General features: G+C 40.5%; 50 protein-coding genes (1 of these 50 running past the window's edge). 37 read left to right on the top strand and 13 right to left on the bottom strand.

Annotation, left to right across the window (positions count from 1 at the left end):
- Window positions 1-88 precede the first annotated feature (88 nt).
- The 7 genes from CDG79_RS17060 to CDG79_RS17090 all read left to right on the top strand — a co-directional run bounded on the left by CDG79_RS17060 (window position 89) and on the right by CDG79_RS17090 (window position 6,925).
- Complete coding sequence (locus CDG79_RS17060; RefSeq protein WP_094343181.1) at window positions 89-1,189, top strand: ABC transporter ATP-binding protein; 1,101 nt, start codon at window positions 89-91, stop codon at window positions 1,187-1,189.
- Window positions 1,190-1,464: 275 nt separating this feature from the next.
- Complete coding sequence (locus CDG79_RS17065) at window positions 1,465-1,914, top strand: VOC family protein (RefSeq protein ID WP_094329222.1); 450 nt, start codon at window positions 1,465-1,467, stop codon at window positions 1,912-1,914.
- Between the two features lie 424 nt (window positions 1,915-2,338).
- Complete coding sequence (locus tag CDG79_RS17070; protein ID WP_094343182.1) at window positions 2,339-2,977, top strand: YybH family protein; 639 nt, start codon at window positions 2,339-2,341, stop codon at window positions 2,975-2,977.
- An 8-nt stretch (window positions 2,978-2,985) separates the two neighbouring features.
- Window positions 2,986-4,263, top strand: coding sequence for a glycosyltransferase (locus CDG79_RS17075; RefSeq protein ID WP_094343183.1), 1,278 nt, complete (start codon window positions 2,986-2,988; stop codon window positions 4,261-4,263).
- Window positions 4,264-4,448: 185 nt separating this feature from the next.
- The gene (locus CDG79_RS17080) at window positions 4,449-4,709 is read left to right on the top strand and encodes a hypothetical protein (protein WP_094343184.1); all 261 of its coding nucleotides are present in this window, start codon (window positions 4,449-4,451) and stop codon (window positions 4,707-4,709) included.
- Between the two features lie 9 nt (window positions 4,710-4,718).
- The gene (locus CDG79_RS17085; RefSeq protein WP_094343185.1) at window positions 4,719-5,099 is read left to right on the top strand and encodes a PIN domain-containing protein; all 381 of its coding nucleotides are present in this window, start codon (window positions 4,719-4,721) and stop codon (window positions 5,097-5,099) included.
- 119 nt (window positions 5,100-5,218) lie between these two features.
- Window positions 5,219-6,925, top strand: coding sequence for an N-acyl-D-amino-acid deacylase family protein (locus CDG79_RS17090; protein WP_094343186.1), 1,707 nt, complete (start codon window positions 5,219-5,221; stop codon window positions 6,923-6,925).
- A gap of 43 nt (window positions 6,926-6,968) precedes the next feature.
- On the opposite strand, the gene CDG79_RS17095 is transcribed toward CDG79_RS17090, so the two are convergent.
- Window positions 6,969-7,283, bottom strand: a complete 315-nt coding sequence (locus CDG79_RS17095) for a helix-turn-helix domain-containing protein (protein ID WP_094343187.1) — start codon at window positions 7,281-7,283, stop codon at window positions 6,969-6,971.
- 4 nt (window positions 7,284-7,287) lie between these two features.
- Entirely contained in the window at window positions 7,288-7,629 is a 342-nt protein-coding gene (locus CDG79_RS17100) for a type II toxin-antitoxin system RelE/ParE family toxin (RefSeq protein ID WP_094343188.1), read from the bottom strand.
- Between the two features lie 427 nt (window positions 7,630-8,056).
- Here CDG79_RS17100 and CDG79_RS17105 point away from each other — a divergent pair, with 427 nt between their 5' ends.
- The 3 genes from CDG79_RS17105 (at window position 8,057) to CDG79_RS17115 (ending at window position 10,163) form a co-directional block, all read left to right on the top strand.
- Complete coding sequence (locus CDG79_RS17105) at window positions 8,057-8,788, top strand: HNH endonuclease (protein WP_094343189.1); 732 nt, start codon at window positions 8,057-8,059, stop codon at window positions 8,786-8,788.
- A gap of 165 nt (window positions 8,789-8,953) precedes the next feature.
- A complete protein-coding gene (locus CDG79_RS17110) occupies window positions 8,954-9,331 on the top strand; it encodes a helix-turn-helix domain-containing protein (protein ID WP_094343190.1) in 378 nt (125 codons plus the stop codon).
- A 436-nt stretch (window positions 9,332-9,767) separates the two neighbouring features.
- Entirely contained in the window at window positions 9,768-10,163 is a 396-nt protein-coding gene (locus CDG79_RS17115) for an Mpo1-like protein (RefSeq protein ID WP_094343191.1), read from the top strand.
- On the opposite strand, the gene CDG79_RS17120 is transcribed toward CDG79_RS17115, so the two are convergent.
- The 4 genes from CDG79_RS17120 to pheT form a co-directional block, all read right to left on the bottom strand.
- Window positions 10,155-10,955 (bottom strand): Tab2/Atab2 family RNA-binding protein, encoded by an 801-nt coding sequence (locus tag CDG79_RS17120; protein ID WP_094343192.1) that lies wholly within the window; start codon window positions 10,953-10,955, stop codon window positions 10,155-10,157. The two genes, CDG79_RS17115 and CDG79_RS17120, sit on opposite strands and share 9 nt — an antisense overlap.
- Window positions 10,956-11,188: 233 nt before the next feature.
- Window positions 11,189-11,458, bottom strand: coding sequence for a YciI family protein (locus CDG79_RS17125; RefSeq protein ID WP_094343193.1), 270 nt, complete (start codon window positions 11,456-11,458; stop codon window positions 11,189-11,191).
- A gap of 15 nt (window positions 11,459-11,473) precedes the next feature.
- Complete coding sequence (locus CDG79_RS17130; protein ID WP_094343194.1) at window positions 11,474-11,869, bottom strand: hypothetical protein; 396 nt, start codon at window positions 11,867-11,869, stop codon at window positions 11,474-11,476.
- Between the two features lie 121 nt (window positions 11,870-11,990).
- Window positions 11,991-14,441 carry a phenylalanine--tRNA ligase subunit beta gene (gene pheT / locus CDG79_RS17135; RefSeq protein ID WP_094343195.1) on the bottom strand — a complete coding sequence of 817 codons (2,451 nt, stop codon included), beginning with the start codon at window positions 14,439-14,441 and terminating at the stop codon, window positions 11,991-11,993.
- A 367-nt stretch (window positions 14,442-14,808) separates the two neighbouring features.
- Between pheT and CDG79_RS17140 the strand changes: the two genes are divergently transcribed.
- Window positions 14,809-15,558, top strand: a complete 750-nt coding sequence (locus tag CDG79_RS17140) for a sucrose-phosphate phosphatase (protein ID WP_094343196.1) — start codon at window positions 14,809-14,811, stop codon at window positions 15,556-15,558.
- Window positions 15,559-15,662: 104 nt separating this feature from the next.
- Here CDG79_RS17140 and CDG79_RS17145 read toward each other — a convergent pair whose 3' ends face one another.
- The gene (locus CDG79_RS17145; RefSeq protein WP_094343197.1) at window positions 15,663-19,124 is read right to left on the bottom strand and encodes a phosphorylase family protein; all 3,462 of its coding nucleotides are present in this window, start codon (window positions 19,122-19,124) and stop codon (window positions 15,663-15,665) included.
- 184 nt (window positions 19,125-19,308) lie between these two features.
- On the opposite strand from CDG79_RS17145, the gene CDG79_RS17150 reads away from it, so the two are divergent.
- Window positions 19,309-19,860, top strand: a complete 552-nt coding sequence (locus tag CDG79_RS17150) for a hypothetical protein (protein WP_094343198.1) — start codon at window positions 19,309-19,311, stop codon at window positions 19,858-19,860.
- A gap of 464 nt (window positions 19,861-20,324) precedes the next feature.
- Here CDG79_RS17150 and CDG79_RS17155 read toward each other — a convergent pair whose 3' ends face one another.
- A complete protein-coding gene (locus tag CDG79_RS17155) occupies window positions 20,325-21,731 on the bottom strand; it encodes a response regulator (RefSeq protein WP_094343199.1) in 1,407 nt (468 codons plus the stop codon).
- Between the two features lie 737 nt (window positions 21,732-22,468).
- On the opposite strand from CDG79_RS17155, the gene CDG79_RS17165 reads away from it, so the two are divergent.
- From CDG79_RS17165 to CDG79_RS17275, 24 genes are all read left to right on the top strand, one after another.
- Window positions 22,469-23,143, top strand: a complete 675-nt coding sequence (locus CDG79_RS17165; protein ID WP_094329203.1) for a vWA domain-containing protein — start codon at window positions 22,469-22,471, stop codon at window positions 23,141-23,143.
- 52 nt (window positions 23,144-23,195) lie between these two features.
- Window positions 23,196-23,978 carry a PP2C family serine/threonine-protein phosphatase gene (locus CDG79_RS17170; protein WP_094343201.1) on the top strand — a complete coding sequence of 261 codons (783 nt, stop codon included), beginning with the start codon at window positions 23,196-23,198 and terminating at the stop codon, window positions 23,976-23,978.
- A gap of 56 nt (window positions 23,979-24,034) precedes the next feature.
- The gene (locus tag CDG79_RS17175; protein ID WP_094343202.1) at window positions 24,035-26,203 is read left to right on the top strand and encodes a tetratricopeptide repeat protein; all 2,169 of its coding nucleotides are present in this window, start codon (window positions 24,035-24,037) and stop codon (window positions 26,201-26,203) included.
- Window positions 26,204-26,530: 327 nt separating this feature from the next.
- Window positions 26,531-27,304, top strand: coding sequence for a glucose-1-phosphate cytidylyltransferase (rfbF, locus tag CDG79_RS17180; RefSeq protein WP_094343203.1), 774 nt, complete (start codon window positions 26,531-26,533; stop codon window positions 27,302-27,304).
- A 158-nt stretch (window positions 27,305-27,462) separates the two neighbouring features.
- Complete coding sequence (lhgO, locus tag CDG79_RS17185) at window positions 27,463-28,677, top strand: L-2-hydroxyglutarate oxidase (RefSeq protein ID WP_094343204.1); 1,215 nt, start codon at window positions 27,463-27,465, stop codon at window positions 28,675-28,677.
- 278 nt (window positions 28,678-28,955) lie between these two features.
- The gene (locus tag CDG79_RS17190) at window positions 28,956-29,984 is read left to right on the top strand and encodes an NAD-dependent epimerase/dehydratase family protein (RefSeq protein WP_094343205.1); all 1,029 of its coding nucleotides are present in this window, start codon (window positions 28,956-28,958) and stop codon (window positions 29,982-29,984) included.
- A gap of 110 nt (window positions 29,985-30,094) precedes the next feature.
- Entirely contained in the window at window positions 30,095-31,363 is a 1,269-nt protein-coding gene (locus tag CDG79_RS17195; protein ID WP_094343206.1) for a class I SAM-dependent methyltransferase, read from the top strand.
- Between the two features lie 201 nt (window positions 31,364-31,564).
- Window positions 31,565-32,572: a glycosyltransferase family 2 protein gene (locus tag CDG79_RS17200; protein WP_094343207.1), complete on the top strand. Its 1,008-nt coding sequence runs from the start codon at window positions 31,565-31,567 to the stop codon at window positions 32,570-32,572.
- Window positions 32,573-32,621: 49 nt separating this feature from the next.
- The gene (locus CDG79_RS17205) at window positions 32,622-33,473 is read left to right on the top strand and encodes a phytanoyl-CoA dioxygenase (RefSeq protein WP_094343208.1); all 852 of its coding nucleotides are present in this window, start codon (window positions 32,622-32,624) and stop codon (window positions 33,471-33,473) included.
- A 373-nt stretch (window positions 33,474-33,846) separates the two neighbouring features.
- Window positions 33,847-34,401: a dTDP-4-dehydrorhamnose 3,5-epimerase gene (gene rfbC, locus CDG79_RS17210; protein ID WP_094343209.1), complete on the top strand. Its 555-nt coding sequence runs from the start codon at window positions 33,847-33,849 to the stop codon at window positions 34,399-34,401.
- 179 nt (window positions 34,402-34,580) lie between these two features.
- A complete protein-coding gene (locus CDG79_RS17215) occupies window positions 34,581-35,822 on the top strand; it encodes a glycosyltransferase (protein WP_094343210.1) in 1,242 nt (413 codons plus the stop codon).
- Between the two features lie 109 nt (window positions 35,823-35,931).
- On the top strand, window positions 35,932-37,245 hold the full coding sequence (locus tag CDG79_RS17220; RefSeq protein ID WP_094343211.1) for an NAD(P)H-dependent oxidoreductase: 1,314 nt from the start codon (window positions 35,932-35,934) through the stop codon (window positions 37,243-37,245).
- A gap of 284 nt (window positions 37,246-37,529) precedes the next feature.
- Window positions 37,530-38,630 (top strand): glycosyltransferase, encoded by a 1,101-nt coding sequence (locus CDG79_RS17225; protein ID WP_094343212.1) that lies wholly within the window; start codon window positions 37,530-37,532, stop codon window positions 38,628-38,630.
- Between the two features lie 159 nt (window positions 38,631-38,789).
- Window positions 38,790-41,018, top strand: a complete 2,229-nt coding sequence (locus CDG79_RS17230; protein ID WP_094343213.1) for a GumC family protein — start codon at window positions 38,790-38,792, stop codon at window positions 41,016-41,018.
- A gap of 339 nt (window positions 41,019-41,357) precedes the next feature.
- Window positions 41,358-41,528, top strand: coding sequence for a hypothetical protein (locus tag CDG79_RS42435; RefSeq protein WP_189525026.1), 171 nt, complete (start codon window positions 41,358-41,360; stop codon window positions 41,526-41,528).
- A gap of 131 nt (window positions 41,529-41,659) precedes the next feature.
- The gene (gene hepC, locus CDG79_RS17235) at window positions 41,660-42,379 is read left to right on the top strand and encodes a heterocyst development glycosyltransferase HepC (RefSeq protein ID WP_094343214.1); all 720 of its coding nucleotides are present in this window, start codon (window positions 41,660-41,662) and stop codon (window positions 42,377-42,379) included.
- Between the two features lie 106 nt (window positions 42,380-42,485).
- Window positions 42,486-44,327: a heterocyst formation ABC transporter subunit HepA gene (gene hepA, locus CDG79_RS17240; protein WP_094343215.1), complete on the top strand. Its 1,842-nt coding sequence runs from the start codon at window positions 42,486-42,488 to the stop codon at window positions 44,325-44,327.
- Between the two features lie 104 nt (window positions 44,328-44,431).
- The gene (locus tag CDG79_RS17245) at window positions 44,432-45,271 is read left to right on the top strand and encodes a hypothetical protein (protein ID WP_094343216.1); all 840 of its coding nucleotides are present in this window, start codon (window positions 44,432-44,434) and stop codon (window positions 45,269-45,271) included.
- A gap of 65 nt (window positions 45,272-45,336) precedes the next feature.
- A complete protein-coding gene (locus tag CDG79_RS17250; RefSeq protein WP_189525027.1) occupies window positions 45,337-46,539 on the top strand; it encodes a glycosyltransferase family 4 protein in 1,203 nt (400 codons plus the stop codon).
- Window positions 46,540-46,728: 189 nt separating this feature from the next.
- On the top strand, window positions 46,729-47,721 hold the full coding sequence (locus tag CDG79_RS17255) for a glycosyltransferase family 2 protein (RefSeq protein WP_094343217.1): 993 nt from the start codon (window positions 46,729-46,731) through the stop codon (window positions 47,719-47,721).
- Window positions 47,722-47,988: 267 nt separating this feature from the next.
- Window positions 47,989-49,191, top strand: a complete 1,203-nt coding sequence (locus CDG79_RS17260; RefSeq protein ID WP_094343218.1) for a glycosyltransferase family 4 protein — start codon at window positions 47,989-47,991, stop codon at window positions 49,189-49,191.
- On the top strand, window positions 49,109-50,038 hold the full coding sequence (locus CDG79_RS17265) for a glycosyltransferase family 2 protein (protein ID WP_094343219.1): 930 nt from the start codon (window positions 49,109-49,111) through the stop codon (window positions 50,036-50,038). Before CDG79_RS17260 ends, CDG79_RS17265 begins: the two co-directional genes overlap by 83 nt.
- Window positions 50,039-50,196: 158 nt before the next feature.
- Entirely contained in the window at window positions 50,197-51,627 is a 1,431-nt protein-coding gene (locus CDG79_RS17270; protein ID WP_094343220.1) for a glucose-6-phosphate isomerase, read from the top strand.
- A 57-nt stretch (window positions 51,628-51,684) separates the two neighbouring features.
- Window positions 51,685-52,806: a glycosyltransferase family 4 protein gene (locus CDG79_RS17275; protein ID WP_094343221.1), complete on the top strand. Its 1,122-nt coding sequence runs from the start codon at window positions 51,685-51,687 to the stop codon at window positions 52,804-52,806.
- A gap of 108 nt (window positions 52,807-52,914) precedes the next feature.
- On the opposite strand, the gene CDG79_RS17280 is transcribed toward CDG79_RS17275, so the two are convergent.
- From CDG79_RS17280 to CDG79_RS17300, 5 genes are all read right to left on the bottom strand, one after another.
- Window positions 52,915-53,136: a DUF1902 domain-containing protein gene (locus CDG79_RS17280; protein WP_094343222.1), complete on the bottom strand. Its 222-nt coding sequence runs from the start codon at window positions 53,134-53,136 to the stop codon at window positions 52,915-52,917.
- Window positions 53,137-53,208: 72 nt separating this feature from the next.
- Complete coding sequence (locus tag CDG79_RS17285; RefSeq protein WP_094343223.1) at window positions 53,209-53,481, bottom strand: hypothetical protein; 273 nt, start codon at window positions 53,479-53,481, stop codon at window positions 53,209-53,211.
- 80 nt (window positions 53,482-53,561) lie between these two features.
- Window positions 53,562-54,101 carry a DOMON-like domain-containing protein gene (locus CDG79_RS17290; protein ID WP_094343224.1) on the bottom strand — a complete coding sequence of 180 codons (540 nt, stop codon included), beginning with the start codon at window positions 54,099-54,101 and terminating at the stop codon, window positions 53,562-53,564.
- Entirely contained in the window at window positions 54,098-55,216 is a 1,119-nt protein-coding gene (locus CDG79_RS17295; RefSeq protein ID WP_094343225.1) for a phosphotransferase enzyme family protein, read from the bottom strand. Before CDG79_RS17295 ends, CDG79_RS17290 begins: the two co-directional genes overlap by 4 nt.
- A 261-nt stretch (window positions 55,217-55,477) precedes the next feature.
- Window positions 55,478-56,788 (bottom strand): Tudor-knot domain-containing protein, encoded by a 1,311-nt coding sequence (locus CDG79_RS17300; RefSeq protein WP_094343226.1) that lies wholly within the window; start codon window positions 56,786-56,788, stop codon window positions 55,478-55,480.
- A 285-nt stretch (window positions 56,789-57,073) separates the two neighbouring features.
- Between CDG79_RS17300 and CDG79_RS17305 the strand changes: the two genes are divergently transcribed.
- On the top strand, window positions 57,074-57,671 hold the 5' portion of the coding sequence (locus CDG79_RS17305) for an aldo/keto reductase (RefSeq protein ID WP_094343227.1). Its footprint extends 398 nt past the window's final position; the window shows 598 of its 996 coding nt (coding positions 1-598); the start codon lies at window positions 57,074-57,076; its stop codon lies beyond the right edge, outside the window.

The following is a 57,671-nucleotide window of genomic DNA, read 5'->3' on the forward strand; positions in this document are numbered from 1 at the left end:
GGAGGACAAGGGGACAAGGGGACAAGGGGACAAGGAAGAATAACTAATGACAAATGACAAATGACAAATGACCAATGACAAATGAAAAATGGCTAAACTCGAACTCAAAAACCTGAATAAAACCTATACTTCCAAAGTTGTCCCTGTCAAAGACGTTAGCTTAACAGTAGATAACCATGAGTTTCTGACTCTACTTGGCCCTTCTGGTTGTGGCAAATCCACTGTTCTACGCATGATTGCAGGTCTTGAAGAACCTACTCGCGGTCAGATTACGATCGATGACGTGGATGTTACTTATAAATCAGCAGGCGATCGCAACATCGCAATGGTATTTCAAAGTTATGCACTCTATCCGCACATGACAGTGTACGATAACCTCGCCTCTGGACTCAAGCTGAAAAAAGTACCACCGACAGAAATTAAACAGCGAGTGGCAGAAGTGGCAGAAATTTTAGGATTAGCAGAGTTAATGAACCGCAAGCCTGGTAAAATGTCTGGAGGTCAACGCCAGCGGGTTGCGGTTGGTCGGGCCTTAGTGCGTAATGCTGATGTATATCTGCTAGATGAACCCTTAAGTAACTTGGATGCGCTGTTGCGAGAACGAGTCCGAGCCGACCTCAAGCAAATTTTTGCAGAGCAAAAAGTCCCTGTGGTCTATGTTACCCATGACCAAACAGAAGCGATGACACTTTCCACAAAAGTAGCTTTGCTCAACGATGGCTATGTCCAGCAACTTGACCCGCCCGAAGTTATCTATAACCATCCAGCTAATTTATTTGTGGCTGGATTTGTTGGTAGTCCTCAGATGAATTTGCTGACTTTATCTTGTCACGAACGCTACGCGATACTAGGGAATTTCCAAGTAACTCTGCCAGATATACCAACTGTACCACCCCAGATTGTGCTAGGTATCCGCCCAGAAAACGTTCGCATTGCCCAACCAGGTGATACGCAAACTATTCAAGGGCGAGTGCATCTAGTAGAAAACTTGGGTATGCATTATTTGGTCAGTGTCAAGGTTGAGGGTTCACAAACTGAAGCGATTATAGTACGTGCTTTGTTGCCAACAGACCAAACTTGGAGTACTGAGGATATTACACTGACATTGCCCCCTGAAGATATTCACTGGTTTGATGTTCAATCTGGCCATGCTCTTGTCAGGAGGCAAATGTTAGGTGTGAGGGGCTAGTAACCCTTTTTCAGTACTTTAGGTAATATAGGAATCCGGTTTGATTTATGAAAATATCCGTAGGATGTGTTAGCACGGAGAGTACGGCATCAAACCCTTGATAAGAGTGCGTTACGAACTCCGTTCTAACACACTCTACATACAATACCTAATTTCGTTCAAAAATCAAATAGTAATCCTATAGATAGGGTTATTGATACAGAGTTTTAAGATTGCGATCGATATAGTTAGCTTGAACTACAATACATTTGTACTATTTTGTTGTGGCAACAATTATGACAGTTAAACCTATTCCATTCGGCTATCATACCGTTACACCGTATCTTTTTGTCGAAGGGGCAGCAACCCTAATCGAGTTTCTCAAACAGGGATTTGCAGCCAAGGAAATTCGTCGTACCCTACACCCAGAAGGTAGCATCATGAATGCTGAAGTCAAAATTGGCGACTCAGTAATAATGGTGAGCGAAGCAAGATGTGAATTTAAGCCAACGCCAAGTTCCATTTACCTGTATGTTGAGAATACCGACACAACTTATGACAATGCTCTCAAAGCCGGTGCTACCTCAATGATGGAGCCAAATGATGAATTTTGGGGCGATCGCCATGCGGCTGTGAAAGATCCAAACGGAAATTATTGGTGGATTGCGACTCATCAAGAGGATGTTTCATCCGAAGAGATCGAACAACGAATTAAAGTCTTGTTTGGCAGCAAAGAACAAGTGTAACTCGGCATCCCTTATCAATACTGCTCGGAGTTTTGCATTTTAAACTAGGAATTTGGCTTAGGGAAAAGGTTAAAGGGGAAGGATTAAAGGTTTTATTTGTCTTTCCTTTTCCCCTTAAAGGATGAATGAACAAGTATTTCGCTGTGATTTTAGGTACTCAGCGATCCCCCCTAACCCCCCTTTTTAAGGGGGAAGAATCAAAGTCCCCCTTATTAAGGGGGATTTAGGGGGATCTAGAACGTTTTAATACCTACAATAGGACTTTTCAAACATCCTCTTAACCGAGCAGTATTGCATCTCTTGTAGGTAAGTATGACTTTACCCAAGAAAGTGGGCATTATATCTGACAAAAATAAGTATGGAATATGGGTAGTAAAATTAAAAAAATTATCAGTAAGCATCAATCAATCTACAGGTTTTTTAGATGATGAAACAGAGATGGGCAAGCAGATACAAATGCACTCAGCTACTTTGGAGTGTTTTGTTAGTGTTGGTAATTTGGAATCTACCCCAATCCGCTCTAGCAGATGTCAACCCACAGGAGATAAATGCAATTATTCGCACGCGGGATATAGCCCTGCAAGCCCTAAACACTCGTGATTTTGCCAAAATACAGCCTTACTTGCACCCAAGCTTTACAATCACAACAGTTGATAACCAGATTTTTCACAAAGTCCCTGAGTTTGAAAAGTACTGGAATCAGCAGTTTTCTAGTTCTATTAAAGATATCAAAATGCAACTGAAGGGAGATACGATCAGAACATTTCTCACTCCAGATATAGATGTTGCCTCTGGAGAGGCGATCGCATCCTTTTCTTTCAAAGATGGCAAAACGGCTGATATGGCGTTGCGATGGACAGCCGTGCTGCAAAAACTCCAAGATAAATGGATGATTCAATCGCTGCATTTCTCCTCCAATCTGCTGAATAACCCAGTGTTGAATGCTGCTCAACAATTGGGGCAGATTCTCGCAGTTGCAGCAGGGGTGGGTGGTTTCCTAGTGGGAGCAGTGACGATGCTATTATTACGTCGCAGGAATAAGCCACGAACCGACAGGATATAGCAAATAAAGTGGGAAGAAGCACCTATCAGCCCAGTAAAAATACTATCTTTCATCGCCGGCTCAAAGCAACCCTAGTAGTTTTATTAGTCTGGGGTGGCGTGAGTTTGCTGCACTGGCTACCAGAAACACAATGGTTGATGCTGGGATTAACGGCAATCCTGACTGTGCAAACATTACGGATGCTATTAGCAAAACCAGTGGCGGCGGTGATGGAGAGTGAGATTTATTTACCACCTGTCTCGATTTTAGTTCCGGCTAAAAATGAAAGTTCAGTCTTGGCTAATCTAGTTTACAGCTTATGCCAATTGAATTATCCCAGCGATTCCCTAGATATTTGGGTTGTTGATGATGGTAGTACCGATGAAACCCCACAGGTTTTGAAGGAATTACAAACTCAATTTCCAGCTTTACAAGTTCATCGACGGGAATCAAAAGGTGGTAAATCAGGGGCGTTGAATGCGGTGTTTCCCTTTACCCAAGGGGAGATTATTCTAGTCTGTGATGCGGATGCTCAATTACCTACCAATTTTCTCCAGCAAACAGTACCTTTGTTTCAGAAGCAAGCGATCGGTGCAGTGCAAGTGCGAAAAGCGATTTCTAATGCTAATACCAACTTCTTAACCCGTTGTCAGCAGATGGAAATGAACTGTGATAGTTTTCTGCAAACCCATCGCATTGCTATTGGTGGAATGTCTGAACTGCGGGGTAATGGGATGTTAGTTCGTCGGGAATTGTTAGAAAAGTGTCAAGGTTGGAATGAGAACACTGTCACCGATGATTTGGATCTTTGCTTCAAACTCTATTTAGCAGGTGCGGAAATTGAGTTTATTACAGTTCCATCAATTCAGGAAGAAGGTGTAACTACTTGGGAAAAACTTTGGTATCAACGCTGTCGTTGGGCTGAAGGTGGCTATCAGCGTTATTTGGATTATTTCCCTCAAATTCTTACTTTAGGTTGGGCGAAAGAAATTGATTTACTATTGTTTTTTTTATTGCAATTTCTTCTGCCAATTGGGTTAATTCCCGATTTACTTTGGACAATATTTTATAGCCATTATCCAGTTTTATTTCCACTCCAAACACTACTCAGCGTCATTTTGACAATTGCCTTTATTGCTGGACTTTACCAATTTCAAAATTTACGAGGATGGTCTTTGATTTGGGCGACAATTCAAGGGTCATTATACATGGTGCATTGGATTCCTGTGATGATTGTGACAACTTTAAAGATGTGCGTGCAAAAAGAGCGATCGCACTGGGTGAAAACTGAGCATCGGGGTGGATAAATTATGATTAAAGAATCAGATAATCTTATCAAAAAACAGAGTAAATCTAAAGTTTATTTTCGGGTTCATCAATAAAATCATGAAATGCGCTGAAGTTGCGATCGCTATTTCAAAACAACCCCAGCAAATCCTTTTTCCGCTCAAGCTACAATCAATTTAGAATCACAACTAGACAAAAGAGCGAGATGAGTATTAACCTGAATTTACCATCAGAACTAGAAAACGAACTTCACACCGAAGCTTCTGAACTCAATTTACCCTTATCAGAATATATTTTACGTATTTTATTTACAAGAAAATCTGTAGATAATTTACCCAAAACTGGAGCAGAGCTTGTTACCTACTGGCAAAACGAAGGTGTGATCAATTCACGCCCGGATATCACTGATAGTCAAGCATCTGCTCGTGAGTTACGCCATCAGGCTGAAACACGGGAGCGATCGTAGGTAAATTTAATGTACTTATTGGATACAGACATTCTGATTGATATTCAGCGCGGCCACACTCCTGCAATTGCTTGGTTTGCCAGCCTTCCAGAAGTACCGAGCATTCCTGGCTTTGTTGTTATGGAACTCATCCAAAATGCTCAAAATACTCAACGAGTCCGCAATACTCTCAAGCTCGTTGCTCCCCTACCCGTGATTTGGCCTACTGAAACTAACTGTGGGCTTGCTCTATTAAATTTTACCAGCTATCACTTATCAGATAATTTAGGCTTACTTGATGCTTTGATTGCCGCTTGCGCTGTTGACAGAGGAGCTACGCTATGTACTTTCAACATCAAGCATTACAGGGTTATACCTGACCTTACTACAGCACAACCTTATACGCGCTGAAGTTGGAATTAAAGAATTAGAAGATATGAGGCTAAGATAAACAAACTTTTTATTGATAAAGTGCTAGAGAATTTCAAAGCCATGCCCTAAAACTTGCAAGGAAGCCAAGGGAAAAAATCATGCTAGATTTGCTGATTAAAGACGGGTTAATTTTCGATGGCTTAGGTTCTCCACCTGTTCGCGGAGATATCGGCATTCAAAATGGCCGCATTGTTACCATTGCACCCTCGTTGACTACCCCAGCACGTGAAATGATTGATGCTTCTGGGTTATGGGTGACACCTGGATTTATAGATATTCATACTCATTACGATTTAGAGTTAGAAATTGCACCAGGATTGAGTGAATCAGTGCGTCATGGTGTTACTAGCCTGGTTATTGGTAACTGTAGCTTGTCTGTTGCGATCGCAGAACCCCAAATCTTAGCTGATATTTTTCAGAGGGTAGAGACACTTTCCCATCGATTGATTGCAAAATGGCTAGAAAAGTCGGTTTCCTGGCAAACACCAGCAGAATATTTACAGCATTTGCAACAGTTACCCCTTGGCCCTAATGTTGCCCCAATGTTTGGACACAGTGCCTTACGCGCTCATGTGATGGGATTAGAACGCAGCTTAACTGTTCAGCCGACAAAATTTGAACTAAAACTTATGCAGCGCATAGCCAGAGATGCTTTAGACGCTGGCTTTATTGGTATTTCTATTGATATGTTTCCCTGGCATCGGATGAGTGGAGAATGGCAAGGCTGCACAATTCCGTCTCAACACGCGAAATTTAAAGAATATGCAATGTTAGCAGATTTGTGTAGGCAACGGGATCTAGTTTTTCAAGTCACACCCAACTTACAACGACTTGCTTCCTTTGTAGAGATTCTGCGGATGGGTTCAGGAATTGCACAAAAACCACTGCGACTAACAGTCCTCTCAGCCTTAGATGCCGTACACGATCGCAACCTATGGCGAATATTTTCCCCCCTACTTTTTATTTGGAATCGGCTTCTAAATGGGAATGTCCGCTTTCAAACTCTAACCGAACCCTTCACTATTTACTCTGATGGATCTGTGACTCCCTTATTTGAAGAATTTTCCACAGGCGCACAACTCAATGGCTGTCAGTCACGAGAAGAAAGGCAACAACTATGGGCATCAGAAATATTTCGTCGTCAGTTTCGCCAAGAATGGCTGAGTAAATGGCGTAAATCATTCCATCGTCAGTTAGATTTGATGGAAGTTATTCACTGTCCCGAAGCAAGTTGGCAAGGGTTAAGTTTTGCCGAAATTGCTCGTCAAAACCAACAAGAACCAGTAGATTTATTTATCCACGCATTACAAAAATACGATACAGATTTACGCTGGGTGGCGACAGGAGCGAACGATCGCCTAAAACCCCGTTTAGCGATGATGCAGCATCCTCATATTTTGCCTGGTTTTACCGATGCTGGCGCTCACGTCCGTAACCTGGGCTACTATGATGGAGCTTTGTCTTTGCTCAAACAAGCAGTTGCAACCAAGTTCCTTTCACCTGAAGCTGCGATTTGCCGCGTTACGGGGGAACCGGCTGGTTGGTTCCGTCTTGATACGGGAGTTCTGAAAGTTGGTGCGAAAGCGGATATAGTTTTACTCGATCCCAATGCTTTAAATCAGCCAATTAGCCCACAGGTGCAGATATCAGATCCAGTTTTAGATGGTGAACCTCGGATGGTTAAGCGTGGTTCGGATGAGATTGTGCAAGGGGTTTATATTAATGGGGTTCGGGTTGTTTGTGGGGGTGAGGTGAGCGATCGCTTGGGGCGTGAAAAGTTGGGAACTGTTTTGTTTCCTTGTTGAATTATCTCATGCGGAGGCTTGAGAGCGGAGCATTGAATTGCTTTTACCCCACACCAGCAATCACCTGTCCAATATCTTGAGGGGTTGCACCTGTTGCTAACATTGCCCGAATCAACAATTCAATTGATACTGAAGCATCACCATTTTCAGCTTTAGCAATTCGAGGTTGGCTAGAACTAATCTTAGCAGCGAGTTCACTTTGAGTCATCAGTTTTTGCCGACGCTCTTTCAAGTTTTGGCTGAGAGCTAGCTTAATTTCAACCAAGATAGTTTCTTCGGGTGTTAACTCCAAAAAATCTGAAACTGTGCCAATTCTCCAACCTTTAGATTTCAAACGTTCTCTCTTAGCTTGATCCATCACATTACTCCTGTTGATCGGTATCGTATTTGCTCAGACGCTTTTTGCAAACCTCAATTATCTTCTTGGATGTTGTTCTGATTGTTTTATTAAAGACTTCAACAATCAAGATTGCATCGTCATCAATTCGATAAATGATCCTCCAGTTTTTATCTGCATCTCGAATATGTAATTCATGACAGTGAATTCCTATACTTGGCATAGGGCGTGAATGTGGCAACCCAAGCGATTCACCTTCCTGTAATTGTCTGAGCAGAACACCTGCTTCTATGCGTGCTTCTTGACTGAAAGGTGGGGTTTTAACTTCACCATGTAACCAAACTAAAGGCTTACTTTGATCTCCCATGCTGTATTTATATCATATCTGATATATCGATATAATATACCTATAGGACTCCTATTTTATTTCTGAACAAAATTTAGGTATTGTAGGGTGTGTTAGAACGAAGTTCGTAACGCACCATTATCAAGGATTTAGTGCGTTACGATGTCGCTAACACAATGCCAGTAACGCTACGCACAGTCGCTACCGCTCAAGTCGGGAAACCCGCCCACACGACTGGCTCCCCTACGTATCTTTTCTCCAAATCAAACCGGATTCCTATATGAAAGCAAACTTATATTAATGGGATTCAGGTTGTTTGTGTGGGCAAGATGAGCGATCGCTTGGGGCGTGAAAAGTTGGGAATTGTTTTGTCACCATCTGCTTAAAGGTTGTGGTACAACTACATTAATGTTTTGTTGGTAATATCAATTTAACAATGTAAATTGATATGAGGTGTTACTGCTTGGGCGTTACTGATAAAACAAGAAAAATTTTGTGGGGACGTTCTGGAAATAGGTGTGCAATCTGTAAATGTGAGCTAATTATGGATGCTTCACCAAATGATGATGAATCTATAGTTGGTGATGAATGCCACATTGTTGCAAGAGAAGCAGGTGGCCCACGTGGAGATTTAAGTTTTCCTGTCGATCAACTAGATTCTTTCTCAAATTTGATTCTGCTTTGTAAAATACATCATAAATTGGTTGATGACCAACCAAATGAGTATCCAGTTGATCAATTACAGCGAATCAAAGAGGAACATCTTGGATATGTACGCCGAGGTCTTGAAATTCCAATAGACTGGGCATTATCCGAAATACCTGAAGAACCTCTTGGTGCAGGTGTTGTTGAGAAAAAAATTGGTACACTCTGGTCTAATTATGCAAACTACCCTGTAGCGATTGAAGTGGTTCGCTTTAGAGGTAAGCTAATTGCTGAACTGATAATTTATCAAGATTCCCTCAGCCCACATTTTTATGAACTGTACCAAATTGATCGGGATAAATATGTCATATACTACAACTATATCCATCGCGCAGATTATGGACGTGCGAGATTAATAGGTGCAAATCTTGACATAGATCCAGATCCGCCTTTAACACTGAAAGAAGTACAGATAAAATTTCCAGAACTTGCAACAGAAGCGGGTTTGTCTCGAACTCGATTTCTAGAGCTTTAGTGCGATCGCTTTTCCTGTACGCTACATTAACGAAATAGAACGCACTATTTTTATGAAAGTAATACATGCGACGGGTGGAGCGATCGCTGATTAGGAACGTTAGACTTAATTCGGAATAAAAGTTAGCATCTCTTCAAGTGACTCTATCTAAATAGAGGTTGATGTATGGAATTACGTCCAATTAGAACCCAAGCTGACTATCAGGAAGCTCTTCGAGAAATTGAGTTGCTGTTTGATGCCGTCCCTAATACACCTGAATGCGATCGATTAGATATCCTGAGTACCTTAGTAGAAGCTTATGAAAAGGCACATTTTCCTATTGAAAAACCCGATCCTATCGAAGCAATTCAATACTACATGGATACCCGTGGCTGGTCTCGTCGTGATTTGGAGTCATGTCTTGGCAGTCGAGCTAGGGTATCTGAGATACTATCTCGTAAACGCTCCTTGACCTTGGAGATGATTCGGAAGTTAAATCAAGAGTTAGGTATTCCGGCTGAGATTCTGATCCAGCCTTATGATTCGGTGCAAACCTCTGCTTAATAATGGCCATAAAAAAGCGACGAAATATTAAACAGCGAATAATTCCTCGATTCTTATGAGTGAAAAGCTCCAGACCGAAAAAGACAAGCTACAGGAAGGCACTAGTATAAAAATAAATGAAGAAATAGAAAACGAAAAAGTTCTATGTTCTCATTGTCAGCGCACTGCTACGAATGGTATTAAATGTAAAGGTATTTGTGTGGCTGATAATGACTATTAAGGTATAAATTATATCGCTCTTTGTTATTCTAGACTATGTATAAAGCACTATTTTTATGAAAGCGATGACTAAGGTGGATAAAGTGCGATCGCTGAGTTTCAAACAGGGTATAGCAACGAAATCTGATGCACTACACAACCCGACGATTTTGGCAATGCTATGAACTTCTGAAGAAAATTGGTGATGCAGCGAGGTGAAATTTGGTAAGGTTTTGATATGAATTATAATCCTCAACAAAGTTTGAGAAATCGGATTAATAATCAAATTCTGGATCATCCCTTTACAGACTATTGGGATATTTTTATTCTTAAACATCAGCATCCAATTAATATTACTCTACACATTCTGGGAATATTCTTTTTTTACGGGTTACTATTTTATACTTGGAAATTGCAAAACTTTTGGTTATTCTTGGGCTTACCGTTAACTCAATTGGTGGGATTAACCGGACATTTTTTATTTGAGCGTAGCCATATTGATTTACAAGATGCTGTTTTTTCTTGGCGGGCTTCTTACTGTTTGGGTAAAATGTTAATCAGGATTTTAATGGGCAAATATCGAGACGATATTCGCCAACAGCAAAAGATATTAAATAATTATCTATCAATATGAATCATCTGCCCGTAATAACCAAAAGCCGCTATAAGTCATCCCGGAATCATCTGGTTGTACTAACAAAAAGTGCAATCCTCGACTTTGCTGTTTCCGTTGTTGATATGTTTGGGCTGCTGTTGTAACTTCTGGATCTTCAAAAGTGGCAACAATCCACCTATCTACTAAGCCAGCCTCTAATATTAAGCCATCCGGTGCGCCAGAAATGTAGTTTAACGCCACAGGGCGGGCTTGCTGTAACCACCGTGCTAGGCGCATTGATTGTCGTCCACCATAAATTACCACACCAGGGACGGGCACCGTTGACGCTAAACCCAAATTGATGGGTTTGAGATGTTCTGGGATGTGCAAAATGGGAATGGGGCGATCGCTAAATCTCGTTTCTACATCACTAGCAGCTAGAGTCGCAAAACGCCATTGTTCTCCCCAGAGGTTCTCTGGTAATGGTGCTGGAGGTGGTTTATCCAGCGCTGAGGGATACTGCTTTTCTTGTAACCACTGCTTCAATGCCAAAGTGTGGCGGGTAGGTTCGACATTTATGCTTAAATTGCGTCCAGCCGCCTCAATTAAGCTTAGAGACTGGGGACGAAACACCTGAATCACATCTGGCAATTTTTCACCAGCAGCTAACTCAAGTTGAGCAGCAACCCAATTAGAATTCGCTGCTGACTGGAGACAGGTAGCTTCATACTCAAAGTTGCGAGTTGCGTCACAAATCAACAACTCCCATAAAATTTGTCCCGATGCATCTTGTGAGGGACGACGATAAAAATCAACCTGCCAAATTTTCATAAATGGGGACTGGGGAATGGGGACTGGACAGTGAGGTGGGGAAGCAGGGGAAGCAGGGGGAGAGAAAGAAACAAGTGTATTTAGGACTATTTCGGTAGTAAAAAATACTAAGATTTTCTCTTCACTCCCCCTGCTCTTTTCACGACGATCTCACTTTTTCGCGTTGCTCCCGACTGGGGACTAGGAGCGGGGGAAGAAGAATTAATAATCAATACCCATGCTCAATGCCCAATTTATAAAGCCTGAATCCATTCTTTGACAGAATATTCAGTCCAGATGCCATTTTTCCAGTAGGGATCGTTTTCAATCAACTGGCGCACAGTGGCTTCGTCTTCGGCTTCGTAAATTCCAAAAACTTTTGTAACATCTTTGGTTGGGCCAAGAGTAATTAGCACACCGGATTCTTTCTGTTTTGCTAATCCATCTAAATGAGCTTGACGGTGGGGGGTGCGTTTTTCGAGAACGTCTTCGCAGTAAGTCCCCCAGAGTATGTATTTAGGCATAATTACTTGTTACTCCTACTGGTTAATAAGATATTGCTCTGCTAAAAGCTTGAGTCGATCTCCTTCTAAAATGAGATTGTCAATTGCTTCTTTGATTTCAAAATATGGCTGACGAGAGAATTTTTTTTCTCGTTCAATTGCACGTCGAGTTTCTGCCCTCAACCTTCCAGCCCACTTGTGTTTCCCAAAAATGTCCAAGCCAACTGACACAACACTATCTGTACCAGATTGACTTGCTTCCTGATTAATATTACGTATATTTACATTAACCTCCTTTTTGATCGCTCTGAGTTGATTTTGTAATAGAGAAATTTGTTTAACCTGTAGTTTGACTGATTTAGGATTATCAAGTGTGAGAGACATGTGTGATTGCATCTGCTGAATTTGTTGAGTTATTTCCAGCGTGTTCATAATATGCCCCAATCTAAAATTGAAAATTTTTGGCTAGTCTTTACAGAAGAATTTGAGGCTCTGCCTCAAATAAAGTATTCCCAGGTTGAACCTGGGAACTAGACCAAAAAACTCCTAAATCCTAACTTCTCAGGTTAACGCCGAATTTTTCCACCAAGGCTTCGCGGACTTTATTATGTACTGGTTCGACTTCTGCCTCAGTAAGAGTGCGATCGCTAGCCCGATAAACTAGACGAAATGCTAAACTTCTCTGTCCTTCGGGGACATTTTCGCCGCGATATTCATCAAATAGTTCCACCGATTCGAGCAAATCTTTACTCGCTTTGGTAATTACTTTTTCAATTTCGGAAACTAAGATTTTCACCGGTGCGAAAAAGGCGATGTCGCGATCGCTAGCTGGATAGGTAGAATAAGGCTGAAATGCCGGAACGAGAATTTCATCTTGTCCTACAGATTCTAAAAGCACATCTAGATCCAACTGGAAAACATAAACGGAATCTGGTAAGCCTTTTTCTCGTCGCAGTTGGGGATGGAGTTGTCCAAAAATACCCAGCCTGTTACCCCGAATCCACAGGGAAGCGGTGCGTCCTGGATGTAAGCGATCGTCGCGGCGATCGGGTTGGAATTCTACTTCCAAGGCAAGTTGCCGAAATACACTTTCTAAAATGCCTTTGGCTTCAAACCAGGTGATGGGTTCTTCGCGTCCACTTTTTGACCATTTACCAAGAGTGCGATCGCCTCCTATAATCCCAGCCAGGGCTTCTGTTTCTTGCAAACCGTCTTCTTCTCGCCAGAAAATTTGCCCGATTTCAAAGCCGTTCAGCGCACCATTACCTTGCTCTAAATTGTATTGAAAGGCATCAATTAACCCAGAGATCAAATCGGTTCGCAGCGCTGAATATTCGACAAATAAGGGGTTTGACAGTACTATATTTCTGTCTTCTCCTGGTTTGACTAAAGAATAGTGGATTAATTCTGTCAATCCTTCAGCCCGGAGGAAAGCTCGTAACTTGCGAATCAGTTCTTCATCTAAAGGCAGATAACCAGCTTCGGCTTTTTCTGGTAAAGTATCGCAGAATTTGTTGTAGCCATAGAGACGGGCAATTTCTTCAATTAAATCAATTTCCCGTTCTAAGTCGCGGTAACGATAGGGTGGGACAGAAACTGACCATGTAGGTTGATGGGTGCTATCTTCTCCTGAAGGAGTCAATTGACATCCCAATGCAGTCAAGATGCGCTCAACATCTTGTTCTTGGAGTTCACCTGTGTCCTCTCCTAAATCAATTGGCCCCAATATCTGATTAACTCGGTCTAAACGCAGTGCGATCGAACGACTCCAGGTAGACGGATCGGGGCGGGTGTCGGCAATTTCCTGTTGCACAAGAATTCCACTAGCCAATTCGCTAATTAAAGATAAGGCGCGGCGATTAGCTACTTCCAACTCAGCGCGGTTAACTCCCCGTTCATATCTGCCAGAAGCTTCACTTCTTAACCCAACACTGCGGGAAGAACGGCGAATTGCCACGGAATCAAATAAAGCTGCTTCTAAAACTAAGCTTTGAGTCCCTTCATGGACTTCCGTTTCTTCTCCACCCATAACTCCCGCTAGTGCAACGGGTCTGTCGTTAGCGGTAATTAACAAATTTTGGGTTGATAGGGTGCGAGTTTGTCCATCCAGGGTTTTGAGGAATTCTCCATTATTGGCGAAGCGGACGCCGATGGTTAAATTTTCGTTACTTGCAACTGATTTTAGGCGATCGCAGTCAAAGGCGTGGAGTGGTTGTCCCCATTCCAACAAAACGTAGTTAGTAATGTCCACAACATTACTGATGGGACGTACCCCACCCGCCCGCAAACGCTGTTGCAACCATTCGGGAGATGGAGCAATTTTCACCTGTTCAATTACCGTACCGATGTATGCAGGACAAGCTTGGGTATCAGCAATTTTTAAAGTTAAATTTCCAGGCTTTTTGGCAATAGAGACTTCACCAGGTTCAGGAATACTCAACTTTCCACCAGTTAAAGCTGCTACTTCCCTGGCTACACCTACCATACTCAGAGCATCAGCGCGATTAGCAGTTGCGGTGAGGTCTAAAATCACATCATCTAAACCCAACAACGGACGCACATCACTACCCAATGGTAAATTTTCCTGAGTAAAAATATGAATTCCGTCTACATCGGTGGGCAAACCAAGTTCCTTTAAAGAACAAATCATGCCCTGAGATGGGACACCACGCAATTTTGCAGGTTTAATTTTTAAATCGATATTGGGTAAGTAAGTACCCGTAGTTGCTACCGGCACATAGATATCTGCCTTCACATTGGCAGCGCCACAGACAATATTTAAAGTTTCACCTGCACCGATATCGACTTGGCAAACACTTAATTTATCGGCGTTGGGGTGGGGTTGACGCTCAAGTACTTTCCCTACAACCACGCCATTGGCCCAAGTGCGGCGATCTTCAATATCTTCAACCTCAAACCCCGCCATTGTGAGGGTTTCAGCTAATTCTTCTGGACTAAGTTTTATCTCTACTAGTTCGCGCAGCCAATTTAGAGAAATACGCATGGAGTGTGCTTGTTTTAGGAATCGTCTTTTGTTCTTATTTTAGGGTGCAAGAAGCGCTCGATGGCTACTCGCCCCGCTAGGCGTACCCTTTCACTTGAACAATCCTACTACGTTAGACTGGCAGAACAATATCGCTTTTTTATCTTTGCCATGGTGTCTTGGCTTTTCTAAATATGGGAGATATGTTTGAGAGAGGTTATTTTGCGATATTCTTCTAATAATTGCTCTAAACCATCCAAAGCAATATTAGCAAGGACGGGGCTAAATAATCTTCCCTTGCGGTACTCCTTGCTCCGTAGGGTGAAACATCTCTGCTTCTACGTATCCTGCTTTCAACCACTAGGATTTCTATTAGTAGGTAAATACCATGAGTTCTTTTTTATTTGTGACCGATTTAGACCATACATTAGTAGGTGATTACAAAGCGTTAGAGAAGCTAAATCATGAGTTAGAACAGCATCGAAAAGACTACGGAACAAAAATAGTATACGCAACAGGACGCTCATTAACTTTATATAAAGAGCTAATAGCAGAACAACCTCTTCTTACCCCTGATGCACTGATTACTTCTGTAGGAACTGAAATCTATTTTGACTCTCAAGAATACACTCCTGATTCAGAATGGTCAGAAAAGTTATCAGATGGATGGAATCGGAACTTGATAGTAGAAATTGCCACAGCTTTTCCTGAATTAGTGCCTCAAAAGGAATCAGAACAACGTCCATTTAAAGTCAGCTATCTTATAAGTGAAGAAAACTCTATAAAAGTTCTACCGCAATTAAAGTCTCAGCTAGAAAGCAAGAGTTTGAAATTTAATTTAATTTATAGTGGTGGGAAGGATCTTGACATTTTATCCCTGTATGCAGATAAAGGTTTAGCAGTTAAGTTTTTACAATATAAATGGGAAATTAATTCCGCTACGACAGTTGTATGCGGTGATTCGGGAAACGATATAGCTTTATTTAGTGCTGGAGAAGAACGTGGAATTATTGTCGGTAACGCTCGTCCAGAATTGCTTGAATGGTACAAGGCTAATTCAACAGATTACCGTTATCTTGCGAAATCTTCTTACGCAAATGGTATTTTAGAAGGTTTACGCCACTTTAATTTTATTTGAGTTTTTTGACTAGTACAGCCCGGCGTTGCATAATATAGGATAATTCAATTAAATACAGACATTGTCTAAATATCTCAATACTAAGTGCTGAATAACTATTTATTTTACAGTACATTAGAATCTGCGCCTAAATCTATTAATGAAGACTTTTGAGATTCACTTAAACCCCTAATACCAGCAATCTTCATATCTTGATATAGGTTGCGAAGCTCGATAGTCTGAATATGATTAATTTGATCATAATTTTTTGATATATTCCAAATCTTGATAGTTTGGTCTTGGCTAGAACTTAAAAGATATTTACCATCAAGACTAAAAGTTACAGATTCTACAGTACCTTTATGTCCGTTTACCGAAGAAAGACATCTTGCATTATTTATATTCCACAACTTAATAGTTCTGTCATGTCCAGCACTAGCAACTATATTATTATTTTTAGGATGAAAAGCGACAGATAATATTCCTGCACTATGTCCTTTTAAAGTTTGAATACAAGTACAGTTTTGAGAATTAATATGCCATATTTTTAATGTTTTATCGAAACTTCCACTAACAAGAGTTCTGTTATTTAAGCTAAAACCTATAGTATGTACTTGGTCATCATGAGTTTCATTAAAATTAATAAAACTCTTATTAACAAGATTTTTTAACTTAATAACTTTGTCTCGGCTACTACTAGCAATGTATTGACTATTTGGACTAAAGGCTACTGACAGCACTCGGTCTTTATGGGAAAATTCATCACGTATAATTTTATCTTTCTCTATACTATTTCTGATATAATTCATATCCCATATAATAACTTTTTTATCATTGCCTGTGCTAGCAAGAAGCTCATTATTAGGACTAAAAGCAACACATCTTACACGTTCTTGATGAGATTTTAGAGTCGTTTTATATTCCCAATTCTCACCATTTCGTTCCCACAATAAAATGTTATGGTCTTCACTCCCACTGGCTAAAAAATCATTATTTGGATTAAATGCTACTGACCAAACCCAATCAGTATGCTTAGAAAGTGATTGAATACATTTGTAATTACTAGCTTGCTCCAAAATTCGGATTTTGCTATCTTCACCACAAGAAGCAAAGGTTTTACAATCAAAGCTAGGGGTTATAGACCAAATGCGATTTGCATATCCTTTTATAACGTCTATACATTCTCTTTTTTGAATATCCCAGAATTTAATTGTACGCCCATCTCCTCCACTTATTAGAAGATTACTTCTTTCTGGTTTAGGACAGAATGCTAAACTTCTTATCAAATGTGTGTGAGCGTTTAATAGTGGTTCTAACCATCTTTGCTCTTCTACCGACCATAATCTAATCGTATGTTCACTAGAATGAGTAGCACTTTCATTATCAATGCACCCAATAGCAAGAGTTTTTCCATCATGACTAAAAGCTAATGCACGCACCTGCTTAATTTTTGGATCGCTAATTTCAATTGGCTTGCAATTAATTTCACTAAGGTTTACCCAATTATTAGAGTCAGACCATAGTCGAACTTTTCCATCTTCTCCCCCACTAGCTATCTTCCTACCATCAGGGCTAAATGTGAGACATCGAACTGTACAATTATCTTGTTTTTTTAAATCTTTGGATTCTTTACTATCTATATCCCACAATTTGACAGATCCATTATTACTTCCACTTACAAGTCTTGTATTATTCTTTGTCTTATTAAAAGCTAAACAATGTACATTTTCATGTATTAAAGTTTTTGATGGCTCAGATATCTCAACATTTTGTAAGATAATACCTATATTAGCTACACCAATAGCTAATATATTTCCATCCCAACTAAACGCAACTGATAAAATACGACCGTTATATTTAGAAGGAAAGGGTTTAGAATCGGGATAAAGTGTAATTTCTTGATCATCAGATATGCTATCTACAACCCACAAACTAAGACTACCATCTTCAGTACAACTAGCTAATTTTTGATTATTTGGACTAAAAATTATTGACCATATCTGACTATGACTTGCATTTCTAAGAACACATAATCTTCGATTTTCTGTGTTATGAATTCTAATTGAACCATGAGCATCTCCTGTTGCAAAATAAGTGCCATCTGCACTAAAAGCAATAGAATGAATACAACCTAATGGTTCACAAAACTTAGATTGAGTTAGGTCAGAGTTAATAAAATTTGCTTGTTCTAAAAAAGCATCCTGCAAGTCAGCATGTGCAACAGTAATATTTGATAAATTAAAGTTACTAAAATCTTTTTTCAGATTTAATTGCAGTAATATATTCAAAATATTTCCAGCAGCATAATTCTCCAATAATTCTGTTTGTGAATTTAAATCTACTAAAAAAGAAGATAATTTTTTAGTAATTTCTTCTTCAGTATTTTTAATTAATAATTCTTTTTTAAGAAAGATTAAGATATCATTGATTCGCCTGGTTTTAATTGTAGGTTCTGATTGTGCTGAAAAGAGTAAGTGAGTTTTTAAAAGTCTAAGCTGTTGATTTTGAATTTCTTTACTTACTTCATTTATAAATTTTTTTCTTACATGGGTATACATATCAGATTGTAATATATATTTATCAGCATCTTGGATTAAAAAATTTTCTTTAACCAATTCATCTAAATGAATCTTACAATTATCTTTTAATTTACTCGATTCTTTAGCAAATAATTTCTCTCTAAGATTTTTGAGAGTTAGGAAATCATTATACTCAATTGCAAACAAATATAATAGTTCTTTTTCAGAATCATTTAAATTTTCAAATTTAGATATCAAAGTATTAGTTGTTGCATTTGCATCTTCAGATTCAACCTCTGATATTGTTCCATTTCCATCTTCTAATTGAAAGTTTGCCAAAATCTCGAAAGCAAAAGCAGCGGCATGACGAGAAGCTTTATTGTGGCGATCTATTTCAGTTTCTATAGAATCGTCATTTTTATTCTCAATTAAGTCGGAGATACCTCGAATCACAATCGCTTTAATATTGGGGTGGGCAAAGACGGCACTCAGAAAACCAAACCCTTCCATTTCGACGGCGATCGCATCGTTATAATTCGTCCTCAATAACTGGAAAATATCTGACTGCCTGGAGGCAACCACCTTCTCTCCAGCAGCAATGGGAGCTACAAACACACTAGGCTGCGAAACTGGAGTGTCGGATAGCCGTTGCAACCACTCGCTTTTTCTTGCCTCTGACTTGGCTATCTGCACCAGTGCATCGGTTGACTTTCCCAAGGTTGGTCGGGTGAAGAACTGCTCTCCTACCTTACCTGACTCATAATTATAAACGTCTGTTGCTGCCACCACATCGCCGATTGCAACGTCTTTGATTCCTCCAGCAATCCCCACAAAGAAAATAATATTAGGCTTGAAGTACGAGATTGCCCGTTCTACTGCTAGGGCTGCTCCAATATTGCCAGCCCCCACCTCGGCAATTCCCACTTTCCATTCCTGTCGGTTTCCAATAAAATTTCCTTGTTCATAAACCATTCCCAAGGGACTAGTCTTCTCTTGAATATCTGTTAAATGAGAGTGGAGAGCAAGATACTCAACGGACAAGGCAGTAAGGATAACAGCAATCGGCATAGTTAATTTTAAGGTTTTAACTCAAGGACTACATTATAAAATTTATAGCAGCTAGCCTCTACATTATTCTATATTTTGCTGCTTTATTGAGTCTTGCCCAAGTTTTAGTTAATACTAATAGTAAAAGTATAGTAGTGAGATAGCCAGAATACTGAGGAAAAATGATGCTATTTAGGAAACAGCCATGAGCGATAAAGATCAAATACTTGAAATTTTCTTTAAGGAATACGACAAGTTAAAGTCGGAACAGGCTCAACGAATCGGCTTTCGGGACAACTTGCTTTACGTGACATTAGGCTTGTTCGGAACTGTTATCTCGTTTGCCGTTTCCAATTCGTCGAACTATTATGCTCTGCTGGTGATTCCGTGGGTTTGTCTAATTCTGGGTTGGACTTATGTGGTTAATGACGATAAAATTTCAGCGATTGGCAAGTACATTCGCCTCAAGCTGGTTGATAAAGTTAAGGAACACACGGGCTATACGGATCTGGAAACTCTCTTTGGTTGGGAGATTGCTCATCGTGATGACAAGCATCGAAAACGTCGCAAGATTCAGCAGTTGATTGTAGATGAAATTACTTTTGTATTTTCGGGCGTGATTGCTCTTTCAGCGTTTTGGTTTCTGGTTTCCCAACCTCCCCTAGCGATAACTATTCTGTCTTGGGTGGAACTTCTACTCTTAATTGTGTTGGGAGTCGAAATATTTATTTATGCTGATCTGGCAAAGGGGCGCTAGAATTCCATACTCAGTGTAAGGATTTAGGTTGCAGAAAAAGGAATAAGTGAAAGGATAAGTAATTTCATAACCAACATGTGCATGTAAAGCTAACGCAAATAAGTTGATAACAGAATGCTGCTGAGTTCGACAAGTTTGCATAACACTTAACGGGATTTAAACATTTTTGACGAATAAATAAGCCTCAAACCGTTGCAGGGTAAGGGAAATACACCAAATGCCCCAAAACACCTGAAACCCAAATATATCAACAAACCAAGTAAAACGATGTCAAAACCCATTGGGATATACGTTTGAGGTAATTTTATCGGTGTTTTTTGCCTAAGTCTCATTAATAGTTTTGTAGTATTACTAAATCGCTCAAGCAACCATGAACCACCACTAATTTTTTGTTTAGTAACAGATAATCATAATGACCGTTCTGCCAAATTATTATCAGGTACTCTCTACCTGAATCCTTACATTTAAGTCAAATGCATGAAGACTGTTTTCAGCAATTCGGCGCGTGTAAACGGTTTGGTAAGATATCCAGATGCCCCTACTAGTTTCGCTTTTACTTTGTCTACAATTCCTTTACTCCCAGTGACAAAAATGATCGGAGTCTTTTGAAAAATTAAATTATTTCGTATAATTCGGCACAGCTCATAACCATCGATTCCCAGCATGTTTAAATCCAACAAAATTAAGTCTGGTTTATGTCTTATAATTGACAGAACGGCTTTTACTGGATCGTTAATGGTCACTACAGAAAAATTTTCATTTTCTAAGAAACGGCTAATTTCTTTAAGAATTGTGGGGCTATCATCAACAGAAACAATTTTGTGGACTTTTTGTGCCGTTACAGTAGCAGCCGCTACTCTTAGAGAAGCAGGATTTATGTTATTTGATATTGTTGGTTCCTGAAAGTTTTCTTGGAGAGGAGGAGAAATCTGTGGTAATTGTTGAACAGGAGCTATATTCTCTTCAGAAATATCGGGGTAATAGTTGACGGTGTTACTTAGCTCTTTTGTGGTGTGAACTATTTCTGTAACTAATTTTGAGAAAACCGCAGGCGTAGCCTGTTGTAGACATTGCTCTTCAAATATCTTTGGTAATTTATCAAAAGGTGGATCGGGTTCATGCAAAATAATCGCACCCTTCAGTATGTAAGGGTATAAATTGCGAGCCAGTTGGATTTCATCTTGATTCAAAATTGTCGCCAGATGACACAGGCTGAAACCCTTCATCCAATTAATTAAATCTGACTGAAGTTTTGGTAAGTCTTTTTCCTCAATCTTGCTATTAATTAACAGATATGGACGTTGATATTGAGAAGAAATTTGTGGAATAAAAGCCTGCCAATTTTGTAATCTGACTTGGCAACGGTCTAGAATTTTTTCTACATCTAGCCGACAAATTCTTGGCATTCTATCAATTGGTTCTGTCAATTCATAAGTACCTCCTTTAATCAGTAGAAATGATTCAATCACCTCTTTCACTAATTCTTGAATCAGCACTGCTGCTTGGGTAGAATGTAGATGTTGTTGACTAACAAGCCAAGATATCGCCTGATATTCAGGAGGGTGGCTTCTGGAATTGCTGTCATCTTCGATTAGCTGACTGTGGGAATCTGGTTCAAACATCAGACGGACTTGAACGCGAACCTCGCTAGTAAGCATAGGAACTTGGTGGCTGAGGCGGCGCAAATGGCGTTCTAGTCGATCGAACGGTTCCACTGAATGGGTAGCGTAAGTTATTTTGCCCTGTTCTAAGTAAATCGACCAAGATACTGAGTTACTTAATGCTTGTAAATAAGTACTATCAGAGCAATTAGATAACTGTCTTAACAAACTTAAAGGACGTAATTTGGTGAATGCACCTGAGTTATTCATATTTTTCAAGTTTTTTTGCGGAATCAACAACCGAACATTTGAAGATTGAAAATATCAACTATGAAGTATTTTCTTCTTTGTAATATTTCTAGAATGTGTATATATATTAAAATTTATAAGCTTTGTAACCCATTTGTTACATTTAGCACATTTTACTTAATCTATCTCAAAAAACAAGTAGGTGGGTGGGTATGAATAAAGGTAAACAATTATCATAGCTAGACTATCAGAAGATGTTGGTTAATTTTAGATTTTACTCACTACCGACAATTGTTGGCTAAAGACTTTAATAACGACGTTTATTGATGTCTCTTCATCTTAAGAGGCAAATTTTATTCCAAGTTCCCGCAGTTCCACTGGTATACTTCTAGAGCTAACGATCCTAAATTATGGTTAATAATTTTTCTATAAAGGAACATTTTTCCTACATAAAATCTTTAAAAACTTATCTAGGAAAGTTTACGTATTTATTGTACTGTAGGTTTAATGGATATAAATTTTTGGTAGATACATTACAACAGGTAACGCTGGGTTTTGATAAACTCTTTTTTGCTAAACTAAGCTGTACTCAAGTTCTTCTTAAAATATATAGAGAACTTTATGAAAATAATTTGTTTAATAAAGATTAGAGCATCTACCACTAGATACTATATGTCTGTAGTCGCTGAGTCGACTGGAATTACATAATCTGAGAAAAGGGAAATAAGGCTTTGGACTTTAACATAACACAAAAAGTTATGCACGATACTTTAAGACTTGATGAAGTAGTAGAATTTGCTGAGAACCCAGAACCACGTTGTCCTTGTGTGCTCTTACTAGACACATCTGGCTCGATGCAGGGAGATCCGATTGAGGCTTTAAATCAAGGTTTACTCAGTTTAAAGGATGAATTAGTCAAAAATTCCTTAGCCGCCAGACGAGTGGAAGTGGCAATCGTCACTTTTGATAGTAATGTCAATGTCGTACAAGACTTTGTGACTGCCGATCAATTCAACCCGCCCATTTTGACAGCCCAGGGCTTAACTACAATGGGTGCAGGAATTCATAAAGCTTTGGACATAATTCAAGAGCGAAAATCTCAGTATCGTACCAATGGGATTGCTTACTATCGTCCTTGGGTATTCATGATTACCGATGGAGAACCGCAAGGCGAGTTAGAGAATGTAGTAGAGCAAGCATCCCAGCGTTTACAGGGAGATGAAGCTAATAAGCGCGTAGCATTTTTTACAGTTGGTGTAGAGAATGCGAATATGACGCGTTTAAATCAAATAACTGTGCGTACACCACTGAAACTGAAAGGATTAAACTTTATCGAAATGTTTGTCTGGCTATCAACTAGTATGTCAGCTGTATCTCATTCACAGGTAGACGAACAGGTAGCACTACCGCCCATTGGTTGGGGGACTGTTTAATTAAAAATCGCAGCTTGATGTTGACACAGCTAGCTGTTGGGAAAAAAATCTTATGAAAATATCAAAACAGATTGCTCAATGGCGGATTGTGGCTGCGTCTGTATGTGGTACAAGTCACTTAAAAAACAAGCAGTTATGTCAGGATGCTCATCACTGGCAGATATTGTCAGATAATGTTTTAGTGGCGGCCGCAGCAGATGGCGCGGGTTCTGCTAGCCTTGGGAAAGTGGGAGCGATGATTGCTGTAGAAACAGCAATAGAAAGCATTTCTAGCATTGGAATCACCCGAAAACTTTTGAGTGATGATGCCTTAGTGCGATCGCTCTTAAATGATGCCATACTAGCCGCCAAAAAAGCTGTGGAGGATGAGGCGGCTACTTGTGACAAACAGCCTCAAGATTTAGCAACTACCTTAATTATGATGGTTGCCACCCCAGAAGTTGTAGCTGTAGTGCAAATAGGTGATGGTTTGGCAGTGGCAAAAGATCGCACGGGCAATCTGCTCGCACTGACTATACCTGATAGCGGCGAATACATCAACGAAACCACTTTTTTAACTTCGCCTACAGCCTTACATACGGCGCAGATGAGATTATGGCGCACCGACATAGTTAATGTTGGTATTATTACTGACGGACTACAAATGCTGGCTTTGAATATGGTTGTTGGTGAACCTCACAAACCCTTCTTTTTTCCGCTATTTGAATTTGTCGCCAATACCGAGGATAAGACAGAAGCAAAGGAGCAGTTGGTAAAGTTTTTACGCTCAGACCGAATCACGCAACGCACTGATGATGATTTGACACTCATTATAGCTGCATTCAACGACTCATGAGCAATCAATTTACAGGTTTCACATCTTAAATAACTTCCGTTAGCGGTAATTTCATTATGCAGGTACTACGTTGTTCCCCTAGAAAAGAAATCCTCAGCCTCAATGTCAGTTTGGGGCGTGGCGGTGAAGCTTGTGTTTATGCAGTGCCATCCGATAACCATTTGGTGGCGAAAATCTACCACAAGCCAACGACTGCCCATGCTGATAAATTACAGGCGATGCTTGCCAACCCCCCAGAAAACCCTACGGCTAGTTTGGGGCATATCTCTATCGCTTGGCCAGAGGATGTATTGCGGGCAGCAGATGGCAAAAACAGCATCCTGGGCTTTTTGATGCCACGGATTCAGGGGATGCGTCCAATCATCGACTTTTACAACCCCAGAACCCGTCGCCAACACTGTCCCCTATTCAACTATCAGTACCTGCTCCGCACGGCTCGTAACTTGGCGGCAGCAATTGCAGCTTTGCACGCTAGTGGATATTGTATTGGTGATGTGAACGAGTCAAATATCCTCGTCAGTGATACGGCATTGGTGACTTTGATAGACACAGACTCTTTTCAAGTAACCGACCCCAACAGCAATGTTGTTTATCGCTGCCCTGTTGGGAAACCAGAGTTTACTCCACCAGAACTACAGAATAAAACTTTTGCCCAGCACGATCGCGAAATTTCTCACGATTTATTTGGGTTAGCGGTGCTGGTATTCCAACTCCTCATGGAAGGCACTCACCCATTTTCGGGGATTTTTCAAGGCGCTATTGAGCCACCGCCCTACGAAGCCCGCATTGCATCGGGTCATTTCACTTACAGCCAAAAGCGTTACGTACCCTACCTACCTACCCCCATTGCACCCCCTTGGGAAATTCTTCATCCCAGCTTACAAGAACTATTTGTCCGTTGTTTTGAAGAGGGTCACAACAACCCACAACTCCGCCCCAGTGCCCAGACTTGGCTCTCAGCAATCGCGGAAGCCGAAGATTCTTTAATTACCTGCACTACAAATCCCCAGCATCGCTACAACAACCACATGCGTAGCTGTCCCTGGTGCGAACGGACAGTGCGATTAGGCGGACGCGACCCCTTCCCATCACATCGGGCTATAGAAGCTAGAGAACATCTCCAACCGCGAATCAAAGCGAAAAAGCGCTACACCCAGACACCGCATTTTCCACAGCGCAGTATGTCACCGCACTTAGCTAATTATTGGCAGCCAATAATTACCCCAAGCGGTTCATCTTATAAACGTTCCAAGAGGTCAAAATTATACCCAGTTATTTGTTGCTTGATGGGCTTTGGTTTATTGGGATATGCGGACGTAATGATTAAATTTACTCAGCCGTTAGTTTCCCAAAATGCTTACACCCAACAAACCTTGAAGTCTCGCCAGACAATTAACAAACTCAGCTTCGCTGATTACTATCAGCAGGGTTATACAGCTTACAAAAACCGAGACTATGAAAAAGCAATTGCCAGCTTGAGCGAAGCAATTGTACAAGAGCCAACACATGCTAGAGCAATTGTAAATCGTGGCAATGCCCGCTATAACCTGAAAGACTACGAAGGAGCAGTCACGGATTATAGCCAAGCTCTCAAAATCAATCCCAATCAAATCAAAGCTCTGGTGAATCGGGGCAATGCCCGCTATATGCTCGCCGAATATAGCAACGATCCTGATACCGAATATAACCTAGCGATCGCAGACTATAATCGGGCTATCGGTCTGGATAATAATGAAGTTGAAGCTCATATCAGACGGGGGATTGTCCGCACCCAAATGGCTAAATATAGCGGTGAATCTCAACAAGATTACAAAAGAGCGATCGCAGATTTTACTCAGGCGATAAAACTTAATGTATCCAAAGCAGAAGCTTACTTTCAGAGAGGTGTTGTCTATTATCAAATTGCTCAATATAGCAGCAATTATGAGCAAGAATATAAACTAGCGATCGCCGATCTTAACGAAGCATTAACTATTAGCCCCAAACTAGCAAAAGCATATCTCAAACGAGGTATGGTTCGCTATGAGCTAGCACAATATGGCGGTAGTGAATCTAACAAAAACCAGACGAAAGCTATCGAAGATATACAGGCATCTGCCAAAATCTTTCTTGAGCAAGATGATATGGATAATTATCAGCAAGCACTCAGCAATATGTGTGTAGTCGTAGAAAACAAATGCGATCCTTTATTCCAAGGCTCAAGTAATCTAGAAAAAACTAACTAATAATATGTAAGTTTTTTTACTTACATATTATTAGTTTTGATTGAATAAATCCAGCCAGACTAGGGTTAGCGCCAGCTAATCCTAGTTATTTTATGGGTAAAATTTTTATTTAACTAGGTAACTTATTTTTAGTTTTATAGATATTCATAGAGCTTTTATATAGAAAAGATGTTAATTTATCTTTCCTTCATAATTTTGCCGGAAATTACAGTTAGATTATTGACTGAGAAAAACAAATTAGAAATCAATTTTTCTCTATCTAAGTGCATCCTCTTCATCTCGATAAAGTCAAATAATAATATCCCTACAAATCTCCGAGGTAATTGCATGAAAGCGGTGATTTTGGCTGGAGGGCTTGGTACACGCCTCAGTGAAGAAACTAGTATCAGACCCAAGCCGATGGTTGAGATTGGTGGTAAGCCAATTCTCTGGCACATAATGAAGACTTACTCTGCTCATGGCATTAATGACTTCATCATTTGTTGCGGTTACAAAGGTTACATAATTAAGGAGTATTTTGCTAATTACTTCTTACACATGTCAGATGTTACCTTTGATATGCGATTTAACCAGATGAACGTGCATTCTGGTTATGCTGAACCCTGGCGTGTTACCTTAGTAAACACGGGCGATAATACCATGACAGGCGGACGCTTAAAGCGAATCAGCGAACATCTTGGTAATGAAACTTTTTGCTTTACTTATGGTGATGGTGTAAGTAATATTAATATCACCGAGCTAGTTAGATTTCATAAAGAACAAAAAACATTAGGAACACTCACAGCCGTTCAGCCAGCCGGACGTTTTGGAGCCATTTCTTTAGGATATGAGCAAACTAAAATTACCAGCTTCCGAGAAAAACCTGAAGGTGATGGAGCTTGGATTAATGGCGGTTATTTTGTGTTAGAACCAGAAGTAATCAATTTGATTGCTGATGACTCTACAGTATGGGAGCAACAGCCATTAGAAAAGCTAGCTGATATGGAACAACTATCTGCCTTCAAACATGATGGCTTTTGGCAACCGATGGATACTTTACGCGATAAAAACTATCTCGAAGGGCTATGGAAAAACAATCAAGCTCCTTGGAAGGTATGGTAAGGGGGCTAGGGACTGGGGACTAGGGATTGGGAAGATTTGAATGAAGATTCACATCCAAACCAAATCTTACTCATATTTTCTTACCCAGTACCCAGTACCCAGTACCCAATCCCAAATAACTTTATAGATTTACTGTAATTTCAAGTGCGATAATACTAATGTATGATTTTGCGATTATAGGTGGGGGAATAGTTGGACTCTCTACAGCATTAGCTTTAGGTAAACGCTATCCCAATGCGCGTATTTTAGTACTAGAAAAAGAGAGTCAATGGGCATTTCACCAAACCGGCAATAATAGCGGGGTAATTCATTCTGGTATTTACTACAAACCAGGGAGTTTCAAAGCTAAATTTTGTCGTGATGGTTCGCGCTCTATGGTAGAATTTTGTCAAGAGTATGGAATAGAACATGAAGTTTGTGGTAAGGTAATTGTTGCAACTGAAGAACAAGAGCTACCACATCTAGAAAATCTCTACCAACGTGGCTTAGACAATGGCATAGAAGTTAAGAGAATTAGCCCCGAAGAAGTCAGGGAAATTGAACCTCACGTAAAATGTGTAGGCGGGCTTCGGGTATTCTCAACTGGTATTGTTAATTACAAGCAAGTTTGTTTAAAATATGCCCAGCTAATTCAACAGCAGGGTGGGGATTTGCATCTCAATACAAAAGTTCTGAAAATCTCCCCAAGTGGTAAAAATCAGGTACTGGAAACAAACAAAGGTAACTTTGCAACCCGCTTTGTAATTAATTGTACGGGATTGCATAGCGATCGCACCGCCAGATTAGGTAAAGTTGAACCCCAAGCCAAAATCGTCCCATTCCGGGGAGAATACTACGAGCTGACCCCAGAAAAACGCTATCTGGTTAAGACACTAATTTATCCAGTTCCCAATCCCGATTTTCCCTTCCTGGGTGTTCATTTTACCCGGATGATTGATGGTAGCGTCCACGCGGGGCCAAACGCGGTTCTGTCACTCAAACGCGAAGGTTACAAAAAAACCGACTTCGATTTACGAGATTTTCTTGAAGTCGTCACCTATCCTGGTTTCTGGAAATTGGCAGCCAAACACGCCCCTGAAGGTATCCAAGAAATCATTCGTTCCTTTAGTAAAGCAGCCTTCACCAGAAGTTTGCAAAAACTAATTCCCGAAGTCCAAGCAGAAGACTTAGTTCCCACCCATGCAGGAGTTCGCGCTCAAGCCTTAATGAACGATGGCAAGCTTGTAGATGACTTTTTGATTGTTTCTGGTCAAAACTCCATCCATGTTTGCAATGCTCCTTCTCCTGCTGCCACATCTTCTCTAGAAATCGGCAAAGCGCTTGTGGCGGAAATTCCCCAACTCTCGCATCTAGATAATGTAGTAACTGCATAGATATCTATAGTTACTTCCGGTGCTGCTGAATTAAGGCATGAATCTTGTGGGGTGAGCAACATCAGCGCCCGGAAATAAAAGGGATGAGCTTTTCGGCCCATCCCATAAGAAAAAGTGTAGTGCATCAATTAAGAACCGCTATAAAGCGCTGATACCCAACAAACACCTCCGAAAATAATTTATGTGTGTGCCTACCAGGGATTTTGGGCAACACGCTATAGCTATGCGCCCCTACTAAACGAAGAATTTAACTCATCAATACAAAGGCATTAACTACAATGAAAATATTAGTAACTGGAACAGAAGGCTATCTTGGTTCATTATTACCGCCTCTGTTAATTGAACGCGGACATGAAGTTATTGGTCTAGATACTGGTTTCTATAAAGTTGGTTGGCTATACAACGCTAATGGGGTCACACCTAAAACCCTGAACAAAGATATCCGCAACATTACCCCTGATGACTTGGAAGGTGTTGAAGCAATAGTTCACATGGCAGAACTCTCCAACGACCCAGCCGGACAATTAGCACCGAATATTACCTACGAAATTAATCATATCGGTTCAGTTCGTCTCGCTAGCCTAGCTAAAGCTATGGGTGTGCGTCGTTTTGTATATATGTCTTCGTGTAGCGTCTACGGCGTTGCTACCGCAGGTGATGTTACAGAAGAATCCTCAATTAATCCCCAAACAGCCTACGCAGAATGCAAAACTCTCGTAGAAAGAGATGTCACACCACTCGCTGACGATGACTTCTCTCCCACCTTTATGCGGAATGCTACAGCCTTTGGTGCTTCCCCCCGGATGCGCTTTGATATTGTTTTAAACAACTTAGCAGGGTTGGCATGGACTAGTAAGCAAATCAAAATGACCAGTGATGGTACACCTTGGCGACCATTAGTCCACGCACTGGATATTTGCAAAGCAATAGTCTGCGCCTTAGAAGCACCACGAGACATTGTACATAACCAAATCTTCAACGTGGGAGATACAGCAAACAACTATCGCGTTAAAGAAATCGCGGAAATTATTGCTGATATTTTCCCAGATTGTAAATTGTCCTTTGGTGACAACGGTTCAGATAACCGCAGCTATCGGGTATCCTTCGAGAAAATCAACACAATTCTCCCCGGATTTAAATGTGATTGGAATGCCCGACTTGGTGCCCAGCAGCTATTTGATTTATTCAGTCAAATAGACATGGCTGAAGATACTTTCTTATTTAGAGGATTTACTCGCTTAAAACAGCTAGAGTATCTAATTCGTACCGAGCAAATTGACAAAGATTTCTTCTGGAATAAAAAGTAGATAGAGTTGCCGAATAGCAGCAAACAAATATTCTAAAGTTCCGAATCAACAATATTTGATTCGGACTTATTTCATCTATCAAAATATTTGCAATTAGTGAGTTGAAGTTTATGGCGATCGCAAAATGCCGTTTTAGTGGACAACCTCTACACAAAACCTTTATTGATTTAGGAATGTCACCTTTAGCCAATGCTTATCTGACAGCAGAACAGCTAAATCATGCCGAGAAATTTTATCCACTCCATGCTTATGTTTCCGAGGATACTCTTTTAGTTCAATTAGAACAATTTGAAACTCCCGATCGGATTTTTAGCGACTATGCCTACTTTTCTTCTTACTCGGTAAGTTGGCTAAAACACGCCAAAGATTACACCGATATGATAGTAGAAAAATTTGGCTTTAATTGCAATACTCAAGTTATTGAAATTGCCAGCAACGATGGCTACCTACTGCAATATTTTGTAGAAAAGGGAATCCCAGTTTTAGGAATAGAACCAGCAGCAAATATAGCCAAAATAGCTCAAGACAGAGGCATTCCTAGTATCAACAAGTTTTTTGGGGTTGAAACTGCCAAAGAACTCGTGATACAAGGAAAACTAGCCGATCTTTTGATAGGCAATAATGTTTTAGCTCATGTACCAGATTTAAATGATTTTATCGCTGGAATGAAACTCATCCTCAAACAAAATGGGATCTTGACGATGGAGTTTCCTCACATTTTACAACTGATTCAACAAAATCAGTTCGATACTATTTATCATGAGCATTTTTCTTACTTCTCATTCCTCACTATCGAAAAGATTTTTGCAGCGCATAATTTGCAACTTTTTGATGTAGAAGAATTAACAACTCACGGCGGTTCTTTAAGAATTTATGCTAAACATGACAATGCTGATAATCCTAGCACCAATGACCGAGTTAACCATCTAAAAGCAAAGGAAATTGCTGCTGGACTCCATCTGATGGAGACTTATATTACATTTGCTGAAAAAGTTAAAGAAACAAAGCATAAGCTTTTAAGTTTCCTTATAAGCGCCAAAGCAGAAAGGAAATCAATTGTTGGCTATGGCGCACCAGCCAAAGGTAACACATTGCTTAATTACTGTGGGATTGGGAAAGATTTTATCGATTACACAGTCGATTGCAATCCTTACAAACAAGACTTATTTTTACCTGGGACTCATATTCCCATCTTTGAACCAGATAAAATCCGCGAAACCAAACCAGATTATGTCCTAATTTTACCTTGGAATCTCAAGGAAGAAATTATGGAGCAAATGGCATTTATTGGCGAATGGGGTGGACAGTTTGTTGTGCCTATTCCTGAAGTCAAAATTTATCCGTGTCCGATTCCGGATAGGCTTTTAATAGCGTCGTAATTACTAGATATAACCCAAAAAGCGCCTTTTCTTACTATTTTTATGTTGTCATTATGAATATAGACAACAGGTAATAAGTAATAAAAAGGCGTAGTTCTATAAAGCTTTTGTTGTCAAATCTCAAAAAAATAAACTGGAAAGCAGCTTGTTCATAAACAAGCTGCTGCTAGTAGCCTCTTAACTATAGATTTGAGCTTAATTATGAATAAACTCCTGACTATTGCTATTCCTACATTCAATCGGGCCCAGCTTCTAGATAAACAACTTACTTGGTTGGCTCAAGCTATCAAAGGCTTTGAAAATGAATGTGAAATTTTAGTATCTGATAATTGTTCAACAGATAATACTCAAGAGGTGATCCAAAAATGGCAAACCATACTTAGCAATATTACATTTAACTCAAATAAAAACCCTAAAAATTTAGGCGTAGTTAAAAATATTATGTATTGCCTTAATTATACTAAAACAAAATATGTTTGGACAATTGGTGATGACGATCCAATTCAAGATAGAGCCATTGCTTATGTAATTAATAAACTCAGAAAATATGAAAATTTATCATTATTGTTTCTTAATTTTTCTGGTCGCAACCAAATTACTGGTGAGCCAGTTCATCCACCAAAAATTGTTGGTAATCGCTGGTTTGATATAGATAGTGAAGATGGCGATGGTGATGGTAAAGCTATATTTGAACATTGTTTTTCAAAAAGTGTCGGTGCAGTCATTTTTCTAACTGCTACAGTCTATCGCACTGACTTAGTAAAACGCGCTCTCCAAAATTGGCAAGATGCTGAGAATAACTGGATATCTTTGGCATATTTAGCCGGATATTGTGCTGCTAACGGCAGGGTAATTGTCACTAAAGAGACTTATTTAGAATGTGTTGTTGGTGTGAGTTATTGGCAGAAAGAACCAAAATCAGCACTGTTAATGCAATACAAACATATCCCCGAAGTAATTTTGAAATTAGAGCAGAGTGGATATTCTAAGCAGTTTTGTAGGCGGATGCTTTTGCAAAACGGCAAAGAAGTGAATTTGAAAGTTTTCTTGGGTGCTTTAAGAAGATGGCCGATGTCCGCCATCAAAACAGTAATTCCATTTTTGGCTTTAGTCAGCTTATGTGCTTTTGATGTGATGGTTTCTAAAGAGTTTGGGTTAGCAGAAACGAGTGAAATCTCTACTCAAGAAGTGCGTAACTATAAACCATAAGCTACGAAACTACTAAAAAATATATATCAATAAGAGAAGGATTTACGCCATGTTTAACGCTATTAAACACAAAATAGCTACACTTTTGTCTGACTTTCAATATTACATCGCTCGTTGGAAGCATAGCAGAAATTTGCCAGCATTGGAAGGGAGCGATCGCAACATCCTTAATACTCTCAAAAAAGATGGCGTTTGCGTCACAACACTGGCAGATTTAGGGTTAAACTCTAGCCCTGAACTGCTCAAAGCTGCCTACCATCAATTGTCTCAGATGGAAAATCCCAACAACGACCATCTAGATGAAAGGTTGCCACAAATTTACACAGTTACAGGTTTACCAGAATTTTATGCCTGGGGAGTAGAGAAAAGACTACTCAACATCATCGAAAATTATATCGGTCTTCCTATTGCTTTTCATGGTGTACATTTACGCAAAGATTTCAAGAGCAAATATCAGTTTGGAACGCTACTATGGCATAGTGATGCAGAAGACCGTCGCATTATCAAAATCTTCATTTACTTGAATGATGTAGAAGAAAAAACAGGGCCTTTTGAATATATTCCTCGCTCTTTAACTTCCTTATTTAGTTGGAATTATTTTCGGCTTTACTACAAACTTTGGAAGTCAGGCTATATGGGTATCGACGATGAACAAGTAAAACCAGTCATCCCCAAATCAGCTTGGAAATCCTGCCCAGGCCCAGCAGGTACTGTCATTATTGTAGATACGAAAAACGCTCTGCATCACGGCACAGTCCGCACAGAAGACCGGTCAGCATTATTCTTTTGTTACACCGCCAATCCCCCCGAACGGCCAGACCTCTGCACCCAATACTGGGATGATACTTATCACAGAGTAGAGTTACGTTCTGCATCTGATGCAGTTAAAGTTTCGACTTAAATTAATTTAATTAACCGCAGAGGCACAGAGAACACACAGGAAGAGAAGGAGCGTTGCTTCAAATTTGTAGGTTTATTACTGACATAACATATAGGAATCCGGTTTGATTTCTGAAAATATACGTAGGGTGTGTTAGCGACAGCGTAACGCACCAAACCCTTGATAATGGTGCGTTACGAACTCCGTTCTAACACACCCTACAATACCTAATTCCGTTCAAAAATCAAATAGTAATCCTATATCTCTCAAACTCTCATATCTCTGTGCCGCGCCAGTTACTACAAGTCGGGAAACCGCAAGGGCGCACTGGCAACTCTATTGCCTCTGTGGTTCGTTTATTTTCTTTACTCAACATTCATCTCAAAGGAATCACATGATTTTCACCACAACCGCACTAAAAGACGCATTCATTATTGACTTGGAAGAAAAGCCAGACCACCGTGGTTTTTTTGCTCGGTCTTTCTGCGCTCAAGAATTTGAAGCCCACGGATTAAAGCCAACAGTTGCCCAATGTAACTTGTCTTTTAACTACAAAAAAGGCACGATTCGGGGAATGCACTATCAAGTTCTCCCAGCAGCAGAAACGAAATTAATTCGTTGTACTAAAGGCGCAATCTATGACGTAATTATTGATATGCGTCCTGAATCTCCCAGCTTTTTATCACACATTGGTGTAGAACTTACCCCAGAAAACCGCCGCGCTTTGTATGTTCCAGAAATGTTTGCTCACGGTTATCAAGCACTTACAGATGAGACTGAAGTTGTATATCAAGTAGGTGAATTTTACACGCCAGGGTATGAAAGAGGTTTACGCTATGACGACCCGTTTTTTAACATTGATTGGCCTTTAGATGTGACTGAAATCTCTGAGAAAGATTTAAGTTGGCCTTTGTTAAGAATGATGACTGTTGGCGGTACTTCTAGATAGATATGGGGGTTAAATAGTTCGTAAAATTATTTTTTAACGAACCGCATTCGCGCAGCGTCTCGTTAGAGAAGGACGCAAAGAGCGCGAAGTAAAGAAATAAATTAGGATTGATGTATACGTAACTATCAATTACTAATTCAAAGTTGAGTTATTAACTTAATGGGATTAGGTAGAAATAAATGTCAAATATTCTATCTCGCGTGGGAAATACTATCTCTTTTGTCTCCCAAAAAGTCCAAGCTCGGATTAATTATGCGAAAACATTACAGGTTGTTTCTCTAAAGCCAAAACAACCTTCTAAGGGGAATGTACTTCTTTCTTATCGAATTGAGCCATTCCTCTTAAAACCTGGTCAGCCAATGCCTAATGACCATACTTGGTACTGGGAAGTTTGGCAAATAGCCCAAACTTTTTTGGACTTGGGCTACAACGTTGATGTTATCCAGTTCCACAATGATAAATTCGTTCCGCAAAAGGATTACGCATTTTTCATTGATATCCGTCATCGGATGGAAGCGTTGGCACCAAAACTCAATAAAGATTGCATTAAAATTTTCCACGTTGACATTGCAAATATGGTGTTTCGCAATGCAGCAGAATGCAATAGGCTTCTAGAAGTACAACAGCGCAAAGGTATAACCTTAAAACCACAGCGATTTGAGGTTCCTAACTTGGGAATTGAATATGCTGATTGTGCAATTGTGTTGGGTAACGATTTCACAACCGATACATTCAAGTATGCCAACAAACCGATGTATCGGATTCCAATTTCTTCGCCTGTCGTTTATCCCTATCCTGACAAGAAAGATTTTGAAGCAATAAGAAAACGTTTTCTGTGGTTTGGTGGCAGTGCTTTAGTCCTTAAAGGATTAGATTTAGTTTTAGATGCCTTTGCCCAAATGCCGGAATACCATTTAACAATTTGTGGCCCGGTAAGTAATGACAAAGAATTTGAACGAGCTTTCTATAAGGAACTGTATGAAACGCCTAATATTCATACTTATGGGTGGATTGATGTTAGTAGTCCTGACTTTATAGAGGTGACAAATAACTGTTTAGGACTGGTTTATCCTTCCGTTTCTGAAGGACAGTCAGGAGCAGTAATCAGTTGCTTACAAGCTGGGTTAATTCCTATTTTAAGCTACGAATCTGGTGTAGATGTTCACGATTTTGGTGTGATTTTTGATAACCTTTCCCTTGAAGAAATTAAGGCGAAAATTATAAGTATTTCCCATCTGCCTGTTGAAGATTTAAAACTAATGTCTCGTCAGGCTTGGGAATATGCAAGAGCAAATCATACTAAAGAAAAGTTTGCTCAAGTCTACAGAAATGTTGTAGAGCAAATTATCGAAAATCACAGCCAGAAAAAACATACTGGTTCTATGGCATCTAGCAAACAAACAGTTAGTAGCCATCACTAATCTTAATTCCGATGAAAATGTACTTAATCTTTAGCTGTAACCAATTATTAAGTGCAAGTTTATAGAGAATTTGTATCACAACCAACAGTTCCAAAAAGGAGTTTAGTTCATGATTATTATCGATCGCGCCTTACAAGCCCGTGCAGCAGCAGAAAATCCTATCAAGGTGGGAATGATCGGTGCTGGTTTTATGGGTCGAGGAATTGCCAACCAAATTGTCAATTCAGTGCCAGGAATGGAGTTAGTTGCTATCTCCAATCGCCAGATTGATGCAGCTAAACAAGCTTATTCGGAAGCAGGAATTGAAGAAATTCAAGTTGTTGCAACTGTCAGCGAATTAGAAGATGCGATCGCAAACGGTAAGTATGCAGTCACAGAAGACGCTAAGTTACTGTGTCGGGCTGAGGGCATTGAGGCCATAATCGAAGTCACAGGTGCAGTGGAATTTGGCGCTCACATCGTTATGGAAGCGATCGCCCATTGCAAACATGTGATTATGATGAATGCCGAACTCGACGGCACCATTGGCCCCATCCTCAAAGTCTATGCTGACAAAGCAGGTGTCATTCTCAGCGCCTGTGATGGCGATCAGCCAGGGGTGCAAATGAACCTCTACCGCTTTGTAAAAAGCATTGGTCTAACTCCCTTATTGTGCGGTAACATTAAAGGACTCCAAGACCCCTATCGCAATCCCACCACCCAGGAAGGATTTGCAAAACGTTGGGGTCAAAAGCCCCACATGGTGGCTAGCTTCGCTGACGGAACCAAAATTTCCTTTGAGCAAGCGATCGTTGCCAATGCCACAGGGATGAAAGTCGCCAAGCGGGGAATGTTGGGATATGACTTCAACGGTTATGTCGAGGAAATGACCCATTTATATGATGTTGAACAACTCAAAGAACTGGGCGGCATTGTCGATTATGTAGTTGGAGCAAAACCAGGCCCAGGCGTATATGTATTTGCCACTCACGACGACCCCAAGCAACGCCATTATCTCAACTTATACAAATTAGGCGAAGGCCCACTTTACAGCTTCTATACTCCTTATCACCTCTGTCATTTTGAAGTTCCCTTGTCCGTAGCGCGTGCTGTCCTCTTCGGTGATGCCGTGATGTCTCCACTAGCAGGCCCGTTAGTAGATGTTGTCACCACTGCCAAAATTGACCTGAAAGCTGGAGAAACCCTAGATGGCATCGGTTACTACATGACCTACGGACAATGTGAAAATTCCCCCATCGTCCAACAGCAAAATCTCCTACCAATTGGTTTAGCCGAAGGATGTCGCCTGAAACGGGATATTTCTAAGGATCAAGTCCTCACTTATGAGGATGTAGAATTACCTGAAGGCAGACTTTGCGACCAACTAAGAACTGAGCAAAACAATTATTTCGCCCCAGAAAAAATCTTGGTAGCAGTTGGGTAATAGCAACAAATAAATCGGCTGTAGGGGCGTACAGCTGTACGCCCCTAATACGTTTCCGATCAGATCCCCCCGCATACGGCGACCCCCTTAAAAAGTGGGTAAAGAGGAGAAAAAGCCCCCCTTTTTAAGGGGGGTTGGGGGGATCTCCGAAGCTCCTAATAACATATTTGTTGCCAGAATTTCGTCAAGAGGATAGGAAGCTATACTGCGGGACACTAAAGTTGTTGATATTAACTTACTGGGGAGCGTTGAACCAAACCCGATCGAAACTTTAGGTCAAATTGATGAAAATTGCTCTAGTCCACGATTATTTAACCCAGCGAGGTGGGGCAGAGCGTGTATTTGAACTGCTTTGTAAACGCTATCCCGAAGCAGACATTTTCACATCTCTGTACGATCGCCAAAAAACTATCGATCTAGGCGATCGCATAGTCAATACAACCTTCTTGCAAAAGATTCCTGGTGCAGCAAAGTATTTTAGGGCAATGGCTCCTCTATATTTTCCTGCATTTCGTGCCTTGGATCTGCAAGACTACGATCTAATTATTAGCAGTAGCACCAGCTTTGCCAAAGCAGTCCGAAAAAATCCCCATGCCCGCCACATTTGCTTTTGCCATAACGTCACCCGTTTTTTATGGGATACAGCAACCTATTTAAGAGAGTACGGAGACTATAGATATTTTGCACCTTTAATCGAACAAGTATTTCAATTAATGAGAAAGGTAGACCTGAAATATGCCCAGGAACCTGACCTTTACATTGCTAATTCTAGTGTTGTTGCCCGCCGGATTGAAAATATTTATGGCAAAAAGGCAATGATGGTTAACTATCCAATTGATACTAGTAAATTTGTTTTTTCCGATATAAAAGATGAATATTATCTGGCTTCAGCCCGGATGATTAGCTATAAACGCCTTGATATAATAGTCGAAGCTTTTAACTGGCTAGGATGGCACTTATTAATATCAGGTGACGGGCCAGAACTAGAACGGTTAAAATCTAAAGCATTAAAAAATATTGTGTTCTTGGGACACGTAAGTGATATAACCCGCAAAGACTTGTTTTCCAAAGCCAAGTCTATTATTGTCGCAGCCTTAGAAGATTACGGGTTAGTTCCAGTAGAAGCTAATGCTAGCGGCACACCAGTTATCGCTTATGGAGCAGGTGGAGTATTAGATACTCAAATACCAGGTGAAACAGGAGTCTTTTTCAAAAGACAAACACCCGAATCTTTACAAGTTGCATTACTAGAAGCCAATAGCATTTCTTGGGATTACGATCGCATCCGTAATCATGCAGTAGCAAACTTTTCAGAAAATGCCTTCTTTGGGAAGGTTGAGCAAATTATTAACCAGGCTTGTGGTGGGCATCAATTATTCATTTGATTTCTGAATCTCTTCCTACTATAAGATTACCTATTTATTTTTCTCTCTCCTCTTTGGCGTACTTCTCTAACGATGCGCTGTCCAAAGGTAGTTCGTAAAAAGAATAGGTATTCTTCGGGATATCTCTTAGCGTAAGTCTTGAAGACAAGGATAATAAAAGTGGTTCAAACTAGTCTAAATCCTCAGATAACTCCAGCTTCTGAAAGTGAGCCAGGTTACGGACAGTTATTTGCCGTATTTGTACGAAGATTCCCTTGGTTTTTAGCAGTATTAATTAGTTCTATTGCTATTGCAGGTATAGTAACTTTAAAGACCAAACCTACTTATAAAAGTTCAATGCAACTGCTAGTAGAACCTAACTATCAAGGCAAGACAGAAGGTGCTGGGTTAGACAACCAGTTTACCGACTCTAATGTTGTGATAGATACTGCAACCCAGCTTAACTTGATGCAGAGTTCGGGACTCATTCAAAAAGCAGTTGATAAACTTCAATCTAGTTATCCAGATATAAGTGCAAGTGAAATCAAAGCTTCTTTGGTCTTAACTCAATTAAGGAGCAAAGAAGATAATGTCGCTACTAAAATATTTCAAGTTGAATACACGGCTGGAGATCCAGAAAAGACACAAAAAGTTCTGGGTGCAATTCGACAAGTTTATGTCGAATATAACAAAGAACAACAGAATTCGCGTTTACAAAAAGGTCTGCAAATTATTAGGGAACAGTTAAGTAAAGCCAGTGAAGAAGTGAACGCGGCTGAGACAAATTTACAGAGGTTTCGTAGAAATCAGAACTTAATCGATCCAGAGTCACAGGCCAAGGCAATTGAAACAGCTTTGAACAATATTTCCCAAGAACGACAGACAACTCGCGCTCAATATGGGGAAGCTTTAGCACGCCAAAAATCTCTGGAAGAACAACTTAACCGTTCTCCCCAAAATGCTTTAGTTGCTTCTCGTCTGAGTCAGTCTACTCGCTATCAAGGCTTACTGAACGAAATTCAAAAAACAGAACTGGCACTAGCACAAGAACGTTTACGCTTTACAGATCAGACTCCGAGTGTGCAAAAGCTCAAAGAACAGCTTCAGAGTCAGAAGGAATTATTGCAACAAGAAGTAGGAAGAACTTTAGGCGAAAAATCTGCTGGTGGATTCACTTCTGGAGACTCTCTTCTCGAAAAAGGACAACTTGGCCAAATCGATCTTAGCCTTGCTGGTCAGTTAGTAGAAACGCAGACAACTATAGTTGCTTTAACTGCTCGCGATCAAACTTTGGCTCAGAAAGAAAACGATTTGCGTTTGGAAATCAAACGCTTTCCGCCTCTGTTGGCTTATTACAATCGGATGCTACCGCAGTTACAATTTAGTCGTGAAAGGTTAGAGCAACTTTTAAGAGCAGAACAGCAATTACGGCAAGAACTTTCCAAGGGTGGTTTTAATTGGGAAGTTGTGGAAGAACCTCAAAAAGGTGGCCAATTAGGCCCCAATCTTCAGCAGAATTTGCTGTTAGGTGGAGTGGTTGGATTTATGTTAGGAGGCATTGCTGCCTTTATTCGAGAATCGGCTGATGATGCAGTTCACACCACTGCTGAATTAGAGAAGCAAATGGCCATGCCGTTGTTGGGAACAACTCCTAAATTACCGCCAGCCAAACCCAAAGAATCAATGATCAAGTTGCCTTTTGGTAAGCCAGAAGTTCTCGCTCCCTGGACAATTCAGGTATTACAATCTCCACCACGTTGGGAATCGCTGGATCTGATTTACAAAAATATTGAACTTTTAAATACTGTTGCTAATTTAAAATCTTTGATGATTACCTCAGCTTTAGCCGATGAGGGGAAATCAGCTTTGGCGCTTGGTCTGGCGATGAGTGCTGCCCGTTTACACAAAAGGGTGTTACTGATTGATGCCAATTTACGCGATCCCAGCTTGCACCACCAACTGAATCTTCCTAATGAACAGGGGCTTTCAACTCTATTAGCGAGTGATGCAACTCTACCAAACCAGATTAGTCTTCAATATTCAGGTTCTTCCTACATCGATATTTTGACTGCTGGCCCCAAACCTGCTGACCCAGCTAATCTTTTAAGTTCCCCTCGGATGATGCAATTGATGGCAGCTTTTGAGGAAAACTATGATTTGGTACTCATAGATGCTCCCCCAGTTCTTGGCTTGGTGGATGCCATGCTTACCGCTTCATCTTGTCGTAGTGTGGTCATGGTGGCAAGCATTGGTATTGTGACACGAAGCCAGCTAACTCAGGCTACAGCCATGCTAAGTAAGTTAAATCTGATTGGGGTTGTGGCTAACGGGGTATCAAACTCTAGCAGTAATTACGTACCTTATGTAAAACAACAGCAATTGGCCCTGCGTCAAGCTGTAGAAAAGTAGCTAGTACTTAGTTTCAAGAGTTTGTAGTAAGGACTTTAGTCCTTGATTTGAGCGCTAAAGCGCTCACTACAAACCAAGCAAGGTAGCACAGCTGTGCTACCTTGCTTTTTTATGAACAAAATTTAATTTTATTGCAATCGGGAAAATTTTAGTATGTTTATACTATCTTTATGGGTTTTCAGAGAAATCACTGGCTCTTTAAAGAGTAAATAAAGAATTTAGTTGAGCGATCGCTGTTTCTAGATAGTCTTATATTCTAGAGATGAAAGCACATTCATAAAGGCTAGAAGACAAGAGCAGACTGGGTTTTTTATATCTATCGATACAATAAACACCTCAGTGCAATTAAACGTAGATATAGATTTATGGGTAATTTACCTCTACATATTTCTACTTTCAGTAGTTACCGGAAAATACCGATTGTCCATGAATATTGATAGTAACGTTGATTTGTACACCTCTACACCACCGGAATTCTGGACGATATGTGCTTGGCTGAGTGGCAAATAGCAATAACATATTTTTGCCCTCAATTATCTCCAACTTTTTGGACTTACAACAAGATTCGGATTTGGGTCTTTGGCATTGATAGCCTTTGATAACGCCTCACTAATTCACTCCTGTATAAACCCAAAGACATTATGACAGCTTCAATAATTCCAACTCTAGAGAATTTATATGATGTAACCCAGGAACACCAAGATCGTCGTGGGTACTGCACACTCCAATGGCGGCGGGGTCAGCTGTTGGTAAAGCAGCCTGGACGAGTGAAACAACCCTATCTGCCTTCATTAGATAGTAAGCGATCGCTAGTAGAATGCTTACAACATTCTCCTGTAACTTTGGTAAGCATAGATCCAAAGCTGGGTGAGGCTTTGCTGAGGTTTTGGGCAGATGCGTGCAAAGAAGCAGATAAACCAATATTCCTCAGCATACCTACCGGCAATAAACTGCCTAACCAACCCTGGAGACAATTGCAGCGACTAATTGATTGGATTGCTGCTTTCGTCTTGCTGCTATTAGTAAGTCCAGTGATGTTGGGATTGATTGTGTTGATGCAGGTTGACTCGACAGGATCGCTTTTTTGCCGTGAATGGCGTGTTGGAGAACGGGGTAAACTCTTTCAAGTAATAAAGTTTTGCTCACACAACATCACACCACTAGGGCGTTGGATGGGTAAATACAATCTCGACAATCTGCCGCAGTTATTTAACGTGCTGCGGGGTGACATGAGTTTGACGGGATCTCGTGGTTGGACTTTAGAAGATGCAGTACAGCTAAATAAACTACCAGAAATGAAAGCTTCATGGGAAGTAGAGGCACAGTCTCACCTCTTACATCTAGATAGCCAAACCCTGTAACTTATCTGTGCGGTATTTCATCTACCGCACTGAAGCTAACCCAAAAATTACTTACGTAGCGTCTATAGCGGTCTATCTACCTTGCCAAACTATTATTATAAAATCCATGAATTCTCAACTTCTTCAAAAACTGCGTAGTCTGTTCAAAGCTTCCAGCTTTTGGCAAGACAACTATTTGCTATTGCGAGAATTTAAACACTTTCGCAAAATAGTAATTTTAGCTCTAGCATTCTCAATTTTAGCAGCAACCTTTGAAGGTGTGAGTATTGGTTTTTTACTCTCCTTCTTGCAAAGCTTAACTAGTCCAAACGCTCAACCTGTCCAAACAGGAGTAGAATGGTTCGATACTTTAGTCTTGGGATCTAAGACATCGGCAATTAATCGTTTATACCGCATATCTTCACTGATATTATTGAGTACTTGGTTGCGTGTTGCCTTCAATTATTTTGGACAAGTTTATACTGAATTATCCCAACTGCATTTTGGCGATCGCTTACGCAAACAAATTTTTGAACAGTTACAATCCTTATCGTTAAGCTATTTTGCCAAAACTCGTTCTGGTGAACTAATTAACACAATCACTACAGAAATCGAAAGAATCCGACAGGGTTTTAGCGGCGCAGCTTTTTTAGTAACTAGGGGAATAACAACTTTTGTCTACTTAATATCAATGTTCTTGATATCATGGCAACTGACTGTAATTTCCGCATTACTATTTACACTTTTAGGTGTAGGGTTATCTAATCTGAATGCCAGAGTCAGAGAATCAAGTTTTGGCATGACAGCTGCTAATGCTAACTTTACATCAACAGCCATAGAATTTATCAATGGCATTCGCACTGTTCATTCTTGTGGTACTCAAGAATTTGAGCGCCAGCGTTACTACAAAGCTAGCGACAAAGTAGTAAGTACTACAACTAAAGTTGTATTCACTTGGACACTTGTCAAACCAATTGCCGAAGGGGTAGCTACTACGGTGTTAGTCGGAATGATTATTTTGGCATTCACTAGCCTGGTTAGTAATGGGACGTTACAAGTTGCTTCTTTGCTAACCTTTTTCTTTGTGCTATTTCGCTTCATTCCGTTTGTTCAAGATATTAATGGCACGAGAGCATTTCTCAGTACTCTACATGGCTCGGCAGACAATATTAAAAATCTGTTGAAAAGTGATGATAAAAATTATTTTCAGAATGGAAAGCTTCAATTTAAGGCATTAGAAAGGGCAATAAATTTAGTATCCGTAGATTTCGGCTATGATGACAAAAATCTAGTACTGCATAACATTACCCTAACCATTGAAAAGGGGAAAATGACTGCACTAGTTGGAGCATCTGGTGCTGGTAAAACCACCGTTGCTGATTTAATTCCCAGATTTTACAATGCCACAGAAGGAAATGTTTATATCGATGAAGTTGATATAAAACTGTTTGAAATTAACTCTCTCCGTCGTCAAATAGCTGTTGTTAGTCAAGATACTTTTATCTTCAATACCGATGTTTGGCAAAACATTGCTTATGGGACTCCACAAGCGACTAATGAGCAAATTCAAGAAGCTGCTAAATTAGCAAATGCGCTGGAATTTATTTTAGAAATGCCAGAAGGTTTTAATACCCAATTAGGAGATCGGGGTGTTAGATTATCTGGAGGACAAAGACAGCGAATTGCGATTGCGCGGGCGCTACTACGGAACCCCGAAATTTTAATTTTGGATGAAGCAACTAGCGCCCTAGATTCTGTATCTGAGCGCTTAATTCAAGATTCATTAGAAAAGCTATCTGTGGGTAGAACAGTAATTGCGATCGCTCACCGTCTTTCTACTATTTCTAAAGCAGATAAAGTTGTAGTTCTAGAAGCAGGGCGGATAGTAGAACAGGGCAAATATCAAGAATTACTTGCACGCCAAGGTAAGCTTTGGGAATATCATCAGATGCAATACTATAATTCGTAATTCGTAATGGGCTAACGCCCCGCTACGCTAACGTAATTCGTAATTTGCGAATTACGAGTTTATTATCCTAGTCGATTATTTATAATTTTAATGAGGAAAAATAAATGGTAAATATAGGCTACCACACTGCTAAAATTCAGGGTAGATTTAATCGCTCCCTATATAAAGCAGCCCTTTCTCAGATTGCCAGTATCCCCATCAAGCAAACTCGGCAAGTTCCGGTAAGTATCTATGCTTTATCATGCGAACGCGATCTACCAGAACAAGTAGCAAGTATTCGCTCATTCATTCGTCATATCGGCACTCCAAAGACATTTACTGTAGTTTCTGATGGCAGTTATACTGATTCTAGTTGTAATTTACTTCGCCGTATCCATCCCTGCGTTCAGGTAATACTTTTACAAAACTTCCTGAGAACAGATTTACCTCAATGTGTTCTTGATTATGCCCAACTGCATCCAATGGGCAGAAAATTGTCGGCATTGATGTCGATTCCTGTTAATGGTAATACGATTTATACTGATTCAGATATTTTATTTTTCCCCGGCGGGATTGACTTAATTGATTTGAGTAAGTCGGAGGATAAATACTCTCTTTATCTACCTGATTGTTCTATGTCACTAGATGAGCGAATTATTTATGATGAGTCTGAAAAGTCAAATCCAGTAAATGGTGGGTTTATATTATTTAGGCATGAATTTGACTGGAGTTTTGCTATCGAACGTTTAGCAAATCTTCAAGAGATTCCTACTTATTTTACTGAACAAACGATTGTACATTTGACAATGCACCACAATAATGGTCAGCCTCTATGTACAAAAAAATATGTTCTCAATGTAGAAGATCAGTTCATCTATCCAGATCAATCTGCAAGTAAAAACATTGCTCTCAGGCATTATGTGAGTGATGTTAGACACAAGCTTTGGTTTAATGTTGGCATATAAATTGATTAAGTAAACCTCTATTTATATGGGAGTTCAATGAATAATAACGTAAAGAATGGTGGCTAATGCTTAACTTAATCAGTGATGCCAAGCAAAATGATAAACAATTGCATAAAGGGATTTTTGAAGAAGACCTGATTTATCAATGCTCGAATTTTGATGTAGGTGAGGGCGGAGGTGTTGAAACTTATTTAGCTTCTCTGTTTGAACATCGACCACCTGAAGTTAGCGATCGCGTGATAAAATCCCTCAAGGGTGTTGACCAAAGTCAATTCAAGCTGCTGCACATCCACAGCCCAGATTTACTATTGCAGCTTACTGGTGAGTGTCCCACGGTTTTCAGTGTTCATAATCACTCATTATACTGTCCTAGTGGCACAAAGTATTTAGCAGGGCAGCGCACAATCTGCGATCGCAACTTTTCTTACTTAGGTTGTACCTGGGGTAAATTAGCAGATAAATGCGGTAGCCGTAGACCGTTAAGAACTCTTAAAGAACTTCAAAATACTCATCAGTTATTAGATACCTTAAAAAAGGTAAAAATTACCTTTGTTGCTAATAGCGAATACGTGCGTCAAGAGTTAATTAAAAACGGTGTACCCCCGGAGCAAATTGTAACGCTACACTGTGGTATCTCTGTACCGCAAATAACAACCGCACCCCTAAGTTTAGAAATCCATCAAAACCATAGAATTTTGTTTGCAGGACGGATCGTTTCTGATAAAGGTTTGGAATGGCTGCTTAAAACCTTAATACATACAAATCCACAAATTCAACTTGATATTGCAGGTGAAGGTTGGGAACGACCGCGGTTAGAAAAGTTAGCAAACACACTCGGATTAAGTAATCGGATTACTTGGCATGGTTGGTGCGATGCTGACAAAATAAATCAACTTTATCAACAGTGTTTTGCAGTCATCTTCCCTAGTGTTTGGCCTGAACCTGCCGGTCTTGTAACTCTGGAAGCATACTCTAATTATCGACCTGTAATTGGTAGTGCAGTTGGAGGCATTCCAGAACATTTACGAGATGGAGAAACAGGTATTTTAGTTCCAGGTAATAATATCAAAAAGCTGGCTGATGCTATTCACGATTTGTATGGAGATCATCAAAAAAGCCGACAGATGGGCGAACAAGGCCATGCTTTATTGATGAAGGAATTTACAATGGCGGCTCATGTAAATAATCTGCGAACAATTTATGCAAAAACAATAGCTGACTTTCCTTCGAGAGCGAAAAGTTTATATAGCATTCCTCAAGTGAAATAAGCTTAGTTTGGTCAAAATCTCAAATATAGACCTAACAAGAACAGCCCCTTCCCTACTAGCGTTGGGGAGTAAGATTCAAAGCCTCTCTCCTTTTAAAAGAGAGGAATGGAAGTGAGGTCAGACTGTATTGCATCCACACAAAAAACGCTATAGTGCATCTTTTCTCTATTAAATATAAAGGAAAAAAATATGTCATTATCTCAAGAATGCCAACAGCCTTTAGTCAGCGTTATTATCCCTACCTATAATCGCCCAGATTATCTCAAGCAAGCGATCGCTAGTGCTATTAAACAAACTTATCAAAATATCGAAATTATTGTTTCAGATAATTGCAGTCCAGAAAATCCTCAAGCACTTGTGGCATCTTTTGGTGATTCACGCATCAGATTTTGGCGACATGAGCAAAATGTGGGGATGCTTGCTAATCAGCAACACGCTTTCAAAATGGCGCAAGGTAAATACGTTGCTAGTCTTCATGATGATGATATGTGGAATGAAGACTTTTTAGCAAAGCTTGTACCATCATTAGAAGCAAATTCTGAGTTAATTATCGCTTTTTGTGACCAATATATCATAGATGTGGATAGCATTATTAATAATATTGGAACTGAAGAAAATACACGCGGTTATAAGCGAGATAAACTAGCAAAAGGAATTCATCAACCTTTCTACAAAATTGGATTGGTAGATAAAAGTATACCCACTGCTGCATCTTGTGTTATTCGCAATAATGTTGTCGATTGGGATAGTATTCCTCCAGAAGTTGGCGGGATGTGGGATTTATATTTAACTTACCTCTGTTGTATATCTGGTTATGGAGCTTACTACTATCCAGAAAGATTGACACGATATCGCGCCCATGAGCAAACTGATACCATGCTCAGTGGTAGTCGAGATGTGCAGGCAAAAATCCGCAAAGCTAAAAGCGAAATGTTCTGTTATAAAGTCTTCATGGAAGACCCTCGCTTACAGCAATTTAGGGCATATTTTCAACAGAAATGGTTAGAGGCTAATACAACTTTGGGGATTGGTTTGCTGCGAAGTCAACAGATAGCAGTAGCACGTCCTTATTTTTGGCAGGCGTTGACTAAACAAAAATTTAATGCACGAACTTTAGTAGCACTAAGTCTTAGTTTTACACCGCAATTTTTGGCAAATAAATTAATAGGATTATCTAAATAATAGAGTCAGCATGTTTGAGTTGTAGATTTTTTTTAACGAACCGCAGAGACGCAGAGAAGCCAGCGCGTTGCGGGGGTGGAGGAGTTTGTAGTGACTGGCGCGACACAGAGGTAATAAAAATAATATAGCGGTTATCGATTGGATGAGAACACCAAAGTCCTTGCTGTCAAATCATTTCAGCAAAGTTTTTGTATCTCACTGAACTGCACACCGCTATATTTTACTTCGCGTCTTGGTTTCAGCTTATTTTACCAAGCAAGGCAGTGTATGAAACTTTGTATTGTTACTCATAAAATTAAGAAAGGTGATGGACAGGGACGGGTAAATTACGAAGTCGCTAATGAAGCAATTCGTCGTGGTCATCAACTGACATTGTTAGCGAGTGAAGTCGCACCAGAATTAGAGGAGAATAGCCAAGTTAATTGGGTTAGAATTCCAGTCAAAGACTATCCAACTGAATTTGTACGGAATTTTATATTTGCCAAAAAAAGTTCAGATTGGTTGCGGAAACACCGCTCTGAGATTGATTTAGTTAAAGTCAATGGCGCAATTAATCTGGCTGCGGCTGATGTGAATGCTGTACATTTTGTCCACAGTTCATGGTTGCGATCGCCTGTTCATATTTCTCGCAATCGCCGCGATTTATATGGTTTGTACCAATGGCTATTTACGGCTTTTAATGCCCGTTGGGAAAAACAGGCTTTCCAAAAAACCCAGGTTGTTGTGGCTGTATCTGAAAAAGTAGCGCAGGAATTAGTCAACATTGGTGTGCCGCGTTCTCGCATTCGCGTAATTATCAATGGCGTTGATTTAGAAGAGTTTGCCCCTGGTAAAAGCGACCGCCAAAAGTTAGGTTTACCGGAAAACGTCACCCTAGCATTATTCGCCGGAGACATCCGCACACCCAGAAAGAACTTAGATACAGTACTGCACGCTTTGGTGAAAGTCCCCGATTTACATCTGGTAGTAGTGGGACACACCCAAAATAGCCCTTTCCCAGAACTAGCAGCATCGTTAGGGTTAAATGAACGCGTGCATTTTGTGGGATTTCGCCGTGATATCCCCCAAATTATGCAAGCAGTAGATTTATTTGTTTTTCCTTCCCGATACGAAGCTTGCAGCCTCGTATTGTTAGAAGCACTTTCTTCAGGACTGCCAGTAATTACTGCCACAGCCACTGGGGGCGGAGAGTTGGTGACACCAGAATGTGGCATCGTTTTATCTGACTCAGATGATAGTGATGCTTTGGCTTTGGCGTTGCTGACTTTGGTGAGTAGTCCCGCCCTCATCCAACAGATGGGCAAAGCTGCTCGTTCTGTGGCAGAAAAACATAGCTGGACTACTATGGCACAAACTTATGTGGATCTATTCGAGGAGTTAAGCAAGAATGCGGAACACCGTTCTGATACCGACTTATCGCCGTCCACAAGACCTATCACGCTGCCTTTTAGCGCTACAGGAGCAAATTAAACCCGTCGATCAGGTGATAGTGGTTGTCCGCGATACGGATGCAGAAACTTGGCAATTTCTGGCGCAATTAAACGCGCCCAATCTGCCACTGCATACTGTAAAGGTCACACAACCGGGCGTAGTAGCAGCCCTCAACGCCGGACTAGCAGCAGTGGAGGGCGATATTGTCTCTATTACTGATGATGATGCCGCACCTCATCCAGATTGGTTAGAACGCATCGCCGCTTACTTTACCTCAGATAGTCGCCTTGGCGGTCTGGGTGGACGTGATTGGGTATATCACGGCAGTAAATTAGAAGACGAATCCCGCCCAGTAGTGGGACAGTTGCAGTGGTTTGGGCGAGTCATTGGCAACCATCATCTGGGAGTGGGAGAACCGCGTGAGGTGGATGTTCTCAAGGGCGTAAACATGAGTTTTCGTAAAGAGGCCATCGGACAATTGCGCTTTGACGAACGGATGCGGGGTACTGGAGCGCAGGTACATTTTGAAATGGCATTTACTCTGACATTAAAACGGGCTGGTTGGAAGATAATTTACGATCCTAATGTTGCTGTAGATCATTATCCAGCAAAACGTTTTGATGAAGATCAGCGAAATAACTTTAACGAGATTGCCTTTATTAATTTAGTCCATAATGAAACCTTAGTTTTACTAGAGCATCTGCCATTTATCCGCCGGATTATCTTTTTATTCTGGGCAGTGTTTGTAGGTACGTGCGATAGTTTGGGTTTCGTACAATGGCTGAGATTTTTACCTAGCCAAGGACAGTTGGCAGGGAAAAAATTACTAGCATCTTGGCGGGGGCGTTGGCAAGGATATAAAGAATTCGTAATTCGTAATTCGTAATTCGTAATTAAAAATGAATTCAATTTCTTCTTAATTATAGTGGTCTGTCAAGTTGAAATTGATAGGTAAACAAGTTCTTAGTAAGGACTTCAGTCCTTATTTTCTAAGTACTGAAGTCCTTACTACAAACCTTTGGTAAATCCAAAATCTAAAATTGAATGAATTCTAAGCAGATACTTTTCAATAGTTTTTCACAAGAAAACTATTCTCCTGAAGAGCGATCGCAACAGGGGTGGATGGCGATCGCAGGCTTTATACTACTAACTGTAGTTTGCTATTTTGCTGGTGCTACTGCTGCATTACGTCTAATTTACCCGGTGACGGCTTTAGCAGTAGCCGTGTTTTTATACTTGCGGCATCCCATTCTCTACATCAGCTTTACTTGGTGGATTTGGTTTCTCACGCCCTTAGCTACCCGCTTAGTTGACTATAAGGTAGGTTGGGATGCTACCCGCCAGATGCTCATAGCACCCTATTTGGTGGTGTTTGTAACTATCGCAACATTTCTGCGACATTTTCCCCGCGCCTCTCGTCAAGGGGGTTTGCCGTTTGTTATGGCTTTTATTGGAGTCTTTTATGGCTTTCTCATCGGTCTGATTTATAACCCACCAATCCCTGTAGCACGCGGTTTAATGGATTGGCTCAGTCCAATCATTTTCGCTTTTCACTTATTTATAAATTGGCGAGATTATCCTAGTTATCGCCAGAATATTCAGCGAACATTTCTTTGGTGTGTGTTAATTTTAGGAACTTATGGCATATATCAATTCGTAGTAGCTCCGGAGTGGGATAGGTATTGGCTCATCCAATCCAAACTATTCATGAGTTCAGGAAACCCTGTACCTTTCGGGATGCGTGTCTGGAGTACATTGCACTCAGTCGGCCCCTTTGGTTCCGTCATGCAAGCTGGATTGTTGTTGTTATTTACCAGCTCGGGAAGTTTAATTTTTCCTGCTTCAGCTGTTGGTTACTTGTCTTTCTTATTGACACAAGCGCGGACTAATTGGGGGGGCTGGTTATTTGGAATAATTATAATTATGGGTTCAGTCAAGGCCCGGATTCAAATGCGCTTAATCACCATAATTGTGGTGATGGCAATTTGTGTTGTACCGTTGACAACCATCCAGCCAATTGCTGGGGTTGTATCAGCCCGTTTGGAAACTTTTTCTAATCTCCAAGAAGATACCAGTTTTAAAGATCGATCGGGAAGTTATGACAAAAATCTTGGTCTAGCCCTTTCTAATGGTTTAGGTAACGGCTTAGGAAATATCTGGAAAGTCAACGAAAAAACTGGTCAAATTGAAGTAGTAGTGATTGATAGTGGTATTTTAGATATGTTTTTCACCCTTGGTTGGTTTGGAGCCATCTTTTATATGGGTGGATTAATCTTGTTAATTATTAGTGTTAGCAGTTATGGTGAAGGTCGTTTTGATAGTTTTATCAGTGCTGCCCGCGCCATTGGTATCAGTTCTGCTACACAGCTAGTTATTGGTAGTGGGATGTTGAGTGTAGCAGGGATGATTCTTTGGGGATTTTTAGCTATGGCTATGGCAGGACATAAATACTATAGCAATCCCAATAATTCATAAATATGAATTGAGCTAAAAAAACAAAATTTTACAACTTAAATAGGAATCATATAAATTATGAAAGCAATTATTGTAATGCCACTAGCCGAACAACGAGGCGGCGGTGAAATGATGCTTTGGGATTTGGTACAGCAAGGACGTAATGCTGGCGTTGAGTGGCTGGTGATATTTTTAGAATACGGCCCGATGGTCGAACAAGTAAGGTCTCTCGGTATTGATGTGCGAGTTGTGGAAAGTGGACGTTTACGCCAAATTCACCGTTTTATTGGCGCTGTTTTTCGGATAGCTGCGATCGCCCGCCGCGAACGTGCAGATATAATTGTCAATTGGATGTGGATTACGCATATATCTGGAGGTTTGGCGGCCATGCTGGCAGGGTTGCCTGCTGTGTGGTATCAACTAGAAGTACCTAGCGATAAAACTTGGTTGGTAAGACTCGCTACTTTAATCCCAGCCCGCGCAATTATCACTCTTTCCCAAGATGGCAAGCAAGCACAAGCAGAGATTTGGCCCCATAGGGCAACACCCTTGGTTTATCCTGGTGTTGCACTAGACCGATTTGAGCCTAATGCTTTACCAACTCCTGAAGAAGCACGCCGAAAACTCGGTTTACCTTTACACGGCCCGTTGATTGGAATTGTGGGACGATTGCAACGATGGAAGGGAATGCACGTATTGGTGCAAGCAATGCCCAAAATTTTAGAGAAGTATCCTGATGCTCATTGTCTGGTAGTTGGCGGTAAGCACGATTTTGAACCCGACTATGAAGACTTTTTAAAAGCCGAAATTGCCGCCTTGGGCTTGAAAGAGCAAGTAATTATGGCTGGACTACAGCGTAATATCCCGCAGTGGGTGCAGGCGATGGATGTATTCGTTCATGCCTCGGATAAGGAACCCTTTGGAATTGTGATTATTGAGGCGATGGCGTTGGGTAAGCCTGTGATTGCTGGCGATGCAGGTGGCCCGACAGAGATTATTACCGATGGGATGAATGGACTATTAACACCTTACGGCGATGCGGATAAATTAGCGATCGCAATTCTCCGCTATCTTGACGAGCAAGAATTTGCCCAGAGTGCGGGAGTAGCTGCACGACAACGCGCCTTAGATTTCTCGACGCAGAATTATGCTCAAAATTTTATTAGTGCAATTCGTTCTGCAATACCAAGTGTTTCTTAAGTTATCGGATTGCGATCGCTGTTGCTCAACCAAAGCTACAATAATGTGCGATCGCTATTCTCAACAACTTGTCCAGTATCCAGTATCTCGACACAAAAATTATCAAAATTAAAAATAGCTGTTTAATTCAAAGCTGACAGAACCCACATAACCAGAAGGCACAATTCGATTTAGAACAAGGAGTTCTGGAATCATTTCTCTGAGTTTTTGCGTAAGAGACTCAATCGTAGAAGCTTCTGTTACCAATCCTGGGACGTTTTCACTAGTTGCAACCCAAACTTCTGCATCTTTATCCCACAATGCATCAATCTTCAATGTGTTTTGTGTCATTATCAAGCGTTACACAAAAATTTACGAACGGTAATTTAAGTTTAAAACAATTGTAGACTGACTATCAAAACCTCATTCTTTCTTAGAGTAGATACCACCTCCATACACTGCAAACCCACCGTATACAAAAGCTGGCATAATTAGAACGATCCACCATTTTCCTAACAGCCACCATTGATTTACAGGTGTACTCGGATCAATATTGTTAGTGATAAAGAATCCCAAAGCAGTTGCGAAACACGCGATCGCATGAATGTATATTGGGCATCTGAAGCCAGCTTTCCACCACGCCCCCATAGCAGATATCAAGATAAAAACAATGAAAATAAGTTTTATTGTACTCATGTTCAGTCCTTAACAAATTTGACTCCCTCACTCAGGAGTCGATACCCTGCTAATATTCCCATATTAATTTCAGATATAACTCACAACTGAATAATAAAACTATCCCGCAAATGAAAATCAGCCTCCGCGCCTTTATGAGTTAACGCCCAGTAAGTCACCTCACCGCCTCTATCTTTAACAACAGTAGTAATGCCAACTTCAATTGCTTGCTCTACAGAAATGATTTTACCCAAATCGACATCCAACAGAAGTGTTAAACCATCAGCTTCATTTTGAACACTAAACGGTAGCTTTTCAAAAGCTGTTTCCTCTTGCATTCCTTGACGATACCCATCAAGATAATAGGCATTCCAGTGTCCGGCAGGTGAGAGGTTGAATTCCCAATATTGTGCAGAATCCTTGATGCCAATAAAGAACTCAAAGCAGGTTTCTTTCCACAATTCATGCTTGCGTGATGGTGTGTTTGATAGTGGAAAAATTGCAATTTCTTTTAAATCGCCTTCAACCATATAGCGGATGGCAAGTTTATTACCATTTCGGGCAATATTACCTGAAATTTTCAAATTAGGCGGCGATTCATTACAAGGAAAGGGTTGTAGGGAAAATGTCTGCTCGTTCATTTCACATCTTTGATAATGTTACGAATCTGCATTTCTTGAGATTCTATACTTTCGGTAAGTTTAAACTGCACGATCGCTCTTGCTAAGTTATGTTCTGGGTGCTTAACTTTAAAGTAGACATTCCCCGCTAAATAATCCGCAAAAAATCTCAGTCCTAGTTCAAAGGCGATGAGACGGATGGCATCATATATGTATGCATAGTCATTCTCGGTAAGAAACGCTTTTGCTACAGAGAGATAGCCTTGTAAGATTCCCTGACACAAGTCGGTGTCAAAATAAACACTTTTCCAATTCTCGGTTTCTTCACCAGTCGGATTGCAGCCCGATCGCAAACAATCGCCAATATCATAATGTACCAGACCGGGTTTAACGGTGTCCAGGTCTATCACACTGACAGCTTGCTGGGTAGCAATGTCAAACATGACGTTATTGATTTTTGGATCGCCGTGCATCAGACGCAGGGGTAATTTACCCTCAGCTTTGGCATTTTCTAGGATATGTGCAAAGGCTTGGCGATCGCTAACAAATCGCAAGCAATAATTAACTTCCGCAGATTGACGCGCACTAGTTTTCGCCAAAACTTCCTCATAATGCTGGAGGTAAAGCGGTGTAATATGGAATCCTTGAAGGGTATCAGCGAGTTTTTCTGGTGGCAAATCGCTGATTAAATTGTGGAACATCCCCAAGGCATAACCAATTTCTTGCGCTTGTGAGCGATCGCCCATAGTATCAAAGGACTGTGAGCCTTCAATAAAGCTAATCGCCCGCCAAAAGGAGCCGTCTGCATCCTGAAAGTGGTCTTCAGCATCCTTAGTTAGTAGTACGCGCGGTACTTCCCAACGACGATTCAGTGGGGTGTGCTGTAACCGTTTACGAACATGCTCAGTAAAGGTACACATATTTTGCATAATCAGTTTTGGCTGACGAAACACCTGCGTATTGATGCGTTGCAGGACAAAATGTTGTTCTTTTGAGTCATCTAGAGTGACTAAGAAAGTGTCATTAATATTACCACTGCCAAATGCTTTAACGCCTGTAACCTTTCCCTGTTGAGCGAATTGATCTGCGATCGCCACCAGCTTCTCTGCACCCTGTATATTGAATTCTTCTGTCATCTGTTTAACCTGCACTACTCTATTGCACGAAGGCAATAGGGGATATAGTAGCGTAACTGTCAAAATAATTCGTAATTTTTAAAAGTACTATATGCTAGATATTAGTCTGTCAGTAAATAATTGATGGATAAAATCCCTGTAGAGACGGCGATTTATCGCGTCTCTCTAACCGTAAAAATGAATTTGATAGACCACTAGCACAGGGCGCGACACCGAATAGCCCATCAGAGATATTGCGATCGCCCCATGCTAATTCAATAGTTAGGAAATCTCATCGCTATCAACCCACTCATCATAAGATGAATCATAACCAACATAGCGAACAAAGTATTGCTGATTTTGGATTTGCTCAATCGTTGCAGAATACCAAGCCTCTTGCTCATCATCCCAACATTTTACTTTTTGACCTACTGCATATCCATTGTCATCAGCAGCGCGAAGATCGCGAGTCCGAATATCATCTTCGCCTACCCATTCGTCATAAGATGAACCGTAGCCAAGGTAATGAATAAAGAATTGGTCATCTTGGATTTTCTCAATTGTTCCCTGATACCAATCTTCGTCTTCACTATCCCAAACTTCTACAGTTTTGCTGACTTCATACTGATTGTTATCTGACTTGACAGCAGAAGCAGACGAAACATCTTGAATCGGCTTTTCTTGCTCTTGTTTAATTTCTTCTTTTACTAAAGTGTATGCTTCCAAAATCAAGCCACGAGCGACAGTTTGAGTTCCCGTATGCTCGTAGTAATTGGTAGTTTGATCTAGAAATGCTGCAACAAAATCTAAATTATCATCAGCAATCTGAATAAAATTACCCAAGTTACTAGAAATTGATTGCGGGGTTATGCCTGTTTTAGATACTAAATCATTCATCCAGCCTTGGACGGAGTTAAAACTCTGACTGAGAAAACCAACTTTATCAGAGGGATTACTACCAGGAAGAAAGTTATTGATAGCCGAGAAAACCGGATTTTGAGTGATTGCGCTAGTATCAGTACCACTAATAACGTTATGAATTTTGCTAAGAAAGTTGGGGCCTAATGGCAGAATTCCGTCTATACAAACTAAAGCTACCATCCGTATTAGGGAGGCATTTTGATAGTTATTAGCAAGGGAATTAGCAAACTCTTGGGGGTTAGGTTGAGGAATGCCATTTAGTTTGCAAAAGGCGATGATTTCGACGGCGATTTTCAGCGCCAAGTCAATGGATTGAGTTACATCAGCTTTGGGAGTAATGTTGCCTAAAAAAGAGAGAAAGCCAATTTTCTCACTAAGCTTATTCGCTAAAGCCGCCGTTCCCATAGCTGTGTCTGCTTTATCAATTGCTTGATAAAGTTTAATTGCAAACTGGTAGCCTTTTTGAGGATCTTCGTATAAAACGACAGAGCGATCGCGGATTCTCTGAATTACCTTAGCATCGGTTTCTCCTGTAATGGTGCGAATGCTATTATCAAACCCCGTCAAATTGCTCCACTCACCTGGTGCTACGTAATCAAGAGCCTTTAAAACTTTGACAGTAATATTGTCAGTCGGTAATTCGTCAACCAACTGAATAATTGATTTATCCATTAGCCGCTCCTCAAAACTCTAAATTATCCTTACAACATAGTTCCAATAAACCCACAGCCAGTTGCTACCATACGGAAGCCTTTCTCTAGTCAATGCTGCGCGAATTCCTGAATTGTATTCATAGAGTTCCCTGGCTTGAGTAAAAAATAACAAATAGCGATCGCTCCTACAGCACGGCTAATCAGACATGATGCGAATAGATTCTTAACAAAGATTGAATGACGGATATTGATTTTTGTCATTTGATTGATATCATAGTTTTATCACCACAGTGGAGAAGTTGCTATGTTGTCGCGTCAACTGGGAAAAAACGGTTCAACAATATCGGCCCTTGGGCTTGGCTGTATGGGTATGTCTGATGTTTATGGGCCAGCCGATCGCAAGGAAAGTATTGCAACAATTCATGCAGCCCTTGATGCAGGTATTAACTTACTAGATACGGGCGACTTTTACGGCATGGGACACAATGAACTGCTGCTAAACGAAGCCTTAACAGGACGGCGGGAAGATGTCTTCATTGCCGTTAAATTCGGTGCGCTGCGCTCTCCTGATGGCAACTTTATCGGCTTCGATGGTCGCCCTGAAGCCGTAAAGACTTCACTTGCTTATACATTGAAACGACTGGGAACCGATTACATTGACCTTTACCAACCAGCCCGGCTCGATCCGAAAGTACCCATTGAAGAGACTATTGGGGCGATTAGCGAAATGGTGAAAGCTGGATATGTTCGCCAGATTGGTTTATCTGAAGTGGGTGCAGATGTAATTCGCCGCGCTCATAGGATTCATCCAATCGCTTCGCTTCAGATTGAATATTCCCTCCTGAGTCGTGGCATTGAAGATGACATCCTGCCAACCGTGCGGGAATTGGGCATTGCTGTCA

It is taken from the genome of Nostoc sp. 'Peltigera membranacea cyanobiont' 232 (assembly GCF_002245985.1).
GTDB lineage: Bacteria > Cyanobacteriota > Cyanobacteriia > Cyanobacteriales > Nostocaceae > Nostoc.

Bases quoted from the DNA above. Each gene is read 5' to 3' on its own strand.
- CDG79_RS17060 (WP_094343181.1), top strand. From the start codon at position 89: ATGGCTAAACTCGAACTCAAAAACCTGAATAAAACCTATACTTCCAAA.
- CDG79_RS17065 (WP_094329222.1), top strand. From the start codon at position 1,465: ATGACAGTTAAACCTATTCCATTCGGCTATCATACCGTTACACCGTAT.
- CDG79_RS17070 (WP_094343182.1), top strand. From the start codon at position 2,339: ATGATGAAACAGAGATGGGCAAGCAGATACAAATGCACTCAGCTACTT.
- CDG79_RS17080 (WP_094343184.1), top strand. From the start codon at position 4,449: ATGAGTATTAACCTGAATTTACCATCAGAACTAGAAAACGAACTTCAC.
- CDG79_RS17085 (WP_094343185.1), top strand. From the start codon at position 4,719: ATGTACTTATTGGATACAGACATTCTGATTGATATTCAGCGCGGCCAC.
- CDG79_RS17090 (WP_094343186.1), top strand. From the start codon at position 5,219: ATGCTAGATTTGCTGATTAAAGACGGGTTAATTTTCGATGGCTTAGGT.
- CDG79_RS17095 (WP_094343187.1), bottom strand. From the start codon at position 7,283: ATGGATCAAGCTAAGAGAGAACGTTTGAAATCTAAAGGTTGGAGAATT.
- CDG79_RS17100 (WP_094343188.1), bottom strand. From the start codon at position 7,629: ATGGGAGATCAAAGTAAGCCTTTAGTTTGGTTACATGGTGAAGTTAAA.
- CDG79_RS17105 (WP_094343189.1), top strand. From the start codon at position 8,057: ATGAGGTGTTACTGCTTGGGCGTTACTGATAAAACAAGAAAAATTTTG.
- CDG79_RS17110 (WP_094343190.1), top strand. From the start codon at position 8,954: ATGGAATTACGTCCAATTAGAACCCAAGCTGACTATCAGGAAGCTCTT.
- CDG79_RS17115 (WP_094343191.1), top strand. From the start codon at position 9,768: ATGAATTATAATCCTCAACAAAGTTTGAGAAATCGGATTAATAATCAA.
- CDG79_RS17120 (WP_094343192.1), bottom strand. From the start codon at position 10,955: ATGAAAATTTGGCAGGTTGATTTTTATCGTCGTCCCTCACAAGATGCA.
- CDG79_RS17125 (WP_094343193.1), bottom strand. From the start codon at position 11,458: ATGCCTAAATACATACTCTGGGGGACTTACTGCGAAGACGTTCTCGAA.
- CDG79_RS17130 (WP_094343194.1), bottom strand. From the start codon at position 11,869: ATGAACACGCTGGAAATAACTCAACAAATTCAGCAGATGCAATCACAC.
- pheT (WP_094343195.1), bottom strand. From the start codon at position 14,441: ATGCGTATTTCTCTAAATTGGCTGCGCGAACTAGTAGAGATAAAACTT.
- CDG79_RS17140 (WP_094343196.1), top strand. From the start codon at position 14,809: ATGAGTTCTTTTTTATTTGTGACCGATTTAGACCATACATTAGTAGGT.
- CDG79_RS17145 (WP_094343197.1), bottom strand. From the start codon at position 19,124: ATGCCGATTGCTGTTATCCTTACTGCCTTGTCCGTTGAGTATCTTGCT.
- CDG79_RS17150 (WP_094343198.1), top strand. From the start codon at position 19,309: ATGAGCGATAAAGATCAAATACTTGAAATTTTCTTTAAGGAATACGAC.
- CDG79_RS17155 (WP_094343199.1), bottom strand. From the start codon at position 21,731: ATGAATAACTCAGGTGCATTCACCAAATTACGTCCTTTAAGTTTGTTA.
- CDG79_RS17165 (WP_094329203.1), top strand. From the start codon at position 22,469: ATGCACGATACTTTAAGACTTGATGAAGTAGTAGAATTTGCTGAGAAC.
- CDG79_RS17170 (WP_094343201.1), top strand. From the start codon at position 23,196: ATGAAAATATCAAAACAGATTGCTCAATGGCGGATTGTGGCTGCGTCT.
- CDG79_RS17175 (WP_094343202.1), top strand. From the start codon at position 24,035: ATGCAGGTACTACGTTGTTCCCCTAGAAAAGAAATCCTCAGCCTCAAT.
- rfbF (WP_094343203.1), top strand. From the start codon at position 26,531: ATGAAAGCGGTGATTTTGGCTGGAGGGCTTGGTACACGCCTCAGTGAA.
- lhgO (WP_094343204.1), top strand. From the start codon at position 27,463: ATGTATGATTTTGCGATTATAGGTGGGGGAATAGTTGGACTCTCTACA.
- CDG79_RS17190 (WP_094343205.1), top strand. From the start codon at position 28,956: ATGAAAATATTAGTAACTGGAACAGAAGGCTATCTTGGTTCATTATTA.
- CDG79_RS17195 (WP_094343206.1), top strand. From the start codon at position 30,095: ATGGCGATCGCAAAATGCCGTTTTAGTGGACAACCTCTACACAAAACC.
- CDG79_RS17200 (WP_094343207.1), top strand. From the start codon at position 31,565: ATGAATAAACTCCTGACTATTGCTATTCCTACATTCAATCGGGCCCAG.
- CDG79_RS17205 (WP_094343208.1), top strand. From the start codon at position 32,622: ATGTTTAACGCTATTAAACACAAAATAGCTACACTTTTGTCTGACTTT.
- rfbC (WP_094343209.1), top strand. From the start codon at position 33,847: ATGATTTTCACCACAACCGCACTAAAAGACGCATTCATTATTGACTTG.
- CDG79_RS17215 (WP_094343210.1), top strand. From the start codon at position 34,581: ATGTCAAATATTCTATCTCGCGTGGGAAATACTATCTCTTTTGTCTCC.
- CDG79_RS17220 (WP_094343211.1), top strand. From the start codon at position 35,932: ATGATTATTATCGATCGCGCCTTACAAGCCCGTGCAGCAGCAGAAAAT.
- CDG79_RS17225 (WP_094343212.1), top strand. From the start codon at position 37,530: ATGAAAATTGCTCTAGTCCACGATTATTTAACCCAGCGAGGTGGGGCA.
- hepC (WP_094343214.1), top strand. From the start codon at position 41,660: ATGACAGCTTCAATAATTCCAACTCTAGAGAATTTATATGATGTAACC.
- hepA (WP_094343215.1), top strand. From the start codon at position 42,486: ATGAATTCTCAACTTCTTCAAAAACTGCGTAGTCTGTTCAAAGCTTCC.
- CDG79_RS17245 (WP_094343216.1), top strand. From the start codon at position 44,432: ATGGTAAATATAGGCTACCACACTGCTAAAATTCAGGGTAGATTTAAT.
- CDG79_RS17250 (WP_189525027.1), top strand. From the start codon at position 45,337: ATGCTTAACTTAATCAGTGATGCCAAGCAAAATGATAAACAATTGCAT.
- CDG79_RS17255 (WP_094343217.1), top strand. From the start codon at position 46,729: ATGTCATTATCTCAAGAATGCCAACAGCCTTTAGTCAGCGTTATTATC.
- CDG79_RS17260 (WP_094343218.1), top strand. From the start codon at position 47,989: ATGAAACTTTGTATTGTTACTCATAAAATTAAGAAAGGTGATGGACAG.
- CDG79_RS17265 (WP_094343219.1), top strand. From the start codon at position 49,109: ATGCGGAACACCGTTCTGATACCGACTTATCGCCGTCCACAAGACCTA.
- CDG79_RS17270 (WP_094343220.1), top strand. From the start codon at position 50,197: ATGAATTCTAAGCAGATACTTTTCAATAGTTTTTCACAAGAAAACTAT.
- CDG79_RS17275 (WP_094343221.1), top strand. From the start codon at position 51,685: ATGAAAGCAATTATTGTAATGCCACTAGCCGAACAACGAGGCGGCGGT.
- CDG79_RS17280 (WP_094343222.1), bottom strand. From the start codon at position 53,136: ATGACACAAAACACATTGAAGATTGATGCATTGTGGGATAAAGATGCA.
- CDG79_RS17285 (WP_094343223.1), bottom strand. From the start codon at position 53,481: ATGAGTACAATAAAACTTATTTTCATTGTTTTTATCTTGATATCTGCT.
- CDG79_RS17290 (WP_094343224.1), bottom strand. From the start codon at position 54,101: ATGAACGAGCAGACATTTTCCCTACAACCCTTTCCTTGTAATGAATCG.
- CDG79_RS17295 (WP_094343225.1), bottom strand. From the start codon at position 55,216: ATGACAGAAGAATTCAATATACAGGGTGCAGAGAAGCTGGTGGCGATC.
- CDG79_RS17300 (WP_094343226.1), bottom strand. From the start codon at position 56,788: ATGGATAAATCAATTATTCAGTTGGTTGACGAATTACCGACTGACAAT.